Below are 57,301 nucleotides of genomic sequence, written 5' to 3'. Positions count from 1 at the left end.
GATAACGGTCGCGCCAAGCGCCAGCAGATGCTGATCGACCAGATCCAGCTCTTCAGCAGTCAGCCTCTGCGCTCTGGGATATCGCGGGGCACTGCGGTCGTTCAGGATCGGCGCGTCCCAGCCATCGGTTGTGCGCACGAAGGCGGCGACACCATCGGCGCCGAAGACGTCCAGATAGCCCTGAATGACCACGTCGAGATAGCTGAGCAGGATCGGATGGCGCAGGCTGGCCGCGCGCTGGCTGTGGCCGGGCACCGCATAGACCGCGATATCCGTCTCCGGGTTCAGATCATGCTGGACCGCGCCGCTGGCAGGCAGCCGTTCATAGGCAAATTCGCGGTCATCAAGCGCCGCCCAGTCGGCCCCCGGCACCTCGGCGATCAGCCCGTCGATGGTGGTTCTGTCACAGGGCACGGCGCTGAGAAAGGCAACCGGGCGCAGATCGGTATGCACCCAGGCCCGGCGCCAGCCGCTGAGTCGCGCGGGGCGGGCCTGACCGTAGCCATGGGTGCGCGTGTTCACCAGGCTGCCGTAGCCAAAGAAATAGGGGGCTGGGGAAACGGGGGCGGGCATTCAGATCTCCTGACTGGCGATGTCTGTCTCAGCGGCGCTGACCGCCACAGGCAGGCGGGGTCTGTCGCCCACCGTTTGCCCTGCGTCGGCGCTGCCTGCGGGCGGCGCAGCGGGACCCGGCAGGGGCAGGGTCAGGGGCAGGGGCAGGCGAAAGCGCGTGCGGCTTTGATACATGTCAAAGTGGCCTTTGTGCGGCCATGTCATGATCTTGCGACAAGGCACCTCGGAGGGGCGATCATGCGGATCACGAAACGGACAAATATTGCAGTGCGGCTGTTGATGTATTGTGCAGCCCATGCGGACCGCCTGGTTACCAAATCCGAAATTGCCGCGCGCTGCAATATCTCGGAGAACCATTTGGCGCAGGTGATCAACCAGTTGGCGCAGCTGGGCTATCTGCATACGCAGCGCGGGCGCAACGGGGGCATGTCGCTGGGCAGGCCCGCGGCGGAAATCGGCATTGGCGATGTCTTTCGCGCGGTCGAGGGCACGGTGCCGATGGTCGAGTGTTTTGCCGATGCCGACAATACCTGCCCGCTGGTTTCGGCCTGTCGGCTGCGGATTGCCCTCACCGATGCGGCGCAGGCCTTCTACCGATCGCTGGACGGGATCACCCTGGAGGCGCTGGTCTGCGACAATGATGCGCTGTTTGCCCTGTTCCAATCGCCGGTTTCGACCGGCTGCGCGCGCTACGCCAGCTGAGATGCTCTGGCGCCCGCCCGCCGTGGCTGACGTCGTGGCTGGTGTTGTGGCGGGCGGCCCCGCAAGCGCGGCCCCAGAGGCCGCGGTGTGGCCTAGTCGCGGGCCCGCAGGATCCGGGCCGGGCGCACCTGAAGGGGCCGCCAGGCAAAGGCCAGCCCGGCCAGCAGCGTGGTCAGGATGCCGCCGCTGATGATCGCCAGCGCATTGCTCCAGATCACCTGATAATCGCTTTCGAACACATAGGTGTTGATGGCCCAGGCCCCGGTCATTCCGGCCGTCAGCGCGACCAGGCCGGCCCCGGCGCCCAGAAACACTGATCTGAGCGCAAAGCTGATCAGGATCTGCCGTCGCGGCGCGCCCAGCGTCTTGAGGACAGCCGCCTCGTAGCGGCGGGCAGGTTCGCCGGCGGCGGCGGTGCCAATCAGCACCATGAAACCGGTCAGCAGCGTTGCCGCGGCACCATAGGCGGTGGCAGATGCGAGCTGCCGCAACAGGTCCGACACCCGGTCCAGCGCATCGCGGACCCGGATCGCGGTGATGTTCGGCATCGCCTTGGCGAGATCGCGCAGGATCTGGGCTTCGGCCTCCTGTTCGGCATAGACCGTGGCGATATAGCTGTGCGGGGCCCCTGCAAGCGCGCTTTCGTTCAGCACCATGACAAAGCCCATGCCCGCCGTGGAAAAATCGACCTCGCGCAGGCTGGTGATGGTGGCGGTAATGTCGCGGCCCAGCAGGTTGAGCGTCAGCGTGTCGCCAAGGTTGAGACCCAGCTCCTCGGCCTCTTCGCGGGCAAAGCTGACCTGCGGCGCGCCGGTGTACTCTTCGGGCCACCACGCGCCCGCGACGATCTGGGTGGTGTCTGGCTGTTTGGCGGCATAGGTGATGCCGCGATCGCCCCGGACGACCCAGTGATCGCCTGCCACCTCGGTTGCGGGCTGGCCGTTGATGGTGGTGAGGATGCCGCGCAGCATCGGTGCGCTCTGCACGCGATCAACCGCCGGGTCCTGCTCCACGCGGGCGAGGAAATCCGGCATCTGATCGCGCTGGATATCAACGAAGAAATAGGAGGGCGCCACATCGGGCAGGTTGCCTTCGATGGCGCGGCGCATATTGCCGTCGACCTGACCAATCGCGGCCAGAACGGTCAGCCCCAGCCCCAGGGCCAGCACGGTCGGCACGGCGCCATCGCGAGAGGTGCCAATCGCCGAAAGCGCCCATCGAAGCGCCGGATATCCACGGGTCAGCGGCGCGGCGCGGCGGGCGATCCAGCCCAGCACCAGTGCGGCCAGCAACAGCACCGCCAGCGCGCCGATCAGCCCCGCAGCGGTCCAGAGCGTCAGCTCAATCGCGCCGCTGAACAGCGCGGCAGAACCAATCAGCGCCGCCACCGAGACAGCCGTGGCGACGATATAGCGGGGGGCAGGCCAGCGGCTGCGGCTGTCCAGCGCGTCACGAAACAGCGCCGCAGCGCGGATCCGCTCGGCGCGGGCCAGCGGCCAGAGCGCAAAGACAAAAGCCGTCAGCAGCCCGTAAAGCGCCGCTTCGCTCAACGCCGGGACCGAGATGCCAAAGACCGCAGGAAACGGCAGCTGCGCCGCAATCAGCGGCCCCAGCAGCACCGGGGCCAGCCCGCCGATCACGAGGCCAATCGCAACACCAAGCAGCGCCAGCGCCCCGATTTGCAGAAAATAGGTCAGAAAGATCGTCCGGCGGTCGGCGCCCAGCGTGCGCAGGGTGGCAATGGTCGCGGTCTTGCCCGCCAGATAGGCGCGCACGGCGGCTGAGACGCCGATGCCGCCCACAGCCAGCCCGGAGAGGCCAACCAGCACCAGAAACCCGGCCAGCCGCTCGACAAAGGTGGCGATGCCCGGTGCGCCGTTACGGGCGTCGGTCCAGCGCATACCGCTGTTGTCCAGCTCGGCTTCGGCGCGGGATTTCAGCTGCTCCAGATCGGTGCCTTCGGGCAGGGTCAGCCGGTATTTGCTGGAAAACAGCGTGCCGGGCTGCAACAGGCCGGATCGGGCCAGGTCAGCGCTGCGAACGATGGTGCGTGGCCCCAGCGTGAAGCCCGCGCTGGCGGCATCCGGTTCATTCTCCAGCAGTGCGGTCAGAACAAAGCTTTGGGTGCCAAGGGCAAAGCGGTCACCAACAGAGAGGCCCAGCCGATCCGCAAGCACCCGCTGCATCACGCCGCCGGGCAGGTCCCCGGCGCCCTCCAGCGCCTGTGGCAGCGGCAGATCCGGCGAGAGCCGCACCGTGCCAACCAGTGGATAGGCGCTGTCTACCGCCTTCACCTGCGTCAGGGCGCGTTCCTCACCGACAGCTGCCATCGACCGGAAGTCGATCACCTCGGAGCGGCGCAGGGCATTGGCCTCCATCCAGGCCTGTTCCTCTGGGCTGGCGCGCCGATAGGTAAAGCCCAGTTCGGCATCCCCGCCCAGCAAGACCGCGCCTTCCTCGCTCAGCCCGGTTTCAATCGCCGAGCGCAGCGAGCCGATCCCGGCAATCACCGCCACCCCCAGCGCCAGACAGATCAGGAAAACGCGAAACCCATGCAGCCCGCCGCGCAGCTCCCGCATGGCAAAGCGTGTCGCCAGCGACAAGGTGTTCATTCAGCGGCCTCGCGCGCGGCGGCAAGGTCGAGACGGCCATCGCGCAGCCGGATCACCCGGTCACAGCGCGCCGCCAGTTCCGGCGCATGGGTGACCATGATCAGCGTCGCGCCATAGCGGTCGCGCAGGTCAAACAGCAGGTCCATGATCGCATCGCCGTTGGTGGCGTCCAGATTGCCCGTCGGCTCATCCGCCAGCAGGATCCGCGGGCGGGTCACCAGGGCGCGTGCCAGTGCCACACGCTGTTGTTCACCACCTGACATCTGCGCCGGGAAGTGACCGGCACGATGGCCGAGCCCCACGGCCTCCAGTTCGGCCTGCGCGCGGTCAAAGGCATCCCTGTGCCCGGCCAGCTCCAGCGGGGTGGCGACATTTTCGAGCGCCGTCATGGTGGGGATCAGGTGAAAGCTCTGGAACACGACACCCATATTGTCGCGGCGAAACCGGGCCAGCGCATCCTCATCCATCGCGGTCAGGTCCTGCCCCAGCGCCGAGACGGTGCCGCCGGTTGCCTGTTCCAGACCGCCCATCACCATCAGCAGCGAGGATTTGCCCGACCCGGAGGGACCAATCAGGCCCAGCGTCTCGCCGCTTTCGACCGCAAGCGAGATGTCATGCAGGATTTCGACAGGTCCGGTATTGCCAACCAGCGACAAAGACGCATGCTGGAGGTTCAGGATAGGGTCGGACTGGGGGATCGTGCTGGACTGCATGTGACGTCGCGCCTGTTTTGGGATCACTCTCGATATGGAGCCTTTCTACCAATGCGCAAGATAATGGCCGGATTGATTTTTATATTAACTGCCGCAGTTGCGCAGGCCGATCCGGTTCGGGTGGCGGCTTTGGGGGACAGTCTGGTGCAGGGCTACGGGCTGCCGCAGGGGCAGGGCTGGGTGCCGCAGCTACAGCGCTGGCTGGGGGAACAGGGGGCTGAGGTGCGCCTGATCAATGCCGGTGTCTCCGGCGATACCACGGCGGGTGGCGCGGCGCGGATCGACTGGACGCTGGCCGACGGGCCGGATGCGCTGATCGTCGCATTGGGCGGCAATGACCTGCTGCGCGGGATCGCCCCGGCTGAGAGCCGCGCCAATCTCGTCCGTATTCTGGAGGTCGCCAAGGCCAATGCGGTGCCGGTGCTGTTGGTTGGTATCGCGGCGCCAGGTAACTATGGCGCCGACTTCAAAGCAGAATTCGACGCAATCTTCCCCGAGCTGGCGCGCGACTATGGCGCGCTGCTGCATGACGACAGCCTTGCCGGGATCCGCGCGGCAACCGGCAATGATCCGCAGGCGGCGGGGCCGTATCTACAGGAGGACGGCATTCACCCCAACGCAAAAGGCGTGGCGCTGAATGTGGCGGCCATCGGCCCGAAGGTGCTGGATCTGGTGGCCAGGGTGGACCGCTGACGCGGGGCCGCCACGGGATGACCGCAGAGGTGCTGCGGCAGATGACTGGGCGCCACAACAAAAGACGGCCCCGAAAGGGGGCCGACAGCTGATCTTCTTCGGGTAGGCGGGTTAGGCCAGCTCGATATTCACCGCAGACTCGCGGCCGTCACGACCCGGTTGCAGCTCATAGGTCACTTTCTGGTTGTCCGCGAGGCCGGTCAGCCCCGACCGCTCAACGGCGGAAATATGTACGAACACATCGCTGCCACCCGCATCGGGTGCAATGAAACCGTAACCTTTGGTGGTGTTGAACCATTTGACGGTGCCTGTGGCCATCGTCTTCTTCTCCCAGTCTTACTCTAAATCCCTGTCCGCGACATGCGACAGCCCGGCAATGTCATTGCGTATTCATGACCGAGCCTCCTAGGACAGCGATGAGTTCTGCGTAACCTTGCGGGAACGATCTTGTCGCCAATGTCCTCTCGGTGCAAGTGTTATAGCGGGGGGTGCCTGTCAGTTTGGCGCTGCCAGAGGCGCTGTGGATGGCCATCGGCGGGGCTTGGCACCCGGACAGGCAAGCTGGCGCCGATGCGCCAACAAATCACGCGCTGCCACCTTGGTCTGGTCCTGATCAGAGCACCGTCACCACGGTTCCCAAGGGCACCCGTTCGTAGAGGTCGACGATATGCTCGTTCGTCATGCGGATGCAGCCGTTGGAGACGGAATGGCCAATCGTTTGCGGTTGATTGGTGCCGTGAATGCGGAAATAGGTGTCGATGCCGTTCTGAAACAGGTAGAGCGCGCGCGCGCCCAGCGGGTTATCAGTGCCACCGGGCTGGATGTATTTATTATCGACAAAGCGGGCATAGCTGCGCGGATCGCGTTCGATCATCTCGTCCGTCGGGCGCCAGGTTGGCCATTCTTTCTTGGCCTGGATGACGGCGGTGCCGGTGAATTCAAGACCGGCCCGCCCGACGCCAACGCCATAGCGGCGCGCCCGGCGCGGCTCTGTCACATAATAAAGGTAATAGGATCGCGGCAGCACCAGAATTTGCCCGGGGGCGAATTGCTTCTTGATGCGGACCTCCTGCGGAGTGGGGTCAAAGGCCGTTTCGGCTGACCCGATCTGAGGCCAGAGAGAGGCGGCGGCGGAGCTGGCCAGAAAGGCGCGGCGTGACAACATGCGTGGCTCTTTCGGTTTTGGAACAGATGCCATCAGTCTGCGGTGCGCGAACAATCCGGTCAATAGCGGCGCCCACACGGCCACAGTTGCGGGCAGACGGCGCGACGTTGGTGCAACAGCGCGATGCCCTGATGGGCCATAGGACATTGGCAAATCAGGCTTCGTGATATCACGAAGCTGTGATATCCTGTGATCGGATCGCGTTTCTGATCCACCGTCATTTCCGGCGGGTTTCTCGTTTGAGGGCGTCATGTCGGCACGGCTGCGGGGGCAGCTCTGCCGGAGGTCTCAGGCCCGGACAGGGGCTATTTCTCGGCTTCTGCGTTGCAGGTCTGCGATCCCGTCCGAAACCGGCCGGTGGCTGTTTACAGCCCGTCTGGCGGTTTGTCGGGGGTATACTGGAGTAACCATTGTGACTGTTTCATTTGGGGGGCGCGCGGCAGTGGCCGCGCTGATTATGGCTGTCGGCCTCGCGGCTGCGGACCGGGTTGAGGCTCAGGAAGATGCGGGGTTTCTCGCCACCTCACTGCGTTATTCAGAACGGATGCTGGACCGTCAGGAAGATGTGACCAACAAGGTCGCCATTGCCCTGCGCGCGCGGCAATCGGGGCAGCTCGGGGTCAATCGGATCACCTTTGGCGGGCGCTTCTTGGGCACGGTGATCTATGAGAACACCAATACGCCCGGCAAATTTCCGATCCTGTCGCGGCTGCCGCCGACCCACACCAGCGGCACCACCGATACCTATGGTGTGATCAATGATATCTCGCTGATCGCGACCGCCACCACCCCGCTGCTGACAGCGGTTGTGCAGGGCGAATATACCGAGGTCGAATATCCCGGCCAGAACGACATCCAGCTGCGCAAGGCCTGGCTGGCGGTTGGTGATCTGGACCGCTCGCCCTTTTATTTGGCGGTTGGGCGCAAGACGGTGAATTTTGGCAATTTTGCCAGCTATGCGCCCTTCACCCATACCCATAACAGCCATTACTTCTGGGCCCAGACCAAGGATCCGCTGATCGAGATCGGTTATATCACCGAGCGTACCGAACTGGCGCTGTCGATCATTCGCAACCACCGGGGCAACCGGGTGATCAGCAGCCCGAAGAACGATGATCACTACACCAATTACGCGCTGAACGCCTCCCATCGCATTCCGCTGGCCAATGGTATGGGGCTGAAACTGGGGGCCGGTTTTCTGCGCGGCACGATCTACGACAGCACCATTGCCCATCATCCCCCCGGAAGCGGCATCGACCGGGGCTGGAACGGCGCCTGGGATATTCACGCCACCCTCAGCGCAGAGCGCTTCGACGTCATGGCCGAGTTCACTCAGACCACCGACCGCTGGCCTGCCACCGATCACAAGGTCAGCGCGCTGACGCTGCAGGGGCGCTACCGGGGGGAGGTGCTGGGACGTCCGGCGGTCTATTCACTCTCCGCCAGCCACGGGCGGCAAGGCGCCTCCGGCACCGAATGGGAGTCGATGTCGCAGATCATCCTCGGGATGGAGGTTGCGCTGGCCCCGAATGTCACGCTGGGGGCGGAATATCTGTTCAACGATGGCTTTGTGCCGCTGATCCTGCCCCGGCGCACAGGCGATGCCAGCGTGCGCTCGCATAGCGTCATTCTGGGCGCCAAGCTCACCTTCTAGCGGGTGGGCACCAGCGCGGGCAGGGCTTGTCCTGCCGCCTCTGGCCAGTATATCTGGCCTGAATACAGGCGCCACGCCGCCTCGGCGGTCAGTGATGCGAAGGAGAGATTGCCCCATGGGTGCCAAGACCCTGACCTGCCTCAGCTGTGCCCAGCTGAACCGCGTGCCCGAGGACCGTCTGGCCGCCGGCCCCAAATGCGGCACCTGCGGGGCTGCGCTGATCCCCTCGACGCCGGTCGATGTCGACCCGGCGACCCTGCAAAAGGCCGCAGCGCAGGATGACCTGCCGCTGGTGGTGGATTTCTGGGCGCCCTGGTGTGGTCCTTGCAAGATGATGGCCCCGGATTATGCCAAGGCGGCAAAAACGCTGCAGGGACAGGTGCGGCTGGTCAAGCTGAACACCCAGACCCATCAGTCCACCGGCGCACGCTATCGGATCAAAGGGATCCCGACACTTGTCCGCTTTGTGCGCGGCAAGGAACAGAAACGGCAGGCAGGCGCCCTGCGCGCAGGCCAGATCGTGAGCTGGGCGAAGGGATGAGCCGGAGGCTCGGCTGATATCGAAACGCGGATAAGGGGGCTTTGGCCCTGCGGTCGGCTCAGGTCCTGCGGTCGGCTCAGGCCATGCGGTGGGTTTCATCCCCGTCCGGCGGCATCATCGGGCGCAGACCCGGCGGCAGATGCAGCATTGCAAGCATGGTCACAATGGCGGCGGTTGTGCCAACGGTGGGGTAGAGCAGCAAACTATACCAAAGTGGCAGCGCATAGAGGGTATAGGCGGCGACCGCAGAGAAAATCCCTGCAAAAGTACCGACAATGATCCCGATCCATGCCATGTTTATACCTCTTAGGTTGAGTCGCATTTAATCTACAATTTTTCAGGCAGAGTGCAACTCTCTGTGTTCGAGCAAGATAGCTCAAATTGTCTTTAAATTTGGTTAACATCGGGGGTGGCGCAGGTGATGGGATCTGCTGAATTATGTGTAATACTATGATTTCAATTGAAAATATCAGTTGGATGCGCGATCTTCGCTGCGCGTGTGGAGGGTGTCAAATTGATGTATCCTGCGAATTTTGCTCTGGGCGTCTGCGCGGGAAGCCGCCGCTTTTCAGGACCAGCGCCACGGTGAGGCCGACGCCAAGCAGGCTGCTGATGCCACTATAGAGCAGAAGAAGCCCCCAGATGGGCAGGTTGTACGCCACATAGTATATCACCGTGACCATCATCGTCACACCGGTACTCGTCAACATCGCCAACCAAGCCATATCACCCTCACTCAACTGAGGGGAAATTGCCCTGAAACAGGCGATGCAATCAATATGTCTTACGGTCAGATGGCGAGTATATTGGTATGTGTTGCAGCTTATTCTGGAATTGTGACCGCGACGGGCTGTTTTGGTGCGCATATCGCACGTATTTGACCCGTGGAGTGGTCAGCTGCGGCGGAAATCAGGCCCGCGCGGGTTTCGCCGACAGCCCCTGATGTGCTCCGTGCGCCCGCTTGTCCCCGGCCTTGTCCGCCAGCGCATCGCGGGCGGCCTTTTGCGTCCACAGCAGCAGGATGGCCAGCATCGCCGAGGGCACTCCGAACAGCGGATAGAGCAGCAGGCTCATGCCGAAGGACAGGCCGATCAGCGTATAGCCCAATACGGCCGCATTCAGCCCGCCAATGACGCCTACCAAGATCCCGATTCCTGCCATGCTCTCACCCTTCTGTGGTTCGCCGACGGGCACAGGCCCCGGCAAATCTCAGAATAGGGTTAATTTTGTTCAAATTATGCCGGGGTCATGGCGGCTGTGGGAACGGGTTGGTTCCGACAAAGGGAACACGACGACCTGGGAAGCCGGATAAGAGGCGACGCCCGCCTCTATTAAGAGGACGACGCCGAATAAGCCTTTTTGGGAAGGAGTGATTTGAAGACTTCAGGGGGTGAGCTGGTATCGCATCACCCCCTGAAGCTCACTTATCGCACGAACTTCTTGTGCTTCAGACGCTTGGGCTCCAGCGCGTCGGGGCCCAGGCGGCGTTTCTTGTCTTCTTCGTAGTCCTCGAAGTTGCCCTCGAACCACTCCACATGGGCGTCGCCCTCAAAGGCCAGAATATGCGTACAGATCCGGTCGAGGAAGAAACGGTCGTGCGAGATGACCACGGCGCAGCCGGCGAAATCGACCAGTGCGTCTTCCAGCGCGCGCAGGGTTTCGACGTCCAGATCGTTGGTCGGTTCGTCAAGCAGCAGCACGTTGCCGCCCTCTTTCAGCAGCCGCGCCATATGGACCCGGTTGCGCTCACCGCCCGACAGCAGCGACAGTTTCTTCTGCTGGTCGCCGCCCTTGAAGTTGAACGACGAGCAATAGGCGCGGGAGTTGACCTGCGCGTCGCCCAGCTCGATGATCTCGGCGCCGCCGGAGATGGCTTCCCAGACGGTGTCATTGTCGTTCAGATCGTCGCGTGACTGGTCGACATAGGACAGTTTCACGGTATCGCCATAGCTGACGCTGCCCTCATCGGGCTGTTCCTGGCCGGTCAGCATCCGGAACAGGGTCGATTTACCCGCACCGTTGGGACCGATCACGCCGACGATGCCGCCGGGGGGCAGGTCAAAGGACAGGTTCTCCACCAGCTGCTTGTCGCCGTAATGTTTGGAGATGCCCGAGACCTCGATCACCTTGGACCCCAGACGCGGGCCGTTGGGGATGACGATCTGGGCGCGGGTCAGTTTCTCGCGCTCGGACTGGCTGGCCAGATCGTTATAGGCGTTGATCCGGGCCTTGGATTTGGCCTGACGCGCCTTGGCGCCCTGACGCATCCATTCCAGTTCGCGCTCCAGCGTCTTCTGCTTGGATTTGTCTTCGCGCGCTTCCTGCTCCAGACGTTTGGCCTTCTGTTCCAGCCAGCTGGAATAATTGCCCTCGTAGGGGATGCCGCGGCCCCGGTCCAGCTCGAGGATCCAGCCGGTGATGTCATCCAGGAAATAACGGTCGTGGGTGACGCAGAGGATGGTGCCCTTGTAGTCGATGAGATGCTGTTGCAGCCAGGCGATGGTTTCCGCATCAAGGTGGTTGGTCGGTTCGTCGAGGAGCAGCATGTCGGGTGCTTCAAGCAGCAGCTTGCAGAGCGCCACGCGACGGCGCTCACCACCAGACAGGTTGGCGATTTCGGCATCATCCGGCGGGCAGCGCAGCGCCTCCATCGAGACGTCGATCTGGCTGTCCAGATCCCAGAGGTTCTCGGCGTCGATCTTGTCCTGCAGCTCGGCCATTTCCTCGGCGGTCTCGTCCGAGTAGTTCATCGCCAGCTCATTGTAGCGATCAAGAATGGCCTTTTTCCCGGCGACGCCCAGCATGACGTTTTCACGCACGGTCAGGCTTTCGTCCAGCTTCGGCTCCTGCGGCAGATAGCCAACCTTGGCGCCCTCGGCGGCCCAGGCCTCACCGGTGAAATCGGTATCGAGACCCGCCATGATCTTCATCAGCGTCGATTTACCGGCGCCGTTGACGCCGACAACACCGATTTTCACACCGGGGAGAAAGGACAGGTGGATGTTTTCAAAGCATTTCTTGCCACCGGGGTAGGTCTTGGAGACCCCCTGCATGTGGTAGACGTATTGATAGGCAGCCATGAGACAGCTCCGTGTAAGGGGGGAATTTGCTGGCTGGTGTGATAGCGGATGGGAAAGGCGGGGGCAATGCGGGATGCAGGGGCGGGGGCGCCGGGCGTGCACGCCTGCCGCCATGATCGCAAAGACTGGCGGGGCGGCTTTCACAGTTTCGCAACCAGAGCCTGCAACAGCTGATTGATCTCTCTTTCAACTATGTGCATCAAGGCAGGCATGATGCACCGCTTGCCCCATATTCCGCCCGGTACCACTGTTGGCCTTCTGGGCGGGTCCTTTGATCCGCCGCATCAGGGGCATCGTGCCATCTCGCTGGCAGCGCTCAAACGCTTTGGGCTGGATCAGCTGGTCTGGCTGGTGTCGCCCGGCAATCCGCTTAAGGCGCACCCGCCAGCGCCGCTTGACCGCCGGATTGCCGCCGCGCGGGCGCTGATGGACCATCCGCGTGTGCAGATCAGCGGGATCGAGGCCGATGTCGGCACCTGCTACACGGCCGAGACGCTGCGCCTGCTGCGGCAGCGCCATCCCGGCGTGCGCTTTGTCTGGTTGATGGGGGCGGATAATCTGGCCGATTTCCACCGCTGGAAAGACTGGCGGCAGATTCTGGACACCGTACCCGTTGGGGTGCTGGCGCGACCGGGTGAGCGGATCTCGGCGCGGCTGTCGCCTGCCGCGCGGCTTTATGCACCGTATCGGCTGAAAGGTGGGCAGAGCCGTCTGCTGGCTCATGCCGAGGCCCCGGCCTGGTGTTTTGTGAACGTGCCGATGGTCAATATCAGCTCAAGCGCGATCCGGGCGCGTGGCGATTGGTCAGCGACGCAGCCGCGCTGAGACCAGACCGGCGCTGATGACCACACACAGACCGGCCCAGGTCAGCAAATCAGGCCATTGATCAAAGACCAGCCAGCCGAGCGAGACGGCGGCGATCAGCTGGAAATAGACCAGCGGCGCCAGCCGTGACGCGGGTGCCTGCGCATAGGCAAAGAGCAGCAGCAGATTGCCCAGCATCGAAAACCCCGCACTGCCAAAGGTCAGCGCCGCAGTCGCCAGTCCAGGCGCGGGCAGGGCGGTCAGCCCCAGCGGCAGCGTCAGCAGCGCGCTGATCGACAGCTGGGTCAGGCTCAGCTGCAGCGGCGTGCCAAGATGCGACAGCCAGCGCGAGGTGGTGAGAAATCCGCCGTAGAACACCCCCGCCAGAACCGCCCAGATCAGATTGACCGAGCCTCCCAGCCCGGGCCGCACCACCAGCAGCACGCCGCAGAATCCCAGCGCCATCAGCAGGCTGCGCGCCAGCGTCGCAGGTTCGCGCAGCAGCAGGACGGAGAGCACATAGCTGACCATCGGCCCGACAAAAAAGGCGGCAAACACATTTGCCAGCGGTTCGGTCTTCAATGCGATCTGGATCGACAGGATACCGCCGCTCAGCAGCGCCGCGCGCAGCCACAGCCGCCAGTCGGCCAGCAGCGGATAGGCACTGCGCAAGGCAAACGGCGCCACCATCGCTGTGCCGATTGCAAATCGAGACCAGGCCACGAATCCCGGTGTCGCCAGACCGCCCGATGTGAGCAGTTTCCCGCAAAGGTCCCCGGCAGGGATCATTGACATGGCGACAAACATGATCATCACTGCCCGTACCATCGCGTCAGCGGTAGCAGGCGGCTCGGTCAAAGAAAAGCCGCCAGTTTGCGGTCGGGGGGCTGTCGGGCTGCGGCATAATAACCTGCCGCATGTTTGCAGAATTGTAGGGGTTTTGAGTAGACTATTGCTGATATGATTTCGCGACGATTTTTTCTGACCTCCGGCCTTGCCTCCGTGGCGGCGCAGACAGCCCTGGCCAATGCGCCGGCTGTTTCTCTGCGCCCGGTGGCACGGGATCCTGCCAGCCTGATCAGCGCCGGCGGCGGGCTGAAGGGGCTCCTGGCGCGCGCGGGCCTCTCTGGGCAGATTGCCTGCGCCGTGGCGGACGTCAAAAGCGGACTGCGGCTTGAAGCCGAGGGCGCTGCGTCAGCCCTGCCGCCGGCCAGCGTCGCCAAGGCGCTGACCGCTCTTTATGCGCTCGATGCGCTGGGGCCGGACCATCGCTTTACCACGCAGATTGTGGCCACCGGCGGGATCAGCGGCGGCGTGGTCGGCGGCGATCTGGTGCTGGTGGGCGGCGGCGATCCGATGCTCAACACCGACAATCTCGCGCGGCTCGCGCAGGCGCTGAAGGCGGCCGGCGTCCGCGAGGTGCGCGGTGCCTTCCGGATCTGGGAGGGGGCGCTGCCGCAGATCGCCTCGATCGACCCGGGTCAGCCCGATCACGTCGGCTACAGCCCGGCCATTTCTGGCCTCGCGCTCAATTACAACCGGGTGCATTTCGAATGGAAACGCGCAGGGCAGGGCTGGGCGGTGACCATGGATGCGCGCACCGAGAAATATCGCCCAGAAGTCTCCGTTGCCACGATGAAGATCGCGCAGCGCAGCCTGCCGGTCTACAGCTATTCCGAACGCAACGACACCGATCACTGGACCGTCGCCAGCCAGGCTCTGGGCAAAGGCGGCGCGCGCTGGCTGCCGGTGCGCCATCCGGGCGCCTATGCCGCCGATGTGTTCCGCACCATGGCGCGCGCGAACGGGATCAAGCTGGGCGCGCCGAAACCGGCCAACGCGCCGCCCTCGGGGCAGGTGGTGGCCCATCACAACAGCCCGCCGCTTGATCTGATGCTGAAGGCGACGCTGAAATATTCCAACAATCTGATGGCCGAGATGATTGGCCTTGCGGCAACGCAGGCGCGTGGTGGCCGGCCGCGCACGCTGAAGGATTCGGCGGCGGCGATGAACAGCTGGGCTGCGGCAACCTATGGCATGACCAATACCCGGCTGGTGGATCATTCCGGTCTGGGCGAGGCGTCGCGGATCACACCGGATGACATGGTCAGCGCGCTGGTGGCCTCCTATCGGGACGGGCGGCTGAAACCGCTGCTCAAATCCTTCCCGATGCGCGACAGTAAGGGGCGCGTGCTGAAAGCGCATCCGATCAAGGTCACCGCCAAGACCGGCACGCTCAATTTCGTATCGGGTCTGGGCGGCTTCATGACCGCGACCGACGGCACCGTGCTGGCCTTTGCCATATTCAGCGCCGACCAGCAGGCCCGCGCACGCATACCCCGCGCCGAACGCGAGCGCCCCAAAGGCGCGCAAAGCTGGAACCGCCGCGCCAAAAAGCTGCAACAGAGCCTGATCGAACGCTGGGGCCGCGTCTACGGCAGCTGAGCCGTGGAGATGCGAATGGCGCGCGGGCGTATCAGGCGTGGCCCGTTACCTGGTTTGCGGCTCTGCCACGGCTCCGGCCGATCAGCTTTAACCGCCGGTCAAATCCTGTGCGAGCATCAGCGCGTTGCCGTCGGGGTCGTAGAAGGTCGCGGTTTTGACCATGCCTTCGACCACATCCGTTTCGCCATCAAATTTGACGTTGGCCTGTTCCAGTTTCTGCCGGGCCGACTCCAGATCAGCGCAGCCAAAGACAGGGACGCAGTTTCCCGGCGCGGGCTTGGTGTGCTCGCCAAGGCCGATTGCGACTCCGGGCGTGTTGGTTTGAACCTCGGACCAGCCTGCCTCGTCAGCATGATAGAGCAGCTCAAAGCCCAACATGGTTTCGTACCATTTGGCGCTGGCGTGGCGATCCTTGACCGACATTGCGATGGTGATGGTTTGATCTACTGAAACGAGTGACATGGGCTTTCCTTATGATCTAAAATATACTAACTATACTTTATGGACATAACGACGCTTGTCAACATCACATCCAGGGCCTGGGCAATGCCCATTCTGTCGAGCCTCAGTTCCGGTATCGCCGGGCGGCAGGCGCCGTTGCTGGCTGCGACCGGTGCCAGCCGGACCGCCTTTGCGCAAAGTATGGATCACTTGATTGACCTTGGCCTGATTGAGCGCAACCCGGGCTACGGTCATCCGCTACGCCCCGAATTTCGGCTCACTCAATCAGGCGCGGCAGCCGCAGCCATCGCCTGCAAGATCCACGATGTCGCGTGCGAGGACGACCGGCCCCTGCTGCGCCGGTCATGGACATTGCCGGTTCTGACAACGCTTCACAGACCAAGTCATTTCAGCGACATCAAGCGAAACCTGCCGACAATAACGGATCGGGCCCTGTCGCAGTCATTGAAATCAATGGAAGCAAAAAGCTGGGTGTGCCGCAGCGTGGATGGTGCGGCCCGCCCGCCCCGGTCTATCTATCACGCGGTGAACACCGGTGGTCTGATAAGCCAGGTCATGGCCCCAGAATTCACCGGCATCTAGACAACAGGCGATTTAGTCACAGATGGCTGAGGTCGGGGAAGCCCCCCGCCTCGCGGCCCCTTGAGCGCGTGAGTGTTCGCGGCCCTTCTCTGGCCCCGGCAGCGGATCTTCTGTGGCGTTCGCGCCCGGTGCAGCCGTGGTGCCTGCCTCAGACCATATGGCGGGCGCGGGCGCCGCGCTCGATGGCGGCGGCGTGCAGCCGGTCGATATTCAGCTCATAGCGGATTTCTTCCAGCAGCCGCAGCTCCGACTCGGCAAGGCTGCCATCGGCCGCGGCCACATCGCAGGCCAGTGCATAGGCGGTCTCAAACAGCCGCTCGGGCAGATCCTCGCGGATCAGGCCGAACAGCGCATCCAGCCCGTCCTCCTGCTCAAAAAGGTCAAACACCGTCTGCGAGGTGCGGTTCATCCGGTCGATGTCGTAATCGGCAAAGACCGGCAGCATGTTGACGGCGGATTGGATTTTCACCAGCTCGGCGGTGCGGATATTCTCATCCGAGGCCGAGACCGCCACCATCAGCGCAACGAGGCAATCCTGCGGGGTAAAGGGGTGGGCGGTCTGGGTGTTCATTGTGGGATTCCAGTAAATTGGCACGGGTTCGTGAACAAGAATAGGCATCCCCCCCGGCCCAATCAACGGGTCAATGCGTCACCGGGTGAAATCCGCTGCCGCCTCCCGCTCTTCACCGGTGCGGCGAGGGGCGCGCAGCAGGCGGGGGCGGGTCGAGGGGCCAGCAGAATGCAGGCCGCTGCGGGATCGCCGCCGGGACCGCGCAAATCGCGCGACATTGGGGCCGTTTGGGCGCTGTTGGGGCGCTATTCTGGTGCTGAAACACTGCGGTTTCTTGACACGTATCGCCGCTCACCATAGGTGAGGCCGACCGGGTGCATGGGGCGCCCGGCAGTGGTGAGCCGCCCGCAGTCACCGGCGCCCGAGACAGCGCCGCAGACGGGGGGCTAGCAGTCCGACCGGAGCCACCTCCGGTTGCCGATGGAGAACATGATGTCTGATCTGCGCGAAGAAGCTCTGAAGAGCAAAGCCTGGCCGTTTGAAGAAGCCCGCCGGGTTCTCAAACGTTATGCCAAGGGCGCGCCGGAAAAGGGCTATGTCCTGTTCGAAACCGGCTATGGCCCCTCTGGCCTGCCGCATATCGGCACCTTTGGCGAGGTGGCCCGCACCACGATGATCAAGAAAGCCTTCGAGGTGATCTCGGATATTCCGACGAAGCTGATCTGCTTTTCGGATGATCTCGACGGGATGCGCAAGATCCCCGGCAACGTGCCAAATGCCGACAGCCTGCAGGACCACCTGCAAAAGCCGCTGACCTCGGTGCCGGATCCCTTTGGCGAATACGAGAGCTTTGGCCATCATAACAACGCCATGCTGCGCCGGTTCCTTGATACCTTCGGCTTTGAGTATGAGTTCTATTCGGCCACCGAATTCTACGGCTCCGGTCAGTTCGACGAGATCCTGAAGCGCGCCGTCGACAAATACGACGACATCATGGCGATCATGCTGAAGTCCCTGCGCGAAGAGCGCCGTCAGACCTATTCGATCTTCCTGCCGATCCACCCGGACACCGGCCGCGTGCTCTATGTGCCGATGAAGAAGGTCTGCGCCGAGACCTATACCATCACCTTCGACGACGAGGACGGCAAGGAATGGACCCTGCCGGTGACCGGCGGCAACGTGAAACTTCAGTGGAAGCCCGACTTCGGCGCCCGCTGGGCGGCACTTGGCGTTGATTTCGAGATGTACGGCAAGGATCACTCCACCAATACGCCGATCTATGATGGCATCTGCCGGGTGCTGGGCGTCCCGGCGCCGGAGCATTTCACCTATGAGCTGTTCCTCGATGCCAACGGTCAGAAGATCTCCAAGACCTCGGGCAACGGGATTTCCATTGATGAATGGCTGACCTATGCCTCGACCGAGAGCCTGGCCTATTTCATGTATCTGAAGCCCAAGACGGCGAAGCGGATGCACTTCGATGTGATCCCCAAGGCGGTGGACGAATACCACCAGCAGCTGCGCGCCTATCACACCCAGGATCTGAAGGGACAGCTGAACAACCCGGTCTGGCACATCCACGCAGGCGATGTGCCGCAGTCGGATATGGTGGTGCCATTCTCGATGCTGTTGAACCTTGCTTCGGCCTCCAGCGCCGAGGACAAGGCAACCATGTGGGGCTTCATCAACAAATACGCCCCCGACGCGACGCCAGAGAGCAATCCGACCATGGATCAGGCGGCGGGCTTTGCGGTGGCCTATTTCAACGATTTCGTGAAACCGGCAAAGACCTATCGCCTGCCCACCGATCAGGAGCGTGCGGCGCTTCAGGATCTGGCGGATGCGCTGAAATCGCCCGAAGCCGCGCTGGCCGCGATTGCCAAGAAGAACGAAATCGCAGGCAGCACCGACCCGCTGCCCGAGGCCGATTTCGCGGATGAGGAATTCCTGCAATCCGTTGTCTTTGCCATCGGCAAGATCCACGGGTTCGAGCCGCTGCGCGCTTGGTTCTCGGCCATCTACGAGGTGCTGCTGGGCGCCACGCAGGGGCCTCGTTTCGGCGGGTTCATCGCCCTTTACGGGGTCGAGGACACCATCACGCTGATTGATCAGGCGCTGGCAGGTGAGCTGGTCTGACTCCGCAGCCATATGTCAACGGAAGGGCGCCTGTAACGGGCGCCTTTTTTTGTTTCGCGCAGGGCGCAGCGGCGCGGCAAAACAGGCAGCGGTGATTGACCGCGCCCGCGCCGGGGCTAGCTGACAGGGGCATCAGAGGAGATCTGCCATGCGCAAGTTTTTGTTGATGAGTGTTTCTGTCGCCCTGTTGTCGCTGCCGGTTCCGGGCGCCGCCGAGGGGCGCGATAGCGCGATAACCGGGGTGATCGCAGATCAGATCGCCGCCTTTCTCAGGCGTGATTCCGAGGCCGCCTTTGCCCATGCGTCGCCGATGATTCAGGGGCTGTTCGGCAATTCCGAGCGATTTGCACAGATGGTGCAGTCGGGCTACCCGATGGTCTGGCAACCGGATGAGGTGCGCTATCTGGGGCTGCGCACCGTGGCCGGTGGCCTGTGGCAGCGGGTGATGATCACCGATCCCGAGGGGCGGGTACATCTTCTGGATTATCAGATGGTTGAGACCCCGGCCGGCTGGAAGATCAACGCCGTTCAGCTGCTGACGGAGGATGCGCCCGCGACCTGATCCATCGCCTGATTCTCCCCCCCCGGTGCATACCCTGCGAACGCCCCTCTGAGGGCGCGTTAAACCCCGTCCTTTACAACCCTTTCCCTGAGTGAACCGGGCTGCGGCCTGATCAGCCGGAAACGGCGGTATTAGAAAGGGTGACTGATGAACATAGCGATCACTGACGGCGTAGAGCTGATGCCCCCGGCCTTTGCCGAGGGGCTCAACAACTGGTCCAGCGGCAATGGCACACCGGGATCGGACACCTATCAGGGCGCAGCCAATGCGGCCTTTGTCGCGGCGGACGCCGATTTTGGCGGCTGTCTGGAACTGCAAAAGACCGCTTCGGTGCAGAAACTGCGCAATATGACCCGCACCATGCTGACGCCGGGCTGCTATTTGCAGGTCACCGCGCGGGTAAAGGCGGTCAGCGGTGCCCTGCCAACCGTTCGCATCGCGGCCTGGGCCGGGCAGTCGGGCGGCGGTCATCTGGGCGGCGTGGTCGAGACCGGGGCGGGCACCAGCCTGTCGACCTACGGAAAAGTGGTTGAGATATCGGCCATTATCGGCACCGGCAGCCGCAATGGCGTCGATATGGCCTGGGGGCTTGAGGGGCGCTTTGCCCATGTGGGGCTGGATCTGATCGGGCCAAATGGCGGCGTGGTGCGGGTCGATGATATCGAGGTACGCGATGTCACCGGAGTCTTCCTGCGCAATATGATCAGCCTGGTGGATGTGACCGACTATGGCGCAATCGGTGATGGCAGCACCGACAATACCGCCGCCTTTGAGGCGGCTGATGCCGCGGGCGCCGGCCGTCGTGTGCTGGTCCCTGCGGGGGAATTCTACCTTGGCAGCACCGTGTCGATGAACCATGAGGTCCAGTTTGAAGGCACCGTCCGCATGCCCACCAGCCGGATGCTGCTGCTGACCCGCAATTTCGATTTCCCCAGCTATGCCGCGGCTTTCGGGGATGAGGAACTGGGCTTCAAGAAGGCGTTTCAGGCGCTGTTGAACAATGCCGATCATGAATCGCTGGATCTGTGCGGGCGCAAGGTCACCCTGCGCGGACCCGTCGATATGCAGGCGGCGGTCCCCAACAAGACCAGCTACGCGACCCGCCGGGTGATCCGCAACGGCCAGCTGGAGGCTGCCGCCAATGCCGCCTGGGACACCGATACCATCACCGCTCAGGCAACCTATAGCACCAGCGCATCCCGTAAGCTGACAAATGTCGCCAATATCGCCAATATTCCCGTTGGCGCGCTTGTCGAAGGCAGCGGCGTCGGGCGCGAAATCTACGTCCGGGACAAGAACGTGGGCGCGGGCGAACTGACCCTGACCGCGCCGCTTTATGATGCGGTGGGCACCCAGCAATACACCTTTCGCGACTTCAAATACATGTTGGATTTCAGCGGCTTCAGCGCGCTCAGTAAATTCGGCATGACCGAGGTCGAGATTCAGTGCGACGGGCGCTGTAGCGGCATTCGTCTGGCCCCGGCCGGCACCGTGTTCAGCCTGGACCACTGCTTTATCTCGCGGCCACGAAACCGCGGCATCACCTCCATCGGATCCGGCTGTCAGGGTATCCTGATCGACAATTGCCAGTTCCTGTCCGATGAAGAGCCGCTGAATGTCGGCGCCCGGCAATCCATCGCGCTGAACGTTAACGCCAATGATGCCAAGCTGCGCAACAATCGCGCCACCAAGTTCCGCCATTTCGCATTGCTGGGTGGCCAGAACCAGACGGTGACCGGCAATCACTTCTTTCAGGGCGATACCGTTGCCGATGGCAGCCGCACCGCCGGTCTGATCCTGACCAGCACCAATTGCGCCTCGACCGTGTCGGACAATTACATCGACAATTGTTTTGTCGAATGGACCAATGAACGCGATGCCCGCCCCGATTTCACCAGCGGCTTCTCCTTCAGCGCCCTGTCGATCACCGACAATGTGTTCCTGTCCGGCGATGTCGCCCCCTGGTTCAGCTACATCGTGGTAAAGCCTTATGGCAGCGGCCATTTTCTGAACGGGATGACCGTGTCGGGGAATAAATTCCGCTCCATCAACGGCACCATCGACCGGGCAGAGCGGGTCGATACCAGCTTCTCCGACCTCGATTTCAGCCGCACCAGGGATATCTTCTACGAGGGCAACACCTATCACAACGTCTCAACCGCGGTGGCCAACCCGCTCAGGATTGAACATGTGCAGGGCAGCGCGGCCACGACCTGGACCGTCGACACTCAGGATGCGCTGCCATTTCGCGGTCAGGCACGGGGCATCGACAGCGTCGTCGCCATTGGCCCGGTAGAGCTCGGCGGCGGCGCCGATCGCCATGCCATGCCCTATGCCAAGCTGCGCGTCGGCAGCCGTCGCGATCAGGTCCAGCTGGTCTGGCCGGAGGCGGTGCGCGGCACGGTGCAGGTAACGGTGCGTGTGGACAGGTGATCCGCAGCGCTGGGGGTCAGAACCGGTGCCAGATCGCCAGTTTGATCCCCAGCGCGCGTGTTTCGGCGCGCTTGTGCTGGAGACCGATCACCAGCTCCGGCGCGCTCTTTCCGAACCGCTTTGCCAGTGGCAGCCGCAGGCTGGAGGTGATGGAAAAGGACAGCGGCGCGCCCGCTGTCCTGCTGGTTTCCACCTGCAGCAGCGGCGCCAGCTTGCCGGGGCGGTTCAGCCCCAGCGTGGCATCCAGTTTCCAGGTCTGCTGCCGCCCCTTGCTGCGCCATTCATGACCCAGATCCAGAGCGATCCAACCCGACAGCGGCCTGCCTTTCAGCGCGATGTCGAACCCGCGCCCATAGGACAGGGTGATCCGCTGCATCGGCGCCCAGACCCCGCTGCTCTGATTGGCCCCCAGCGCCAGCTCCACCGCGGTATTTGCCTGTCCCAAACGGGGTAGGGGGTGGCGCAGAAACAGCAGCGCATGGGCGGAGCTGCCGCGGCTGACATTCAGATCGGCGCCGAGCGTCCAGCGCGGATGCAGGCCAAATTCCCCGTAAAATCCGATCTCTGCCGGCAGGCGCTGCCCCTCGCTCAGCCCTTTCAGCGCGGCAAGGTCGCGGCGCAGCGTCAGGCTGGTCGCGCTGAACCCCTGACCCTCCTGCTGCAACCACGCCCCGGCGGAAACCGAGGCCAGCGGCATCAGGCAGAGGGCAAGGACAGCCAGTAAGCGTAGGAACCCGTGCAGCATAAAAACACTTTAAAGTTGATTTTATTTTTGACCACTCTTTTTCTGCGTCTGTTGGACAAGGATCGGCGATCCTGCCGGGGCGGGCAAAAACCTCTGCCGGATTTCCTCAAACCGGCGTAGGCTGGAGATGGACAACGGAGGAAGCCATGCCGACGATAGCGACCAATACCGAAACCCAAACCGTGATCACCACCTTTGAGATGACGCCGGGCACCTGTCAGGATCTGCTGGATGCTCTGACCGAAGCCTATGCGGAGTTCATTTCGCATCAGCCGGGCTTTATCTCTGCCGGGCTGCATGTGAATGACGCCCAGACGCGGATCGCCAATTATTCGCAGTGGCGGCGGCGGGAGGATTTTATGGCCATGCTGCGCAGCACCGAGATGCGCAACCGCAATCGCAAGATCAACGAGCTTTGTCGCAGTTTTGAACCGGTGATGTATGAGGTTGCCGCAACCTTTTGATCTCTGGTGCGTTTCCCTGTTGTACGCGGCTGATCTCGATCAAGGCAGGCCGGTGGGCGCGGCCTCATGATGGGGGTGCCGCAGACAGAGGAGACCGCAAATGTATCATAATATTCTTGTCCCGATTTCGTTTGATCCCGACCGCGATGTGAGCGCCCCGCTAAAGCTGGCGGGGCTGCTGGCCACGCCAGAGGCCCGGATCACCCTTCTGCATGTGGTCGAACAGGTGCCGGCTTATGCGATTTCCTATATGCCGGTCGATTATCTGGAGGGCACCCGCAAGGCGCTTCAGGCTGAGCTGGACGGTCTGGCCCAGACATTGCCCAACGCGACCGGGCTGCTGATTGATGGCCATTCCGGTCGTTCGATTCTGGACTGGGCCGAACAGAACGCACCCGACCTGATCATCATCGCCTCGCACCGGCCGGGGATGCAGGACCTGCTGCTGGGATCGACCGCCACGCAGGTGGTGCGCCACGCGGCCTGTGCGGTGCATGTCGTGCGCTGAGACTTGCGGTTTTTTGACGCGAGGCCAGCAATTCGTCGCCGACAGGCTTGTCCCGCGCGGCAGCCGACCCCACTTGGATTGCAATCAGGTTTAGCGAGGAGAAAACGATGCAATGTCCAATTGATGGCGCCCAGCTGGTAATGACCGACCGGGCCGGTGTGGAAATCGACTATTGTCCGCAATGCCGGGGTGTTTGGCTTGATCGCGGTGAATTGGATAAAATCATCGAACGGTCCAGCCAGCCAGCGCCGCAGCCGCAGCCCCGGCAGCAGGACAGTTATCGCCCTGAAAAACGCGATTCAGACCGGCATTATTCGGAAAAGCGCTACAAGAAAAAACGGGGTGGCTTTCTTGAGGACCTGTTTGATTTCTGATCTAAAAAATGCAGAAAACCGCCTTTTGTAAATAAGGGCGGTTTGTTCATAGCTGTCTGGTGAGATGCGCGGGCAGCCTGCCGCACCACTTAGTGCAGATAAAAATATGCCCCGGCGCCATGATCTGGCTGCCGGGGCATTATCTAACGCCCTGTTAGATATGAGCTTTGCTGCCGCGTGGGCCTGCGATCAGCCATGCGATCAGGCCGATCACCGGCAGGACCAGGATAACAAGGGTCCAGATCACCTTGGCTGCGGTCGATGCGCCGGATGTCAGGACCTGATAGATCGCGTAGAGGTCAGCGATAAGAATAAGCAGACCAAGAAGACTGTAACCCATTTTCTCTCTCCATCAATTTTGTTCTGTCTGCTCAACCTTTCAGACGCCAAAAAGGTTCCGCTAAAATTTTTGGGAACCTTTTTGTGAGGTGGATTGTTTGCTTCTCGAACCATCACTGAGATGTATCGCAATCTGAAAGGAACCACGCTATGAAAACCGCTACCGGAATTATTATGGGTATTGTTGCTGTAATCGCCATTGCGGTCGGCATCTACATGGTCGACGTCGACCAGACCGAAGAGGCAAGCCTGCCTGACGTGGATGTCAGCGTCGAAGGTGGCAACCTGCCGAAATTTGACGCCGAAGTCGGTTCCGTCTCCATCACCGAGGAAACCGCCACCGTAAAGGTTCCCGACGTTGATGTGACCATGGAAGAAGCCGAAATCTCGGTGCCCGGTCTGAAAGTGACCCCGCCGGAAGACGCTGCTGACGAAGTTGCCGCCGAATCCAACTAATGCCAGTCCGCCTGTGACCCGGCATTCACTGCCCCCCGCATTTGCGGGGGGTATTTTCGTTTTGGACCCCTATCCGGTCCCCGGTGCTGCGGACCGGGCCGAGGCCGCGCCGCAACGGTGGGCACCTATGAAAATTTCTTCTGCGATTTGCCGCGATAGGCCCGTGTCCCGGCCTTGCCCGCAGTGGACCGGCCCCGTGATTTGACCGCCGCCTCCGATGCGGCTTCGACGGCGGACTGCCGCGCCAGCGGATCGTCGGAAATCGCCAGATCCACCGCTTCCAGCCGTTTGACCTCGTCGCGCAGCCGGGCTGCCTCCTCGAACTCCAGGTTCTCCGCCGCCTTGTGCATCTGTTCGCGCAGCCCGGCCAGATGGGCCTCCAGATTGGCGCCGTGCATCGGTTTGTCGAGGGTTGCGGTCACGCGGTTCATATCCACATCGCCCGCATAAAGACCGGCCAGCACATCCTCGACGTTCTTTTTCACCGTCGCAGGCGTGATGCCATGTTCAAGGTTATAGGCGATCTGCTTGTCACGGCGGCGGTTGGTCTCACCAAGCGCGCGCTCCATCGAGCCGGTGATCCGATCGGCATACATGATGACGCGGCCCTCGGCGTTCCGCGCGGCGCGGCCAATGGTCTGGATCAGCGAGGTCTCCGAGCGCAGGAAACCCTCCTTGTCGGCATCGAGAATCGCGACCAATCCGCATTCGGGGATATCCAGACCTTCGCGCAACAGGTTGATGCCAATGAGCACGTCAAAAGCGCCAAGCCGCAGATCGCGCAGGATCTCGATCCGCTCCAGCGTGTCGATGTCGGAGTGCATGTAGCGCACCTTGATGCCCTGTTCGTGCAGGTATTCGGTCAGGTCCTCGGCCATGCGTTTGGTCAGCGTGGTCACAAGGGTGCGGAACCCATCGGCGGTGACACGGCGCACCTCGTCCAGCAGATCATCCACCTGCATCGAGACCGGTCGGATCTCCACCTGCGGATCCAGAAGGCCGGTGGGGCGGATCACCTGCTCGGCAAAGACGCCGCCGGACTGTTCGATTTCCCAGGCCGAGGGCGTGGCGGAAACAAACACCGACTGCGGGCGCATCGCGTCCCATTCCTCGAATTTGAGGGGACGGTTGTCCATGCACGATGGCAGGCGGAAACCATGTTCCGCGAGGGTGAATTTGCGCCTATGGTCGCCTTTGTACATGCCGCCGATCTGCGGCACGGAGACATGGGATTCATCCGCAAAAACAATGGCATTGTCGGGGATGAATTCAAACAGGGTCGGCGGCGGCTCGCCCGGCGCGCGGCCCGTCAGATAGCGCGAATAATTCTCGATCCCGTTGCAATGGCCGGTGGCCTCCAGCATTTCAATGTCAAAATTGGTGCGCTGTTCCAGCCGCTGCGCCTCCAGCAGCTTGCCCTCACCAACCAGCTGGTCGAGCCGCATTTTCAGCTCTTCCTTGATCGAGATCACCGCCTGTTTCAGCGTTGGCTTCGGCGTCACGTAATGCGAATTCGCATAGACCCGGATCTGGTCGAAGCTGCCGGTCTTTTCCCCGGTGAGCGGGTCGAATTCGGTGATGCCTTCCAGCTCCTCGCCAAAGAAGGATAGCCGCCAGGCGCGATCCTCAAGGTGGGCCGGGAAAATCTCCAGCGAATCGCCGCGCACCCGGAAGGAGCCGCGCTGAAACGCCTGATCGTTGCGCTTGTACTGCTGGGCAACCAGATCGGCCATCACCTGCCGCTGGTCATATTCGTCGCCGACCTTCAGGTCCTGCGTCATCGCCGAATAGGTCTCGACCGAACCGATGCCGTAGATGCAGGAGACCGACGCGATGATGATCACATCGTCCCGTTCCAGCAGTGCACGGGTCGCTGAGTGGCGCATCCGGTCGATCTGTTCGTTGATCTGGCTTTCCTTCTCGATATAGGTGTCAGAGCGCGCGACATAGGCCTCCGGCTGGTAATAGTCGTAGAAGGAGACGAAGTATTCGACCGAGTTTTCGGGAAAGAAGCCTTTGAATTCGCCGTATAATTGCGCTGCCAGCGTCTTGTTTGGGGCAAGGATAATGGCCGGGCGCTGGGTCTCCTCGATCACCTTCGCCATGGTAAAGGTCTTGCCGGTGCCGGTGGCGCCCAGCAGCACCTGATTGCGCTCGCCCTCCAGCACACCTTCGGAGAGTTCCTTGATGGCGGTGGGCTGGTCGCCCGCGGGATCGAACTCGGTGTGCATGACAAATTTCCGCCCGCCTTCCAGCTTGGGACGCTGCTGCGGCGCGCGGTCGGCCATCATCGGCATGGATTTGTCGGAATGGGCGTATGGCATATGGCTCTCTCCTGCTAGGGGCAGAGATTGGTCTGTTTTTGTTCTTATTCAAGGGGCTTTTTCCACCCCGCGCCCGACGATGGCTTCGCAGCGGCGCAAAATGCCGGTCGCTGAGGGTGGGAATCCCGGTTTTTCCTGCCAAACCCGTGCAATCTGCGGCATTTGCCACCTTGCCCGTGATCAGGGTTCAGCGCATATAGGGGGCAGAGATCTGAGAGGAGATATCCCATGCGAGCGCGGATTTATCGGCCAGCCAAGAATGCCATGACCTCCGGTATGGCCAAGACCCGCAAATGGGTCCTGGATTTCGTGCCCTCCAGCGCGCGGGAAGTGGATCCGCTGATGGGCTGGACCTCCTCACATGACACCCAAAGCCAGGTCCGCCTGCGGTTCGACACCAAGGAAGCGGCGCTGGAATACGCCGAGGCCAATGGCATCGACGCCATCGTGACCGAACCAAAGACCCGCAAGGCCAACATCCGGGCGGGCGGCTACGGCGAAAACTTCGCCACCAACCGTCGCGCCCCCTGGACGCACTAGAGTCAGGATGCATTGATTTCCGCTGCAACGCGTGATTCACGGTTCCGAAAACGGAGCGGTGATATGTCTGATCTTTTCTGGCTGACCGATGCCCAGATGGCGCGTCTTAAACCCTTCTTTCCGAAGTCGCATGGTAAGCCTCGGGTTGATGACAAGCGGGTTTTGAGCGGGATTATCTTCATCAACCGCAATGGGTTAAGGGGGCGCGATGCCCCTGCAGCCTATGGCCCGCATAAGACTCTCTACAGCCGCTGGAAGCGCTGGAGCGAGAAAGGCTCTTCGCGCGGATGATGGCGAGCCAGGCCGCCGGGCACAGCGAAGAACAGACCGTGATGATTGACGCTACCTATCTCAAAGCCCACCGCACAGCGACCAGCATGGCCGCGAATTAAGGAGGGTCAGGAATTGATCCAGTGGATCAATTCCCCGACGAAAGGGGGCGTGGGCGCCTGATCGGTCGCACCAAGGGCGGCATGGATACCAAACTGCATGCCATCTGTGACAGCCACGGGCGACCGCTCAGCCTGTTCGTCACCGCTGGGCAGGTCAGCGACTACATCGGCGCGCGGGCGTTGCTCCGCGCCCTGCCGAACGTCAAATGGCTGCTCGGGGACCGCGGCTATGACGCTGACTGGTTCCGAGAAGCGTTGTAAGACAAAGGGATACGCGCCTGCATCCCTGGCCGGAAGCGGCAGCAGATCCCGGTCAAATACGACAAGCACCGATACAAACGACGCAACCGCATCGAGATCATGTTCGGCAGGCTTAAGGACTGGCAGCGCGTGGCGACACGCTATGATCGCTGTCCCAAGGTCTTCCTCTCAGCCATCGCCTTCGCAGCACTCGTCATTTCTCAGCTATGGGGCGTGAGCCAGTTTTTTATCGCGGTTGGGTGATGGTTACTTGAAAGATGCAATAACGGAAGGTAGCCGTGGCAAAAGCTTATGCATAATGGTTGAGCGGATATGAATAAATTCTCCCGAGAACTTACTTATCGTGTCGTAAGCAGTGATGATGATATCCCCGCGATCGCTAGGATCGCGCAAGAGGCGCATGAAGAGAGCCGCTACCGGGACATTCCTTTCAGCGAGGATAAAGTGCGAAAGCTGGTACAGCGGGCTTTGGTGGATGGGGCGCCGCAGATCGTACTGCTAGCCCTGAAAGGGGAAGTACCTGTCGGGTTGGCGGCTTGCACCGTTGGGGAATTTCATATCGGAACAGATGTCCGAATTGCGTCCATCAACACCATCGCGGTGTCGCGCCGTGTCCGCAGCTCCCTCGGCGGAGGCCGTATCGCACTTGCGCTGATTCAAGGTCTCCATCGCTGGGCCAAAGCCCAGAACGCACGCGAAGTATCGCTGCATATAACGTCCGGTGTTGATCTGCCACGGGCGCATAAGCTGGCGGTAAGATTGGGGTATGAATTGACCGGGGGGAGTTATGCGCGTTTTGTTTGAATTTTCTTTGGCGCTGAGGGTTTGTTACTACTCATTTTTAGGAGATCTCGGGTGAAAAAGCTGTATAGTTTTTGCATCTCAAAAATTGATGACGGAAACGTTATAGTCGGCGCCGGCCTTATACACTTAATATCATCTCTGGTAATCTTAATGTTGATGGTGGTGGAGTCAATTATTGCGGGGTATGTTTCGGTAAATAATGATGTGGCGAGGATTGTAATTGCGATATGTGTCATACCTATATCTCCGTATTTACTAGGTTCCACTTTTATAATAGCTGAACAAATGTGGGTGTTTTTTGGAGTATATCAAATTTTTGGCGTCGAGGGTCGGCCTGTTAGGCGGTTAGTTAGGGGAAAATTCCTCAGGTGAAGTTGAGGTCGTTTTTCTAATATAATTAGTTCTTGAGGAAATTCTGAATATTGGCATGCAGAAATTGATGTATTTGAAATTTAGATTGGCGAGAGATGCCCTGTGAAAAGTGAAAAATTCAAACCTTTTCTGAGTCTTTATTTGATTTGTGTTGTTTTGAAATTTTGGTTACCGGATAGGGACATGCTTGTTGGATTGAGGTTGGGTGTGAATAGCATGCTTCTGGGTGGTCCAGTGTATTTACTTTATCTCATTCTGCACGAGGGTGAAAAGTAGAAAAAACAGGGTCACTTTGCCTTCATTTAATAGGCATTGATTTGAGGTTGTCACGGCTTTGTTGCACAAATCATCTGAGGGATTCACTGTTTGAATCCAGAGTGGTAGCTGACGGGCATGAGCAGTTGGTCCCTCAGATGATTTGTGCAACAAAACCCTTCCAGCGACAAAGGCGACAGTTCGGCCCTGCCCGAACTTCTGAGCCAGTGCCGCCAGAGGAACAGATCTGCACCGTGACCGCCTTCTCGTGCATGTAGACATGCACTGCCGGGCAAGGGATGGCGCCTACGACACGCGCCGCTGCCATACGGCCATCCTGGATCGAGGCGCCGCCGCCGTCATCCCTATCCGCAAGAACGAGCGCCTTTGGAAGGAAGACTGTCCGGCCGCAACGGCCCGCAACGGGATCCTGCGCGCCACCCGGCACCTCGGGCGGGCCATCTGGAAGCGATGGACCGGCTATCATGCCCGAAGTCGGATCGAGGCAAAGATGCGATGTCTGAAATCCTTCGGCGTACGCATCGCCTCACGAGACTTCGACCGACAGGTCGCTGGACACCAAATCCGGATCGCGGTTCTAAACCGCTACACCGCCCTTGGCATACCCGTCACAGTGCCCGTAGGGTAAGTCCGTCCGGGGAAAGGGGAAGCGCCCCCTTCACACGATTTGTGCAACAGAGCTTATCCGGCGGCCCAAATCAGCCCCCTCCCAATGGCAGCGGAGGCCTGCGGCCCGGTTACCGGCGTTCTGGCCCGGTTGTGGCCCGGTCGTGGCGCGGCAGGGCTGGGGGCGGGGCCATGCTGCGGGCGTCAGGTGTGCTACCTATGATTGATTCGATCAGCGGAACGGCGGTCACCTGTCAATTCGCCGTTCTGCGCGGTTCTGCGGCCCTTGCAACTGTCCGCACAACTTCGCTCATGTCCCGACGTCAATGGGCCAGCTTTTGCCGAAACCAAGGAGTGTCGAAAAACTCACCAGAAATAGTGAGTTGAACGATCATTCAATTCGGAAACGATCAGGGCACGAAACCAATATATCTATAATCTCCGAGGTCAGCCGATGGCGGCCCGGGCGCTCCGACATGCCTGCGGAGGGCTACGGGTGAATTTTGCCCATCAGATCTGACTACTCGGGGTTGAACGATTGGGTTGAATGACAGGGAGGCCAACATGCCAACATCAACCGAGACCAGCACAGACTGGTGGACCAATGATCAAACGCCGGAGAACCCCTTTGGCAAAAGCGAGGATTACGAGGGGTTTCTCGATTATCTGGGCGCGCTTGGCCGCAGTCTGACCCCGGAAATCGCCGCCGATCCCTTGGTGATCAACCTGACCGGGCTGAATGATCACCCCGCCTATAAGGATGCCGCCATCGGTGCGCTGGAGATGTGGTCTTCGGTCACGCCTTTGCAGTTCGAGATCGTCGATGATGCGCCTTATGACGCGGATCTGCACTGGATGGAGGTTGTCAGCCCCGAAATCGGCGAACAAAGTGACGGCAGCGCCTTCTCCAGCGACCGCTATGTCAGCGTCGGCCAGCGCTTCCACGACACCGAACCGAATATCACGGATCTGGGCGGCTATGTCTTTGACACCTTTGTGCATGAGTTTGGCCATGAATTCGGCCTCAACCACCCCGGCCTTTATAATTACAGCGGCCCCGGTGGTGTGCAGATCAACTATCTGAACAATGCAACCTGGACCTATGACCGCCAGCAATACAGCGTCATGTCCTATTTCGATGGTATCGACGTGGGCGAGGACACGCGCTGGTCGGCGGTCACACCGCTTATGGGCGATATCGAGGCGATCATTCGCCGCTATTTCTCTACCGTCGATGATGAGGGCGTGCGGACCTATCAGACCATCAACCTCAATACCGATGACAATACCTATGGCTTCAACAGCACCGAATATGGCTACCTGCTGACCGAGGACGGGCCGCAGCACGATATCGGTTTTGTGATCCATGACACCGGCGGCGATGACACCATCGACTTCTCCGGCTCCACCGCCAGCACCATTCTGGACCTGCGTGCCGGTGAGTTCTCCAGCGTCAACGGGCACAACAACAATGTGTCGATCTTTGCCGGGCACAACGCGGATCAGACTGAATACTACATCGAGACAGGGATCGGCAGCAGCTACGACGATATCCTGATCGGCAATGACGGCGACAATGTTCTGGACGGGCGCGCGGGCAATGACCGCATGGCCGGCAATGGCGGAGATGACGTCTATTTCGTTGATTCCATTGATGATATCGTTCGCGAGGAAGAAAACGGCGGCAATGACACCGTGATCGTGGTGGCTGATGGGCTGGATCTGGGCGACATCGCCAATGTGGAGACAATCATCTACGCGGGCGGCACGCCGGGAACACCGGGCAGCGACGCGCCGGATGCGCCGAACGAGGGGCCAACCGACGCGCTGGACAGTCTGATCATCGGTGATGACAGCAATGAGACGCTGGATGGCGGTGCCGGTGGCAATACCATCTTTGGCCTTGGTGGCGATGATCTGATCATTGGCGGGCGCGATACGCTGGCCAGCCGCGACATCAACAACACCATTGATATTGCTGACCTTGAGGATCAGACCGAAACCGACGATGGCAATGACGCGCTTTATGGCGGCGATGGCAATGATACTATCAACGGCGGAGCGGGCGACGACCTGCTGGACGGCGGCGATGGCAACGACCTGTTGCGCGGTCAGGCGGGGGCCGATGTGTTCCGCGGCGGGGCAGGGATCGACACCGTTGATTTCAGCCAGGAAAGCCCGTTCCAGCTGCTGGTCAACCTGGAAACCAATGTGGCCAGCGGGGGCACCGCTTCGGGCGATACCTTCTACAGCATTGAAAACCTGATCGGCTCGGATGACCGGATCGACCGGTTTATCGGCACCTCCGACAACAACCATTTCTGGGGTCAGGGCGGCGGCGACGTCTTCAATGGCGGCGGCGGTGACGACACGCTGGATGGCGGCAACGACGGTGACATGCTCTATGGTGAGGACGGCGACGACGTTCTGATCGGCGGCAGCGGTCAGGATTATCTCGACGGCGGCGCGGGCGTGGATACCGTGGTCTATACCACCAGCTCGGTCGGGGTGACTGTCGATCTGGAAAACGGCACAGCCCGTGGCGGCGACGCTGACGGACCGGTGCAGATCGTCGGACGCGGCACCACGATCCGTCATGACATCATCGTGGATGTGGAAAACGCGGTTGGCTCGCTCCATGACGATCACCTGATCGGCTCGGATGGCGAAAACACCCTGAGCGGCGGTGCCGGCGACGATGTTCTGACCGGCGGTGGCGGGGCGGACCTGCTTGATGGCGGCGCGGGCAGCGATACGGCGGACTACGCCAATGCGACCCGTGGCGTGAAGCTGAACATGGCCAATGGCAAGACCGCGGGCGACACCTATGTTTCCATCGAGAATATCTCCGGCTCCGGTTTCAATGACCGGATCAAGGGCGACGGCTCCGACAATGTGCTGACCGGGCAGGGGGGCAATGACACCCTGAAAGGCGGCAACGGGGATGACACCCTGCTGGGGGATTTTGCCGATGCCGCGGATGCGATACCGCAGCCCGGTCTTGGCACGGGCTACGCCACGCTGGGTCCGGATGCGACCAATAACTCGATCGAAACCGCCTTTGATATCTCGGATAACTTCTCGCTGACCGAGGACCCGGATATCTTTGACTCGACCAGCGTGCTGCACACCACAGTGAATGCCACCGGCAACGGGGCGGGTGGTTACTACCGCATTGATCTGGCGGCGGGCACCGTGCTGACCATCGACATCGACGGGATTGCCGATCCCAATGTTCACGACAGCTGGGTTCGGCTGCTGGACAGCGAGGGCAATATCGTCACCCAGAACGATGATGGCGGCGGCGATCCCGGCTCCACCAGCAACCGCGACTCCAGCACTGTCTTTGTGGTCGAGGAAACCGGCACCTACTACATCCTTGAGGGCAGCTGGTCGCCGGATACCGCCGATGGCTGGTCCGAGAGCGTGCCTGAAGGCTCCACCTATGAGCTGAATGTCTCGGTCGAATTCCCACCGGCACCGGCGCAGCCGGGCGAGGCGGGCGAGGATGTGCTCAGGGGCGGACGTGGCAACGACATGCTGGATGGCGGTCTGATGGCGGATACGCTCTTTGGTGGTCAGGGAGACGATTACTTCCGCTTCTCGACCGAGCTGGGTGCGGACAATATCGACGAGATCCGCGACTTCGATGTGGCCAGTGACACCATCCTGCTGGACAGCGCGATCTTCACCGAAGTGGGCGCAGTGGGTGTGCTGGACTTTGGCGCCTTCCACAGCAGCGCTTCGGGTACCGCGCTCGATGCGGCGGACCGGATTGTCTACAACACCTCCAGCGGTGCGCTGACCTATGATGCGGACGGTCGGGGCGGTGACGATGCGATCCAGTTCGCCCAGTTGCAGTCCGGGCTACAGCTGACAGCAGATGATTTTGTGATCATCTGATCTGATACGAACAGGCACAGGGGGCCGATTGCGCCCCCTGTGCTGGCTATGTTTCGGGAGAGGAAACACCATGCCCCGCTATCTTGCCCCGCAGTCTATCAGACAGTCCCAACCTCGGTCCCATATCCAGCCGCTGCACCGGCGTCAGCTGATCCTCGGGCTGGCTGCAACCGCGCTGGGGGTCACCGCTGATCGCGGCCGGGCACAGCCGGGAGCAGTGCAGGGGATTGTCACCTTTGCCGGCGAGGGCAAGATCCCGAAGGGGCGGATCACCGTCTTCCTGTCGGATCCGTCGCAGGCAGATGCGCCCGATGACACTGCGGCGCGGGTCGATCTCATCAGCGATGGCGCCAGCCGGCAGATCGCATTCAGCCTGCCGCAGACAGAGCTGCCGCAGAACCATACCGCCCGGCGGCTTGTCGCGCGGCTGGAACGGGAAGATGGCTGGCTGATCGCCCGTGGCAGCGCCAAGCTCGCCGCAGGCCAGCGGCCCGAGGTCACGCTCAACACGGTGATGTACTGACCGCATGCCGAACCTGCGATAAGTCCAAGCCTGCGAAGGATGTTTTCCTACCGCTATCTGCGGTCTCATGGTATCAGACCGATGTGCTGCCCGGCAGCAGCGCAGAGCCACAGAAGACGCAAGGAGCGCGAGGATGTTCAACGCAGATCGTGTCACAGAGGTTGCCCAGTCCAGCGTGGTCGAAACGCTGGATCTGTCCATGTTCAGCGAGGCCGATATTCTGAACACCGTGCTTCAGCGGTCCGAGGTGCTCTTTGATCTGGACCGTCCCGGCCGACCGATCCGCCGCTGGTCCAAGGGCAAGCCGGAGGAGTTACAGGACGAAGTGGCGCGCCGCGGCGATCTGCTGCTGAAACGCGCGATTTCCGTGCTCTATCTTGAGTATCTGGCGCTGAAGCCCACGCTGGAGACACTTGCGCCGAAACATGTCGCGGATATCGGATGTGGCTATGGCTTCATTGATCTGTTTCTGGCGCGGGAGTTTGCCTGCGCGATCACCCTGATCGACCTGGAAGACAATGAGGCGACCCATTTCGGCTTCGACGCCGAAGGGGCCGCCTATAGCAGTCTCAGCACCGCGCGGGCGTTTCTGACCGCCAATGGCGTGGCGGATGTGACGACGGTGAATCCGGGCCGCGAGGATCCGAACCGGATCGGAGATGTCGATCTGGCGCTGTCGCTGCTCAGCTGCGGTTTTCACTATCCGGTCAGCACCTATGAGACCTTCTGGAAGAACAGCGTCAAACCCGATGGGGCGATCATCCTCGACCTGCGCGATGCCGAGGCCGCCCCCCAGCGCGCGCTGCTGGGCCAGATCGGCGCGTTGCATGATCTGTGGAGCGGCGAGAAATGGACCCGTATTCAGGTCCGCAAACCCGCCGCCTAGCCGACCTGCCACTGGGTGTATCAAGCCAATGATCTGCGGGCGTTTTTCGCCCCTGTAATTTGCCAGCACGATGCGCTATCCGGGGGGAGAGCCTGGCGCGGCGCCGGGGGCGTGATGATGCGCGCATGGCGACGCCGCCTTTGATACCGATGGGTGGCCTTGCGGGTGCCCGACGCCTGTTAGCCCTTGCGGAGCGCCTTTGATGACCATCACCCATCTTGTGACCCATTCCGGCGGGTTTCATGCCGATGAACTGCTGTCCTCGGTCATTCTGACGCGGCTGTTTCCCGATGCCACGCTGCTGCGCTCGCGGGAGGAGGCCTGGATCACGCCACAGGCGGGGCGGATCATCTATGACGTGGGCCGGGCCTATGATGCCGAGGCGCAGGTTTTCGATCATCACCAGCGCCCCAATCCGCTGCGCGACGATGGCCAGCCCTATAGCTCCTTTGGGCTGATCTGGCGGCATTATGGCCGCGATTACCTGCGCAGTCTGGCGGTGCCGGAGGCGGATATCGAGGCGATCCACCACAGTTTTGACCAGGGGTTCGTGCTGCCGGTGGATCTGCTGGACAATGGCGCGATTGAACCTTCGGTTGCGGGGCCGCTGGCGGGAATGACGCTGCCGGTGCTGCTGGAGACGCTGAAGCCGGCGTTTGACGACAGCCGCGAGGGCGCGGATGATCAGGCGTTTCTGGCAGCACTGCCGGTTGCGCGCGCCTTTGTCGAGGCGGCGGTCCGGGGGAGGGCGGCGAAACGGCGCGCCGAGGTTATGGTGCTGAGCGCGATCGAGGCCGCAGGTGCGGCGCGGGTGCTGGAGCTGCCGATGGGAATGCCCTTTCGCGCGGCGGTCGAGGCGGCCGGGGCTGACCATCTCTTGTTCGTGGTCCATCCGCGCAGCAGCGACTGGACGCTGACCACCATCCGCAAGAGCGGCGACAGCTTTGAAAGCCGCGCCGATCTGCCTGCGGCCTGGGCCGGGCTGACCGATGCCGCGCTTGAGGCGGCCTGCGGGGTCAAGGGGGCCAAATTCTGCCACAACGCCCGGTTCATCGCGGTGGCCGACACCCGCGCGGCGATCCTTGAGATGGCGGAGCTTGCGGTGGCTGAGGCACAGCGGCCTGCGGCGTAAACCTTGGGTGCGAGGTGGCGCGGCATGGTCCGTGTCTGGGGCAGCCCGGTTGTCAGCTCGCGCTGTTGAAAAGGTCAGCGTCCCTGTCTAATTGTTTCGCGCGCGAAACATTCGGACAGGCAGGCTGATACTTTTTCTGGGCGTTGCTGAGCGTGCGGGCGCGGATATCTGGTAAGACCGCAACGGATATTTCTGTGAGGTTAACAGACTGGGCAACCAGACTGAGCAACCAGATTAGGCGAACAGGCGCGGGCACCGACACTGACACCGACACTGGCGCCGGCCTGCGGGCGCATCGGTGGCGCGGTGATCCTGCGACGGGGCGCGGACAGGGTTTCACACCTGCACAAGGGCGCGCTTGGCCGGTCGCGCCGTTACTTCGAAAAATCCATCGGCAGGCTGAATGTCATCTGGCTAAGCGTCAGCTGCCGGGGGGCGGCGGGGAAATTTGCGGCGCGGGCGACGGCCTGAAGCGCGGCCTGATCCAGCGCGGCATTGCCGGAGGATCTGGCGATCCGGTGGCTGATCAGCTGACCGCTGCGGGCAACGGTGAGACGCACCACCACCCGCCCGTTGCCGCGCGCGCCTGACGGGTAGCGTTTGCGCCGTTCGATACGGGCGCGGATCTTGGCCCCCCAGATCGCCTGAAGCTTGGCCTGTCGACCGGCCTCTGCGGTGGCGGCTGCGGAGCTGCCCGCCTGACCCGCCTCGGCGCCGCCGCCCGATCCGGCAGCGCGCTGGGCATCGCGCCCCGATGATCTCTGCTCGGCTTTGCGGGCGTTTTGCGGTTGCGGCTCCGGCTTGGCGCGTGGTTTTGCGCGGGGGCGCAGATCGGGATCGGGCTGTGGTCGCGGCACGGTCTGCGGTGGCGCTGGCGGCGGCGGTGGTGCGCTGTCGACGTCGAGCCTGTCAGCGGGGGGCGGAGGGCTGATCGCGAGCTGGCGTGCGGCGCTGGGCGCCTGCGCCAGGTCGAACTGCGGTATCACGGGGGCCGAAGGGGCGGTCTGTGGCGGGGTCAGATCGGTGTCGATCCGGGGCTGGGTCTGCGGCGGGCGCTCCCAGGTTTCGACCATCTCGACCACGGTGGCGCTGGCGGCCTGAACCGAGACGAGAGCATCGCCGCCGGCGCCGCTGGACTGGGCGCCGGATCTGGGGGCGCTGGCAAACAGGGCAACGTGAATCACCGTGGCGATCCCGGCAAAGACAGTGAGTTCGGCGGCGCGTTTCATTGCGGGCGCACCACCAGTTCGGCGCGGCTAAGCCCGGCGGCGGCCAGCTGACGCAGGATCCGCGCCAGATCGGTTGCGGGCAACCGGGCATCGGCGCGCAGCTGAATGGTTTTGCCACTGGCGTCGGCAAGTCGGCTGAGCGCGGCGGTGCCTTCGTGGCCGTCGAAGTTCAGCCGCCCGGTAGCGTCGATAAAGAGCACGGCATCGGATGTTGGCTCACCCTCCAGCGCGGCGGCGGGCGGGGTCACCTCGAACGGGTCAGGCTGGGCGAGCCGCGAGGTCATGAGGAAGAAGATCAGCAGCAGAAATACGACGTTGATCATCGGCACGATGGATTCCGTGCGCATCCGGCGGGGGGGATCGGTCAGGTCCACGGGGTCTCCTCAGTCCACCAGCACAAAATTGCTGAACCCGGCCTGCCGCAGCAGGGTGGTCACATCGGTGATCCGCTGCACATCGGCCTGATCGCGCCCGCGCAGCACCAGCATGTCACCGGGGCTGTCCATCAGCAGGGCGAGCGCCGCTGGCAGGTTGCTCTCGGCCACCGGCTGGCCGTTGAGATCGAGATTGCCGGCACCGATGCCGATCAGCCGGGGCGGGCCGTTGTAGCTGCCGCCCTGACCCGCAAGCGGCAGGTCGAGCACCGCATCGGTGCCAAAGCGGGAGGCCAGCATGAAAAACACCAAGAGCAGGAACACCACGTCGATCATCGGCGTCAGGCTGGGTTTGCGTCGGGTGCGCTGAGCTTGGGTGAGGTGCATCGGCTTACTCGGCGGCCAGTTTCAGCGATGACGGCTGGTGGGCGACAAAGATGCGGGTGGCGCTGTCCTCAAGGTCGCGGCGAATGCGGCTGATCACGGATTCGAACCAGGTGAGGGCGGCGGAGGCGGGAATGGCCACACCCATGCCGGCCGCAGTGGTCAGGAGCGCCTCCCAGATGCCGCCGGCCAGCAAGGCGGGATCGGCCTTGGACCCGGCGGCCTGCAAGGCCTGAAAGGCCGCGATCATGCCGAGAACCGTACCCAGAAGGCCCAGCAGCGGGGCGATGGTGGCGATCAGCTCCAGCGCGCCAAGGCCAGAGCCGGCGGAGGCCAGATGCAGCTTGGCGACGCGGGCGGTTTCTTCGCGGGCGCGGTCTTCAGGCAGGGTGTGGACGGAGGCCAGCGCGGTTGCGACCACTTTGGAGCGGATGCCGCGACGGCCCCGGACGATATCGCGGGCGATGTCCGGTTCGCCGCGTTCAAAGGCGGCGACAGCGCGGCCGGCCTTGCCCCGGGACCAGGCGCCGATCAGCGCGAGCCGCCAGATCTTCCACAGGATCAGCGTCAGCGTGATCACCGAAAGAGCGGCAATCACCCAGATCGAGGGGCCGCCATCACGCAGGAGCGCCATGGCCTGCGCGGTGGCATCGCTGGCGGTCTGCGCAAGGCGCTGCTGTTGCGCCGGGGCGGCGGCATCCGCGGTCTGCGGCGCATCCGGTTGCGGTGCCGGTGCTGCTGCTGGGGCTTGCGCGGCGGAGCCTGTGGTCGCGGGGATCTGCGGCATCACCGATGCCGGGGCATCGGCTGCGACCTGCGGCACCGGCGGGGCGGGAGGGGTTGGCGACACCGGCGCCTCCTGCGCGGCGACGAAGGCGGGGATCAGCAACAGCGCGGCAAGGGCCGCTGATCTGAGGATGGTCATGATGGGCTCCAATTGGCGGCGATATAGCTTTGTCCGGGGGCGGCGCGCACCGTGGCAAGGAACGATGCCGGGGGGCTGGCCATGGTTTGCAGGGGGAACAACGGGTTAGCGGTCATGATTGGCCTCTCCCATTCAGGGATCACATGTCGGCTGGGCGGCAATCCGGTCAGGCTCCAGCGCGCTATGCCGCTATGACCGGACGGCGGAGAGATCGCTGCCATATCCTTTGCGCAGCGCATAAGGGCGGCGACCCGGCGCAAGGCTCGCCGGTTCAGCATCCGCTGCGGGCGGCGGCGGGCGCTGTCATTTGAGGGTGGGGGATTGCCCTGTGTCACATGTCTCTCCAGCCATCGGCACAGGGTGCCGCCGTTTTGATCGGTGTCGTGATCGAGAATGGCTGGAGCCCTGCACCGCTGAGGTGCAGAGTCTTGCTGGATGGCGCATCATCCGCTGCGCCCGGGGTCAGTTATTTAACCCTAGTTCTTTTGTCAAGTTAAGCGCAAAGGCTGCCGCAACGGCGTCTGTCGCCAGAGCGCCCCGGCAACCTTCTGGCAAACTCCCGGTCTGCGCGCCGGAAACGCCGCCGCTATCGGGCAGATCCTGATGGATGGAATGCTGGCGATCCCTGAAGGACTCGAACCCTCAACCTGCTGATTAGAAGTCAGCTGCTCTATCCAGTTGAGCTAAGGGACCGCTGGCGCCAGTTATGACAGGACGCGGGGAAGGGTCAAGCCGCGGCGCGCAGGTCAAGGCGCATAAACAGCGACCAGGGGTCCTTGCTGTAGTCGCCAAAGGGTGGGCATTCGACAAAGCCGTAGCTTTCATAGAGCCGTTTGGCTGGGGTGAAATCCTCGGTCGAGCCGGTTTCGAGATAGACCGCAGGGGCGCCGTCGGATCGGGCGCGGTCCAGCAGAAACTCCAGCATCTGGCGTCCGGCGCCGCTGCCGCGGGCCTCGGCGAGGGTGTGCATGGATTTCAGTTCGCAGCCGCCATCGGGCAGCGACTTCAGGGCGCCCATGGCGATGGCCCGCCCGTCGCGGCGGAGCAGGAAGAAGGCGACATCGGCGGCATCAAGGCCGCTGCCATCCAGTGCGTGGCAGCTTTCTGCGGGGGATTGCGCGGCCATCTGTGCCAGATGGCGTTTGATCAGCGCCTGAGCCTCGGGCTCGGAGGCGCTGGCGCGGGTGATGGCAATATCGGTCGTCATCGGCTGGATCCTTGGGTCGCATATCCCCGGTCGCTGGGCAGGGCGGGGTCTGTTCCGGGGGTTGTGTCTGTATCCGTTTCTGTGTCGCAGAGTTGCGAAAACCACGTGGCGGCGCAAGCGGTTCTGCCGCAGCCACCGGCGCAGCCAGACGCCCGGATGATGTGTTGCCCAATATTTCGGCAACTGGCGGGTCTGGCGGGGCGGCGGTCACAGGTGGCCGCCGCCATAGCCCTCAGCCCGCGCCCATTTCAGAGCTGAGGAAGGCATCGGCGCTGGCGACCTCTTCCAGGCGACGGCCACGGATCCACCAGAAGCGATTGCCGACGGCCCTGAGAAAGCTGCGGTCATGGCTCACAAGCAGACAGGCGGCATCCTGGCCGATCAGCTCTGCTTCGAGGGCTTCCTGACCTTCGATGTCGAGATGATTGGTGGGTTCGTCCAGCAGATAGAAATTGGGGTTGCGAAGCCGCAGGAGCAGCATTGCCAGCCGTGCCTTCTGCCCGCCTGACAGGGCTTTCACCGCCGTGTCCTGCAAGGCGAATTTGATGCCTGCCCCCGCCAGAAGGTTGCGCGCGGGCTGATCGCCGATGTCGGAGGCCGCCGTCACCAGCGCCAGCGGCGTGTCATTATCGGCCAGCTGGCTGAGGTGCTGGTCCGAATAGGCCGGAACGACAGAGGACGCACATCTGATCTGCTCCGCCCCGCCGGTCAGTGCCTGCTGGATCATCCTGACCAGCTGCGTCTTGCCGGTGCCATTTGCGCCCAGCAGGACAATGCGGTCCCCGGGGGTGATCCATTTCTGGCCGGTACTGTATAGCCGCTGCCCGTCCGGCGTCTGAACGGTCAGATCATCCAATGTAATCAGGGCTTTGGCATGGGTGCCGCTGTTGGTCAGCCTGATGTCGCCGGCCGAATGCTCGCGGTGGGCCGGTTTGGCGGCGGCCTCCAGCCGGTCGGCGCGTTCGGCCAGCTGCTTGGTCTTGGTCAGCAAGAGATCGGAGCCGGAGTTGATCCCGACATTCTTCAGCTTTGCGGCCTGCTGGCGCAGCTGCTGGGCTTTTTTCAGATCATTGGCATGGCGTCGCGCATCGGCGGCGTCGACCTCATCCAATGCGGCGCGGGCGGCGGAGAATGGCAGCTGGAACACCCGCGAGCCTTCGGCGCGCAGGAACAGCGTGCGGTTGGTCGTGGCATCCAGAAAGGCACGGTCGTGGGAGGTGATCACCATCGGCAGATCGCGCGGCCGCTCTGACAGCCAGTTTTCGAGAAAGGCTATTCGGTTGAGATCCAAGTGGTTGGTCGGCTCATCCAGTAGCAGCAGGTCCGGCGTGGTGATCCAGGCGGCCGCCAGCATCGCGGCGCGCTGCCAGCCCCCGCTGAGCGCGCCAAGCGGCTGGTGCTGAAACTCATAAGGCACCTGAAGGTCATCCAGAACCACATCGACGCGCCAGCTTTCATAATCGGCCTGCTCGCCCGGCAGGGCGGCAAGCACCCAGTCATAGAGCGTGACGGCAAGCGCCTCGGCGGGCAGGCTCTGTTTCACGTGGCCAATCCGCAGGCCACGGGCGCGGGTGATCTCGCCGGTTGTCGGCGTCAGCTCATCGGCGAGACAGGCAAGCAGGGTCGATTTGCCCCGCCCGTTGGCGGCGATGAGACCGAGCCGGTCGGATTTCGAAAGGGTCAGGGAGAGGTCGCGGAACAGCGGGTCGCCAAGGGTGACGCCCAACGCATTGAGATTGATGACAGACATGGAAAACTCGGGTCAAAGAGATTTGGCCGCAAAAGCGGCAATCGGCGGACCAGTGACGAGATTTTCCTCTGGCCAGCCCTGCAAACGGATTTACAGGGCCAGACGGGGACCGTGCTGAAGTCGGCGGATGATACGCATGTTCAGCTGCTGTCCTCCCGTTGTGCGATGTGAGTTTCAAATCAGGCTAAGAAACTTTCGCACCCTTGGCAAGGGGGGCGGGGCATGGCCTGCCGACATTCGGTGCGCGATAGGCTGTGAGCTTTACCAATTCTTAGATCCGGGTGGTGAATAGTCGCAATCAGTTGCATTTGCCTCAAATAGGGAAAACTAAAAATTGCTTAAAACACAAACGTCTAGACCCGCCTCCATGCCCTTTCTTGCGGGGCGCGCGGAGGCCGGGCATCTGGTGGAGCTTGCCAAATCCACCCCCCTTGGTGATGGCGGTATGCGCAGCGCGCAGCTGTTGTCGGAAGCGCTGCGGTTGGATCCTCATCACCATGAGGCGCAGGTGTTGCAGGAGCGGCTGCACCAGACGTTTGTGCCGCGCTGGCATTTTCCGATGCTGGCGGATCGGGCGCGCAACCGTGCCTATGCCGAGGCCATCGCGATGAAGGTCAGACCGGGGGATATCGTGCTGGATATCGGCTGCGGTGCCGGTCTGACGGCGATGCTGGCGGCGCGGGCCGGGGCGAAACATGTCTATACCTGTGAGCAGCAGCCGCTGATCGCGGAGGCGGCGACGCGGGTGATTGCCGACAATGGTCTGAGCGACCGCATCACCGTCATTTCCAAGTGGTCGCATGAGATTATCCTTGGTGTCGACATGCCGGAGCAGGCCGATGTGGTGATTTCGGAGATTGTCGATACCGTTCTATTGGGGGAGGGCGCGCTGGATACGCTGTCACATGCGATGTCGGCGCTGGCCAAGCCGGGCGCCCGCGCGGTTCCCGAAACCGGCAGGCTGGTCGCGCAACCTGTCGAAAGTGCGCCGCTTCTGGAGCAGTGGCGGCCGCAGATGGCAGAGGGGTTCGATCTGGGCGCCTTTCACCATCTGGCGCGGGTTGCGCAGATCACGCCGAGTGATTTCAGATCCTGTGGGCTGCGACCGCTGGGCGCCGGTACAGAGCTGTTTGCGTTCGATTTTACGCGCCCGGATGTCAGGCCGGGGCGGACCACCGAGACGCTGTTCTGTAGCCATCCGGGTATCGTCCATGCGGTATTTGTCAGCTTTGAGATGGAGTTGGCGCCGGGGATTCAGCTGACCAATGATCTTGCTTCCGAGGGGCATTGGGGGCGGACGGCCTTTTTGCTGGATCGGCCACGGTCGGTCTCTCCGGGCGATCATCTGCAGCTGACGGCGCAGCATGATGCGGCGGCGCTGAGCCTCGCGGTTCACGACATGGAGGCGAGCGCGGATCACGCGCGGGTCTGGCTACAGCCGGGCTGGCGCGCGGGTTATGAACACGGGGCGGATGAGGCGGCCGCGCTGCCGCAGGGCTACCCGGTCTGGGCGCCGGTGCAGACCGCCGCCCCTGCGGCACCAGCCCCTGCACTTGGCTAGCAGGCAGCGCCTGCCGGGGCCGCATCCATCCTGTGCGGTCGCCAGCCACCAAGGCTGGCGACCGCACAGGATCTGCTGCGGCGGTATGGCCCTTTGCGGCAGTATCAGCGCGGTGGCCTCGCTGTTTCGCGGCCGATTTGAGATTCCCTGTATTGTCGTCGATTTCGCGCCCTCTCGGCTCCGGTCTGGCTGCGGTGATATTAGCTGCCAGAGCCTCAGGTCTGCCAGAGCCTTGGCCCCCCAGATCCTTGGACCTGACAGAGAACTGAGCGGCGATGGTGCTGCCCGGATACTCGCGACAGGGTTCTGTCATCCGGGGGCGGGGACGCGCAGGGAAGGGGCTGGGCCAAGTAACAGGGGGGCCAAGCAGATATGAAAAAGGCGCGCCGGATCTGGCGCGCCTTTTCGCTATTGGGTCTGGCCGGGGGAGATCAGAAATCTTCCCAGCCGACGGCGGCCTTTGTCGGGCTGGCATCGAAGAAGTCATCATCGCCGTGCGCCGATGGGGCCGGGTTGTGCTCAGCCGCGGGTTTCGGCGCGGCGGCTGGCCTGGCCGGGGCCGGGGCTGGTGCGCTGGGCGCCACGGAGACAACGTTATTGTCCGTTTTGCGGGTCTTGAACACCGAGACCTGGCGGGCCAGCTCATTGGCATCATTGCGCAGGATCTGGCTAGCGGCGGTTGATTCCTCAACCATGGCGGCATTGTGCTGGGTCACCTGATCGAGCTGTGTCACGCCGGTGTTGATTTCGCCCAGCGTGGTCGATTGCTCCTGCGCGCCGGTTGCAATGCCGCTGACATGGCCCGAGATGGTGGCGACGCGTTCGATGATCTGTTTCAGCTCCTCGCCCGCGCGGCCGACCAGATCGACACCTTCGCCGACGTGGCCGGTGCTTTCGCTGATCAGCGCCTTGATCTCCTGCGCGGCATCGGAGGAGCGCTGGGCCAGGGCGCGCACTTCGGAGGCGACAACCGCAAAACCACGGCCGGCTTCGCCTGCACGGGCGGCCTCGACCCCTGCGTTCAGCGCCAGCAGATTGGTCTGGAAGGAGATATCGTCGATGACCGAGATGATCTGGGAGATCTTCTCCGATGATTGCTCGATCTTGGACATGGCGTCGACGGCGCGGGTGACGACCTGGCCGCTGTTGACGGCGGTCTCCTTGGCCTCCGATACGATGCCCTCCACCTCGCGGGCGCCATCGGCTGCGGATTTCACGCTGACGGTGAGCTGCTCCATGGCGGCGGCGGTCTCCTCAAGCGTGGCCGCCTGGCTCTCGGTGCGCTGGGAGAGATCGCTGGAGGATTGGCTGATCTCTTCGGCGCTGGCACGGATGCGCGATGAGTTGTCGATCACCGCGTCGATAATGCCGACCATCTTGTCGACGGTCTTGTTGAAGTTCTGGCGCAGGCTTTCGTAATCGGCGGAGAATTCATCGTCGATGGTCTGCGACAGATCCCCCTCCGAGAGCGCGTGCAGCCCGTCATTCAGACGATCCACCACAACCCGTTGCGCCGCCTGGTCGGCACGGCGCTGATCTTCCACGGTTCTGGCGGCGGACAGCTGCGATTTCAGCGCCTCGATATGGCGGGCGATCAGGCCGATTTCGTCGCCCCGTGCCTGATGTTCGGTGTCGTGATCATAATCGCCCTCGGCCAGGCGGTTGATTGCGGTGGCAACATCGCCCAGCGGGCGCGACATCATGGAGCGCAGGGCAAACATCGACAGGCCCAGCATCACCACAAAGGCGCCACCGGCGAGAATGAAGGACAGCAGCTGGTTCGGCGCCACCTCGGCAAAGGCGACATCCGGGCTCCAGACCATCCCGACCGCGCCGACGACCACCGTCCCCTCGGCACCGGCGGTGGCGGGTGCGGCGACGAGATAGCCGTTTTCGCTATACTCCATCTGATTGTTTTCCATCGCTTTTTGGGCGACGAGGGTCAGTTCGGCAATTTCAGCCTCGGTTGCGGTGCCGGTGGAGGCAACCGTCTTGCCCTTGCCATTGATGGCGATCCCGTGGCTGGACCGGCCGTTCGACAGCTCGATCAGGGATTGCAGGTCGCTTTCAAGACGTTCGGTATCACCAAAGCGGATTGCACCGCCGCTGCGCGCGGCCACGGTTACGGTCACGCCTTCGGCCAGTGTCTGTACGCCACTATCCACAGCTTCACCGAGGATTTTCTGGTTTTCCCAAGTCAGAAACAGGGTCACCACGAGGGTGGACGCCGCGATGAGAAGGCTGCATTTGGCAAAGACAGACAGCCTGTTCATGACGGAACGCGCAGGATTTCGGAATTTCATTTCAGCACCTTTCAATTGCCATTGCGTGGAACGAACGCGCTGGCGGAATTTGTGTCGGATTCAGTACCGACAGCCCCCTGGAGACAGCCGCTAGCTTCGGCTGCGTCGTTTCGCGAATTGGTTGACCGGAACGGGCAAACCGAGAGAACCATGCCCGATTGGGGGCGGTGACATGGTGAACATACTGTGGCGTCGGACCAAAGATTGGCGGACGCCGGTCATCAGCAGGCGCGCGATTGCGCTACCCCAATCTTGATACCGAGCTGAAAGAGCAGGTCTGGTTGCCTGCGGGTGCCGCAACAGCGGTCGTGCCGCGACATGAGTCTTCGGCCGATATGGGCGTCGGCAGTTGGCCCCTGTCGAAATCTCCGGTCGCCACGCAACGATCAGGCGTGCGGCAGCGCAACCGGTGATGGTCACCATCACGGCCAATGCCTGCGCGACAACCAACATGAGGTCCGCCCGTCGTTCCAAGCTCTGCTCCTTCTCGCAACATGTGCCTGTGCACATCGTCGGCGGGTAGCATAGCCCTGAGGACTTACCGGTGAATTAATAGGCACATCCGCAATGAGCGCAGGCTGAGGCGGGCGAATTTCAGGCGCGATCGGTGGGCAGGCGGGCCCGCGCCCGCTGCGCAAAGTGATGATTAAGCTGCCATTTTATTGCGAACAGGCAGGTGGCCTGCCGGGCGGGCTGCGCCCCCGCATGAGTCTGGCCTGTGGGCGCGTTTTCACGGAAATAATATGATTCAGGGCGCCTTTGGCGTGAAATTTTATCTATATTCTTAAAAATAATGCGTAACTAAAGTTTATCCTGCTTTTTAAATTCCGCTGATTCTCCAACCCCTTGGATAAATTCGCCGAGTTTGGCCCCATTTTCTGCTGCACGGACGGGTTGAAACCTAACGCCAGATACTTACTAAGGAGCGTGGTGACGGGTTTAGGGAACGAATGCGCGTGAAACACCTTGACAGCAGGTTTCGCCGCCACCGGAGGCTTATTTATGCCGCTGAACCAAGGAGACTATTTGTTGGATATCTATTCCGGATCACCCAAGACTGAGACCGCGAATGCGGTGGATCAGACTTTTGATAATGGTGCCGAAGATGATCTGAGCGATTTCGAGTTTGCACTGATGAGAACATTCGAGGGGTTTGCGCGTTGGCAATCCGAATGTCTTGGGCTTGTGTCGGATCTGTCCGCCTCGGGTCCCGAAATCACTCTGATGAACGTTATCCGCATGAACGACAGGCCCAAGACGATCAAGGAGCTTGCGCGGGTCACCAATCGGGATGACATTCCGAATATCCAGTATTCACTGCGCAAGCTGGCTTCGGCCGGGTTGATCCGCAAGACCGGATCGGGGCGTGGCGGGGTGACCTATTCCGCAACGGAGGAGGGGCTGGGGATCACCGCAGCCTATGATGTGCAGCGTCGCAACCTGTTGCTGCAGGCGCTGTCGCAGGTGCCGGGCGTGGAAAACCGTATCGGTGAGGCAACGCGGGTGCTGAATATTCTGACCGGGATCTATGATGGCATCGCCCGGTCGGCGACGGCACAGCGGCAGGCCTGAGGCCTGCTCTGATCGGGGGCGGTAGCGGGGCGCATGAGTGCGGCCTCCATCGCCCCCTATATATATGGTGCAGGCTGCCCAGCCTGCTGGCCTGCGCCAAAACTGCCGCTCTCGTGCTGGCAACCGATGGCGCGACCCGCTGTGAATGGTGTATGACCGACAGCGGCGCCCCGGCAGTAGCAAGGAAAACGAGCGGTGATCGAACTCAAGGATCTCAGGTTGCTGAGCGCTTTGGCGCGTCACCGCCATTTTGCCAAGGCCGCGCAGGACTGCGGCATGTCGCAGCCGGCGTTTTCAATGCGGATCCGCAATCTGGAAGAGCGCCTGGGCGTGTCCATCGTGCGCCGGGGCAATCGGTTTCAGGGGCTGACCGAAGAGGGTCTGATGATCGTGCGCCGGGCCCGCTCGATCCTGGATGAGGCCAAGGCGCTGGAGCAGGAGGTGGCCGCCGCACGTGGCGAGGTCACCGGCACGCTGGTGCTGGGGGTGGTGCCCACCGCAACAGCCTATGCCGCGCAGATGGTGGACCGGCTGCACCTCACCCACCCACGGGTTCTGGCCCGGATCGAGGTGCTGAGCTCGCTGGTGATCCAGCAGCGCCTGTTTGACGGTACAATTGATGCAGGCGTCACCTATCACGACAGCCTGGGTCCCGATCAGGTCACCATCCAGCCGCTATATGAGGAGACTTATGTGCTGGTCGCCCCCGAGGCGATGGTGGTGGATCGCGGACATGGCGCGGACAGTATTTCCTGGGCCGAGGCAGCAGAGCTGCCGCTCAGCCTGCTGGAGCCGCAGATGCAGAATCGCCGGATTCTGGACCGGATCTTCGCCGATCAGGGGCTGCGGCCGCAGGTGCGTTCGGATTCCAGCGGGTTCATGTCGGCGATTGTGATGGCGCGGGCGGGCTCGGTTGCCACGATCCTACCGGAAGCCCTGATGGATGCGCTGGGGCCGCTGTCCGGCGCCAGGGTGCTGCGGCTGGTCGATCCGACGCCGAGCAGACCTATTTGTATGGTCACATTGGACCGCCAGCCCGAACTGACGACGGTGAAGGCGATGAAGGGCGTGGTTGACGATTTCAAGCAATAAGCGTTCGTTATCGTACCTTTGAATTTTCCGATTTGACGATAGGCTTCTTCAATGGAATGCCGCCTTATCTGGCATCGCGAAGTGGAGGTCATCGTGGCACCTTTGGACAATAGCAAGGGCGTTTGGAAATCTGGCAAAGGCAAGGGGCGCAAAACGCCCAAGGGCCGGCAGCTGGATGATCAGGCGCATAGCGAGGTTCTGGACCTGCTTGGCGATCGGCCCCGCAACCGGGATCTCCTGATCGAGTTCCTGCATCTCATTCAGGACAAATACGGCTGCCTCAGCGCGGCGCATATCCGGGCGCTGGCCGAGGAGATGCGCACCGGTCAGGCGGAGATCTATGAGGTCGCCACTTTCTACGCCCATTTCGATGTGGTGAAGGAAGGCGAGACCCCGCCGCCGGCGCTGACCATCCGGGTCTGTGACTCGCTCTCCTGCGAGCTGGCCGGGGCCGAAGCGCTGAAGAAGGCGCTGGAAGATGGGCTGGATGCCTCTCAGGTCCGTGTGCTGCGCGCACCCTGCATGGGCCGCTGCGACACGGCGCCGGTGCTGGAAATCGGCCACAACCACATCGACCACGCTACGGTTGAGAAGGTGGAAGCGGCGATTGCGGCAGATGATACCCATGCACACGTGCCCGAGTATGAAACCTTTGCGGCCTATGAGGCGGATGGCGGCTATGCCACGCTGAAAGACCTGCGCGCAAATGGCGACTGGGAAGCGGTTCAGGCCAAGGTCAAAGAAGCCGGTCTGCGCGGTCTGGGCGGCGCTGGTTTCCCGTCCGGCACCAAATGGGGTTTCGTGCGCGCCAACGAAGGTCCGCGTTATCTGGCCGTGAACGGCGATGAGGGCGAGCCGGGCACCTTCAAGGATCGCTACTACCTTGAGCGCACGCCGCATGTCTTCCTCGAGGGGATGCTGATTGCCGCCTGGGCGGTCGAGGCCGAGAAAGCCTTTATCTACATGCGCGACGAATACCCGGCGGTGCTGGAAATTCTGCGCCGTGAGATCACCGCGCTGGAAGAGGCCGGTATCGTCGAGGCAGGTTACATCGACCTGCGCCGCGGGGCAGGGGCCTATATCTGCGGCGAAGAAAGCGCGATGATTGAATCGATCGAAGGCAAGCGCGGCGAGCCGCGCCACCGTCCGCCGTTTGTGGCGCAGGTGGGTGTCTTTGGTCGTCCGACGTTGGTTCACAACGTCGAGACCCTGTATTGGGTCTGTAAGATCAACCGTGAAGGCCCGGAATGCCTGAACTCAATTGAGAAGAATGGCCGCAAGGGGCTGCGCAGCTATTCGGTCTCGGGCCGGGTGAAGAATCCGGGCGTGCATCTGCTGCCTGCCGGTTCCACCATCACCGACATCATCGAGGCCTGCGGCGGTATGCTGGATGGCCACGTCTTCAAGGCGTATCAGCCGGGCGGCCCCTCCTCGGGCCTGCTGCCTGCGTCGATGAATGATATCCCGCTCGATTTCGACACGTTGCAGCCGCATGGCACCTTCATCGGGTCCGCCGCCGTGGTGGTGCTGTCCGATCAGGACTCGGCCCGTGACGCGGCGCTGAACATGCTGCGCTTTTTCGAGGATGAAAGCTGCGGCCAGTGCACCCCCTGCCGGGTGGGCTGCGAAAAAGCCGTCAAGCTGATGGGCGAAAAGAAGTGGGATCAGGGGCTGTTGGAAGAGCTGAGCGCCGCGATGGTTGATACGTCGATCTGCGGTCTTGGCCAGGCCGCACCCAACCCGATCCGCCTGACCATCAAACACTTCCCCGAGGAGGTATAAGCCATGAGCGATAAAATCACTTTCACACTCGATGGCGAACAGGTCACAGCAGACGCAGGTTTGACCATCTGGGAAGTCGCCAACGGTCGTGGGCTGAAAATCCCGCATCTGTGCCACAAGCCGCAGCCGGGCTACCGCCCGGATGGCAATTGCCGGGCTTGTATGGTCGAGATCGAAGGCGAGCGCACGCTGGCAGCCTCCTGTATCCGGGAACCCGCTGAAGGCATGGTTGTCACCACCAACAACGCGCGGGCTGAGAATGCCCGCAAGATGGTGATGGAACTCTTGGTGGCTGATCAGCCGAAGAAGGAAGAGGCGCGCGATAAGTCCTCGCATCTGTGGGATATGGCAGAGCTGAACGGGGTTTCAGAGTCGCGTTTCCCCAAGCTGGAAAAGGACCGCATCCCGCTGCTGGATGACAGCCATGTGGCGATGAAGGTCAATCTGGACGCCTGTATTTCCTGTAATCTCTGTGTGCGGGCCTGCCGCGAGGTGCAGGTCAATGACGTGATCGGTATGGCCGGCCGCGGTCATGACGCCTACCCGGTGTTCGATCTGGCGGATCCGATGGGGCAGTCCTCCTGCGTGGCCTGCGGCGAATGTGTGCAGGCCTGCCCGACCGGCGCGCTGATGCCCGCGACCGTGATGGATGACCAGCAGGTCGGCGACAGCAAGGATTATGATTCCGAGACCGAAAGCGTCTGCCCGTTCTGCGGTGTCGGCTGCAAGGTCTCGCTCAAGGTCAAGGACGGCAAGGTCAAATATGTCGATGGCATCAATGGCCCCGCAAACGAAGGCCGCCTCTGCGTCAAGGGCCGCTTTGGTTTTGACTACATCCACCACCCGCACCGCCTGACCAAGCCGCTGATCCGCCGTGACGACGCGCCGGCCAAGGGCCTGAACGTCGATCCCGGTAATCTCTCGACCCATTTCCGCGAAGCCTCCTGGGAAGAGGCGATGGATCTGGCCGCCAAGGGCCTGATGCGCCTGCGCGATGAGAACCCGAAATCGGTTGCGGGCTTCGGCTCGGCGAAATGCACCAATGAAGAGGCGTACCTCTTCCAGAAGTTCATCCGTCAGGGCTTCAAGCACAACAACGTCGACCACTGCACCCGCCTGTGCCACGCGTCCTCCGTTGCGGCGCTGATCGAAAACGTGGGCTCCGGTGCTGTGACCGCGACCTTCAACGAGATTGAGAACGCCGACGTGGCCATTGTGATCGGCTCCAACCCGATCGAGAACCACCCGGTGGCGGCGACCTACTTCAAGCAGTTCACCAAGCGCGGCGGCAAGCTGATCGTGATGGATCCGCGCGGCGTTGGCCTGCGCCGGTTCGCGACCGAAATGGTGCAGTTCCGCCCCGGCGCGGATGTGTCGATGCTGAACGCGATCATGAACGTGATCGTCGAGGAAGAGCTCTACGACAGTCAGTACATCCACCGCTGGACCGAGAACTGGGAGGCCGAGAAAGAGCATCTGAAGCAGTTCACGCCCGAGAAAATGTCGGAGATCTGCGGCATCAGCCCCGATCAGCTGCGCCGTGTTGCCCGGATCTTTGCCGGTGGGAATGCGGGTCTGATTTTCTGGGGTATGGGGATTTCCCAGCACATCCACGGGACAGATAACTCGCGCTGCCTGATCTCATTGGCGCTGATGACTGGCAACGTGGGCAAACCGGGCGCAGGTCTGCACCCGCTGCGCGGCCAGAACAACGTGCAGGGGGCGTCGGACGCAGGCCTCATCCCGATGTTCCTGCCGGACTATCAGACCGTGACGTCGGATGATGTGCGCAAGAGCTTCACCGATGTCTGGGGCGGCGGCGACTTCTCGAACGAGAAGGGCCTGACCGTGACCGAGATCGTGGACGAGGCCTATGCCGGCAATATCAAGGGCATGTATATCCAGGGTGAAAACCCGGCGATGTCCGACCCGGATGCCGATCATGCGCGCGACGCCTTTGCCAAGCTGGAGCTGATGATCGTTCAGGACATCTTCCTGACCGAGACGGCAAACTATGCCGACATCATCCTGCCGGCCTCGGCGCTTTATGAGAAGAACGGCACCGTGTCGAACACCAACCGCCAGGTTCAGCGTGTGCGGCCTGCGGTGCCGCCTCCGGGTGAGGCACGTGAGGACTGGCAGGTCACTGTTGAGCTGGCGCAGCGGATCGGGCTGCCGTGGGACTACAAGGATGTCAGCGAAGTCTTTGCCGAGATGAAGCTGAACATGAAGTCGCTGGACAACATCACCTGGGAGCGTCTGGAGACCGAGACCATCACCTATCCGTCGCTGCATGAGACCGACCCCGGTCAGGCGATTGTGTTCGGCGATGGCTTCCCGCGCCCCGAGGGCCGCGCCCGCTTTACCCCGGCATCGGTGATCCCGCCGGATGAGGCGCCGGATGCGGAGTACCCGATGATCATGACCACCGGCCGCCAGCTGGAGCATTGGCATACCGGGTCGATGACCCGTCGTTCCAAGGTGCTGGATGCGGTGGAGCCGGAGGCGAACTGCTCGCTCAACCCGCGCACGCTGAAGCTGATGGGCGTCGAGCCGGGCGAGATGGTCCGCCTCACGACCCGCCGCGGTTCGATCGAGATCATGGCGCGCGCCGACCGGGCGATTGCCGAGGATATGGTGTTTGTGCCGTTCGCCTATGTGGAGGCCGCCGCCAATATCCTGACCAACCCGGCGCTGGACCCCTATGGCAAAATCCCCGAGTTCAAGTTCTCGGCGGTGAAGGTCGAAAAGATCGAAGGACAGATCGCAGCCGAGTGATCCGGCAGGTCGTCTGGCGAAGATCAAAGCGGGCGCGGAACCTAAGGGTTCCGCGCCCGTTGTCTTCGGTGGCGCCGCGCTGGCGCCCGGCGCGGGCGTGGCCCGTTGCAGCGTTGGAAACAAAGACGAACCGTGTCGGGCGCATGAGATGCGGCCGGGTGCGACCTGCGCCGGGCCCAATGGGCGCGGCGCCTGACCCAACGGGCGGTGGGGGCTCCGCCGCCAGCCGACGGGCGGGAGTGGCGCGGCCTCTGAAGGGTCAGGCCAAAAGCGTGATCGCGCTCTTGCCGGCGGCTTGTCGCAGCGCGTGGACGTCCTGCAGCTCGGGGTCGTTGATCCAGCCCTTGGCGGCCTCTGGACTGGCAAACTGGAGGATCACCCCGATGCCGGTGGCATCGCGCGTGCCTTCGATCACGGTCTGCTGCGGGGTTGAGACCAGCACTCTGGCGCCGTGTTTCTGCAAGGCGGCGCCTGCTTTTTCACGATATGCCGCCATAGTCTCGGGGTCTTGCAGGAGGAGGTTTACGTAGACATAGGCCATCTGTTGTCCTTTCACTGTTGATGGCGTCTTGATGCCGGGAAGCGTGCCGCGAGAAAACACATGCAATCGTGTGCTGCCCATGCGAAAACGCATGTATGCAGATCAACTGGGATGACATGCGGACCATTCTGGCGCTGGTGCGGGCCGGATCCTTGGCCGGGGCCGCGCAGGCGCTGTCCGTCAGCTACACCACCGTGGCGCGCCGTGTGCAGCGGGCCGAGGACATGCTGGGGCGGCCGCTGTTCGAGCGTCGGCCCGAAGGCTATCTGGCCACCGCCGAGGCGGAAGAGCTGGCCGCGGCAGCGCGGCGGATGGAGCAGGCCGAGCAATCGGCCCTGCGCAACCTGTCGGGCCGCGATCAGAGCCTTTCGGGTGAGCTGGTGCTGACGGCGCCACAGCTGCTGATCCAGAGCCATCTCGCGCCATTTCTGGCGCAGTTCTGCGCGGACCACCCGGAGGTCGAGCTGACGGTTCGCGCGACCAATGATGTGCTGGACCTGACCCGGCGCGAGGCGGATCTGGCGATCCGGATCAGCCGGGCGCCGGGCGACAGCCTGGTGGGGCTGCATCTGGCCGATCAGAAAACCGCCTGCGTCGCGCGGCGGGATCTGGTGGCGCGGGCTTTGGCGGATCCCGCTGCGCCCTTGGACTGGGTGATCTACAGCGGCTATGACGCGCCGCCAAAGGCCGCGCTGCAACATTATCCGAACCATCGGATCCGGGCGCGGTTTGACGATATGACTGCGCTGATCGCGGCGGCAAAGGCGGGGCTGGGCGCGGTCAGGATGCCGATCTATCTGGCGCGCAGTGATCCGGATCTGGAGCCGCTGCCGGGGGTTGCGCCGCAGGATTACGCGCCGATCTGGGTGCTGAGCCATCCGGACCTGCTGACCTCTGCCAAGGTGCGCGCGTTCAAGACCGCGCTAAAAGGCTTCTTCCGCAGCCGTGCCGGGGAGTTCACCGCCTTTTAGAGCAGGCGCCGGGTGGCGGCTCTCTCTCTCGGTCACGAGACCCGCCTGTCACCCCTGACCGGTCACCATCGGCGCTACCGTGTCGTGCGGGGCTCTTGACAGGGTCGGAAATTGACCTGACACATATGTCCAGAGCTGTGATCTTGTCGGCGGATCCCGCGCGCCCTCGCTTTGGTGGTCCGCGCCATTTGCAGGAGCCTGTCATGTCCAACGATCCCTTGTTGCAGCCCTATCAGCTGAAACATCTGACACTGCGCAATCGGATCATGACCACAAGTCATGAACCGGCCTATCCCGAGGACGGCATGCCAAAGGAGCGCTATGCGGCCTATCACGCCGAACGGGCCAAGGCGGGCGTGGCATTGGCGATGACGGCAGGCTCCGCGGCGGTTTCCCGTGACAGCCCGCCGGTGTTCAACAATATCCTCGCCTATAAGGATGAGGTGGTGCCCTGGATCCGCAATCTGACCGACCAGCTGCATGAGCATGGTTGCGCGGCGATGATCCAGCTGACCCATCTGGGACGCCGCACCGGTTGGGACAAAGGCGACTGGCTGCCCTCGATCAGCTCGTCGCGCCACCGCGAACCTGCACACCGCGCCTTTCCGAAGCTGGCGGAGGATTGGGACATCACCCGCGTCATCGCCGATTTCGCCGATGCTGCGGAGCGGATGCAGGCCGGGGGCATGGATGGGATCGAGCTACAGGTCTATGGCCATCTTCTGGATCAGTTCTGGTCGCCGCTGACCAATGATCTGGACGGGCCATATGGCGGCCAGACGCTCGACAGCCGGATGGCGCTGCCGATGGCGGTGCTGGGGGCGGTCCGCGAGCGGGTGGGGGATGAGTTCATCGTTGGCCTGCGGTATACGGCGGATGAGGCGGCGGCGGGCGGCATCTCGCCCGACGAGGGGCTGGAGATGTCCAGACGCTTGGCCGCCAGCGGCATGGTGGATTTCCTGAATGTGATCCGGGGCCGCATCCATACGGATCCGGCAATGACCGATGTGATCCCGGTGCAGGGGATGCCGTCTGCGCCGCATCTGGATTTTGCCGGTGCGGTCCGGCAGGCGACGGGCCTGCCCACCTTTCATGCCGCCCGCATCCCCGATGTGGCCACCGCCCGCCATGCGATTGCCGGGGGGCTTCTTGATATGGTGGGGATGACCCGCGCCCATATGGCCGATCCCCATATCGTGCAGAAGATCAGGGAGGGGCGCGAGGAGGACATCCGCCCCTGTGTAGGCGCGACCTATTGTCTGGACAGGATCTATCAGGCGGGAGAGGCGCTGTGCATTCACAACGCCGCAACCGGGCGTGAGCTGACGATGCCACATGTGATCACCCGCGCCGCAGAGCCCAAACAGGTGGTGATTGTCGGCGCTGGCCCCGGCGGGCTGGAGGCCGCGCGCGTTGCGGCGGAGCGCGGCCATGCGGTCACCGTATTTGAGGCAGCCTCCGATCCCGGCGGTCAAATTCGCCTGACCGCACAGAACCTGCGCCGCCGCGAGATGATGGGCATCATCGACTGGCGCATGGCGCAATGTGCCGCACGGGATGTGCAGTTTCGATTCAACACCTGGGCCGAGGCGCAGGATGTGATCGGGCTTGCGCCGGATGTGGTGATCGTGGCCACCGGTGGACTGCCGAATATGCAGCTGTTCGAGGCGGGCGAGGAGGCGGCGCATGTTGTCTCGGCCTGGGATATCATTTCGGGGGATGTTAAGCCGGGCGGCTCGGTGCTGATATATGACGAAAGCGGCGATCACCCCGCGCTTCAGGCGGCCGAGGTTGCGGCCCAGGCGGGCGCGACGGTTGAGGTGATGACCCCGGACCGGGTCTTTGCCCCCAATGTGATGGCGATGAACCTTGTCCCTTATATGCGCAGCCTGCAGGACCGGGATGTGACCTTCACCGTGGCGCGGCGCCTGCTGGAGGTCCGCAAGGAAGGCAACCGGCTTCTGGCGGTGCTGGGGACGGATTACAGCGGCCATCGCTCCAGCAAGCTCTATGATCAGGTTGTGCTCAACTACGGCACGCTGCCGCTGGACGATCTCTATTTCGACCTGAAGCCGCATAGTCTGAATGGCGGGCAGGTCGATTACGACGCCCTGATCGCCGGGAGGCCGCAGCCGCACGGGCGCCCGGCCAAAGCAGCGGGGCAGGGGGGCTTTCAGCTGTTTCGGATCGGCGATGCGGTTTCGGCCCGCAACACCCACGCGGCGATCTATGACGCCCTGCGCCTGATGAAGGATATCT

At 62.5% G+C, this 57,301-nt stretch carries 50 protein-coding genes, 1 tRNA gene and 2 pseudogenes (1 of these 53 cut by a window edge); 29 read left to right on the top strand and 24 right to left on the bottom strand.

Annotation, left to right across the window (positions count from 1 at the left end; translation table 11 throughout):
• A protein-coding gene (locus VWZ81_RS08030; protein ID WP_416542914.1) for a gamma-glutamylcyclotransferase family protein crosses the window boundary here: on the bottom strand, positions 1-573 show its 5' portion. Its footprint begins 15 nt before the window's first position; the window shows 573 of its 588 coding nt (coding positions 1-573); its start codon is at positions 571-573; the stop codon falls past the left edge of the window.
• A 237-nt stretch (positions 574-810) separates the two neighbouring features.
• On the opposite strand from VWZ81_RS08030, the gene VWZ81_RS08025 reads away from it, so the two are divergent.
• Positions 811-1,275 carry an RrF2 family transcriptional regulator gene (locus tag VWZ81_RS08025; protein ID WP_416536697.1) on the top strand — a complete coding sequence of 155 codons (465 nt, stop codon included), beginning with the start codon at positions 811-813 and terminating at the stop codon, positions 1,273-1,275.
• 92 nt (positions 1,276-1,367) lie between these two features.
• On the opposite strand, the gene VWZ81_RS08020 is transcribed toward VWZ81_RS08025, so the two are convergent.
• Both VWZ81_RS08020 and VWZ81_RS08015 read right to left on the bottom strand, forming a co-directional pair.
• Complete coding sequence (locus VWZ81_RS08020) at positions 1,368-3,887, bottom strand: ABC transporter permease (protein ID WP_416542913.1); 2,520 nt, start codon at positions 3,885-3,887, stop codon at positions 1,368-1,370.
• The gene (locus VWZ81_RS08015; protein WP_340547300.1) at positions 3,884-4,600 is read right to left on the bottom strand and encodes an ABC transporter ATP-binding protein; all 717 of its coding nucleotides are present in this window, start codon (positions 4,598-4,600) and stop codon (positions 3,884-3,886) included. Before VWZ81_RS08015 ends, VWZ81_RS08020 begins: the two co-directional genes overlap by 4 nt.
• A gap of 51 nt (positions 4,601-4,651) precedes the next feature.
• On the opposite strand from VWZ81_RS08015, the gene VWZ81_RS08010 reads away from it, so the two are divergent.
• Complete coding sequence (locus VWZ81_RS08010) at positions 4,652-5,293, top strand: arylesterase (protein ID WP_416536700.1); 642 nt, start codon at positions 4,652-4,654, stop codon at positions 5,291-5,293.
• 111 nt (positions 5,294-5,404) lie between these two features.
• On the opposite strand, the gene VWZ81_RS08005 is transcribed toward VWZ81_RS08010, so the two are convergent.
• Together VWZ81_RS08005 and VWZ81_RS08000 are read right to left on the bottom strand one after the other, a co-directional pair.
• Positions 5,405-5,611: a cold-shock protein gene (locus tag VWZ81_RS08005; RefSeq protein ID WP_014875536.1), complete on the bottom strand. Its 207-nt coding sequence runs from the start codon at positions 5,609-5,611 to the stop codon at positions 5,405-5,407.
• Between the two features lie 295 nt (positions 5,612-5,906).
• Entirely contained in the window at positions 5,907-6,458 is a 552-nt protein-coding gene (locus VWZ81_RS08000) for a L,D-transpeptidase (RefSeq protein WP_340547298.1), read from the bottom strand.
• Between the two features lie 412 nt (positions 6,459-6,870).
• On the opposite strand from VWZ81_RS08000, the gene VWZ81_RS07995 reads away from it, so the two are divergent.
• Both VWZ81_RS07995 and trxC read left to right on the top strand, forming a co-directional pair.
• Positions 6,871-8,112 (top strand): hypothetical protein, encoded by a 1,242-nt coding sequence (locus VWZ81_RS07995; protein ID WP_416542912.1) that lies wholly within the window; start codon positions 6,871-6,873, stop codon positions 8,110-8,112.
• Between the two features lie 115 nt (positions 8,113-8,227).
• On the top strand, positions 8,228-8,653 hold the full coding sequence (gene trxC, locus VWZ81_RS07990; protein WP_340547296.1) for a thioredoxin TrxC: 426 nt from the start codon (positions 8,228-8,230) through the stop codon (positions 8,651-8,653).
• A 76-nt stretch (positions 8,654-8,729) separates the two neighbouring features.
• Here the strand turns inward: trxC and VWZ81_RS07985 are convergent, their stop codons facing one another.
• From VWZ81_RS07985 to ettA, 4 genes are all read right to left on the bottom strand, one after another.
• Complete coding sequence (locus VWZ81_RS07985; protein WP_340547295.1) at positions 8,730-8,948, bottom strand: hypothetical protein; 219 nt, start codon at positions 8,946-8,948, stop codon at positions 8,730-8,732.
• A gap of 214 nt (positions 8,949-9,162) precedes the next feature.
• Complete coding sequence (locus VWZ81_RS07980) at positions 9,163-9,363, bottom strand: hypothetical protein (protein WP_416537445.1); 201 nt, start codon at positions 9,361-9,363, stop codon at positions 9,163-9,165.
• Between the two features lie 199 nt (positions 9,364-9,562).
• Complete coding sequence (locus VWZ81_RS07975) at positions 9,563-9,814, bottom strand: hypothetical protein (protein WP_416536704.1); 252 nt, start codon at positions 9,812-9,814, stop codon at positions 9,563-9,565.
• A gap of 263 nt (positions 9,815-10,077) precedes the next feature.
• Positions 10,078-11,733, bottom strand: coding sequence for an energy-dependent translational throttle protein EttA (ettA, locus tag VWZ81_RS07970; protein WP_340547292.1), 1,656 nt, complete (start codon positions 11,731-11,733; stop codon positions 10,078-10,080).
• A gap of 210 nt (positions 11,734-11,943) precedes the next feature.
• On the opposite strand from ettA, the gene VWZ81_RS07965 reads away from it, so the two are divergent.
• Entirely contained in the window at positions 11,944-12,558 is a 615-nt protein-coding gene (locus VWZ81_RS07965) for a nicotinate-nucleotide adenylyltransferase (protein ID WP_416536705.1), read from the top strand.
• Here the strand turns inward: VWZ81_RS07965 and VWZ81_RS07960 are convergent.
• Positions 12,538-13,344, bottom strand: a complete 807-nt coding sequence (locus tag VWZ81_RS07960; RefSeq protein ID WP_416543031.1) for a DMT family transporter — start codon at positions 13,342-13,344, stop codon at positions 12,538-12,540. The two genes, VWZ81_RS07965 and VWZ81_RS07960, sit on opposite strands and share 21 nt — an antisense overlap.
• 153 nt (positions 13,345-13,497) lie before the next feature.
• Here VWZ81_RS07960 and dacB point away from each other — a divergent pair, with 153 nt between their 5' ends.
• Entirely contained in the window at positions 13,498-14,982 is a 1,485-nt protein-coding gene (gene dacB, locus VWZ81_RS07955; protein WP_416536706.1) for a D-alanyl-D-alanine carboxypeptidase/D-alanyl-D-alanine-endopeptidase, read from the top strand.
• Between the two features lie 87 nt (positions 14,983-15,069).
• Here dacB and VWZ81_RS07950 read toward each other — a convergent pair whose 3' ends face one another.
• Positions 15,070-15,444, bottom strand: a complete 375-nt coding sequence (locus tag VWZ81_RS07950) for a VOC family protein (RefSeq protein WP_416536707.1) — start codon at positions 15,442-15,444, stop codon at positions 15,070-15,072.
• A 39-nt stretch (positions 15,445-15,483) separates the two neighbouring features.
• On the opposite strand from VWZ81_RS07950, the gene VWZ81_RS07945 reads away from it, so the two are divergent.
• Positions 15,484-16,026, top strand: coding sequence for a winged helix-turn-helix transcriptional regulator (locus VWZ81_RS07945; protein ID WP_416542911.1), 543 nt, complete (start codon positions 15,484-15,486; stop codon positions 16,024-16,026).
• Between the two features lie 148 nt (positions 16,027-16,174).
• On the opposite strand, the gene VWZ81_RS07940 is transcribed toward VWZ81_RS07945, so the two are convergent.
• A complete protein-coding gene (locus tag VWZ81_RS07940; protein WP_416536709.1) occupies positions 16,175-16,597 on the bottom strand; it encodes a tellurite resistance TerB family protein in 423 nt (140 codons plus the stop codon).
• 432 nt (positions 16,598-17,029) lie between these two features.
• Here VWZ81_RS07940 and VWZ81_RS07935 point away from each other — a divergent pair, with 432 nt between their 5' ends.
• The 3 genes from VWZ81_RS07935 to VWZ81_RS07925 all read left to right on the top strand — a co-directional run bounded on the left by VWZ81_RS07935 (position 17,030) and on the right by VWZ81_RS07925 (position 21,668).
• A complete protein-coding gene (locus tag VWZ81_RS07935) occupies positions 17,030-18,673 on the top strand; it encodes a lysine--tRNA ligase (protein ID WP_416536710.1) in 1,644 nt (547 codons plus the stop codon).
• A 148-nt stretch (positions 18,674-18,821) separates the two neighbouring features.
• Positions 18,822-19,235 (top strand): DUF4864 domain-containing protein, encoded by a 414-nt coding sequence (locus VWZ81_RS07930; RefSeq protein WP_416536711.1) that lies wholly within the window; start codon positions 18,822-18,824, stop codon positions 19,233-19,235.
• Positions 19,236-19,382: 147 nt separating this feature from the next.
• Entirely contained in the window at positions 19,383-21,668 is a 2,286-nt protein-coding gene (locus VWZ81_RS07925) for a glycosyl hydrolase family 28-related protein (protein WP_416542910.1), read from the top strand.
• A gap of 16 nt (positions 21,669-21,684) precedes the next feature.
• On the opposite strand, the gene VWZ81_RS07920 is transcribed toward VWZ81_RS07925, so the two are convergent.
• Positions 21,685-22,413, bottom strand: coding sequence for a hypothetical protein (locus tag VWZ81_RS07920; protein WP_416542909.1), 729 nt, complete (start codon positions 22,411-22,413; stop codon positions 21,685-21,687).
• Between the two features lie 146 nt (positions 22,414-22,559).
• Here VWZ81_RS07920 and VWZ81_RS07915 point away from each other — a divergent pair, with 146 nt between their 5' ends.
• The 3 genes from VWZ81_RS07915 to VWZ81_RS07905 all read left to right on the top strand — a co-directional run bounded on the left by VWZ81_RS07915 (position 22,560) and on the right by VWZ81_RS07905 (position 23,759).
• Positions 22,560-22,877: an antibiotic biosynthesis monooxygenase family protein gene (locus VWZ81_RS07915; protein ID WP_061049879.1), complete on the top strand. Its 318-nt coding sequence runs from the start codon at positions 22,560-22,562 to the stop codon at positions 22,875-22,877.
• A 100-nt stretch (positions 22,878-22,977) separates the two neighbouring features.
• A complete protein-coding gene (locus VWZ81_RS07910; protein WP_260098957.1) occupies positions 22,978-23,385 on the top strand; it encodes a universal stress protein in 408 nt (135 codons plus the stop codon).
• A 107-nt stretch (positions 23,386-23,492) separates the two neighbouring features.
• Positions 23,493-23,759 (top strand): zf-TFIIB domain-containing protein, encoded by a 267-nt coding sequence (locus VWZ81_RS07905; RefSeq protein ID WP_340547283.1) that lies wholly within the window; start codon positions 23,493-23,495, stop codon positions 23,757-23,759.
• A 154-nt stretch (positions 23,760-23,913) separates the two neighbouring features.
• On the opposite strand, the gene VWZ81_RS07900 is transcribed toward VWZ81_RS07905, so the two are convergent.
• Entirely contained in the window at positions 23,914-24,099 is a 186-nt protein-coding gene (locus tag VWZ81_RS07900) for a PLD nuclease N-terminal domain-containing protein (protein ID WP_340547282.1), read from the bottom strand.
• A 149-nt stretch (positions 24,100-24,248) separates the two neighbouring features.
• Here VWZ81_RS07900 and VWZ81_RS07895 point away from each other — a divergent pair, with 149 nt between their 5' ends.
• Positions 24,249-24,554: a hypothetical protein gene (locus VWZ81_RS07895; protein WP_340547281.1), complete on the top strand. Its 306-nt coding sequence runs from the start codon at positions 24,249-24,251 to the stop codon at positions 24,552-24,554.
• 125 nt (positions 24,555-24,679) lie between these two features.
• Here the strand turns inward: VWZ81_RS07895 and uvrB are convergent, their stop codons facing one another.
• Positions 24,680-26,878 carry an excinuclease ABC subunit UvrB gene (uvrB, locus tag VWZ81_RS07890; protein WP_416542908.1) on the bottom strand — a complete coding sequence of 733 codons (2,199 nt, stop codon included), beginning with the start codon at positions 26,876-26,878 and terminating at the stop codon, positions 24,680-24,682.
• 228 nt (positions 26,879-27,106) lie between these two features.
• On the opposite strand from uvrB, the gene VWZ81_RS07885 reads away from it, so the two are divergent.
• The 8 genes and pseudogenes from VWZ81_RS07885 to VWZ81_RS07850 all read left to right on the top strand — a co-directional run bounded on the left by VWZ81_RS07885 (position 27,107) and on the right by VWZ81_RS07850 (position 36,573).
• Complete coding sequence (locus VWZ81_RS07885) at positions 27,107-27,418, top strand: ETC complex I subunit (RefSeq protein WP_416536713.1); 312 nt, start codon at positions 27,107-27,109, stop codon at positions 27,416-27,418.
• A 63-nt stretch (positions 27,419-27,481) separates the two neighbouring features.
• Positions 27,482-28,314: pseudogene (locus VWZ81_RS07880) on the top strand (IS5 family transposase).
• 69 nt (positions 28,315-28,383) lie between these two features.
• The gene (locus VWZ81_RS07875) at positions 28,384-28,875 is read left to right on the top strand and encodes a GNAT family N-acetyltransferase (protein WP_416539937.1); all 492 of its coding nucleotides are present in this window, start codon (positions 28,384-28,386) and stop codon (positions 28,873-28,875) included.
• A gap of 807 nt (positions 28,876-29,682) precedes the next feature.
• Positions 29,683-30,151, top strand: a pseudogene (locus VWZ81_RS07870) (transposase); the annotation flags it as partial.
• A 542-nt stretch (positions 30,152-30,693) separates the two neighbouring features.
• Positions 30,694-34,032 carry a M10 family metallopeptidase C-terminal domain-containing protein gene (locus VWZ81_RS07865; RefSeq protein WP_416542907.1) on the top strand — a complete coding sequence of 1,113 codons (3,339 nt, stop codon included), beginning with the start codon at positions 30,694-30,696 and terminating at the stop codon, positions 34,030-34,032.
• Between the two features lie 70 nt (positions 34,033-34,102).
• Positions 34,103-34,555, top strand: coding sequence for a hypothetical protein (locus VWZ81_RS07860; protein WP_416542906.1), 453 nt, complete (start codon positions 34,103-34,105; stop codon positions 34,553-34,555).
• Positions 34,556-34,688: 133 nt separating this feature from the next.
• Complete coding sequence (locus VWZ81_RS07855) at positions 34,689-35,441, top strand: hypothetical protein (RefSeq protein WP_416535151.1); 753 nt, start codon at positions 34,689-34,691, stop codon at positions 35,439-35,441.
• Between the two features lie 202 nt (positions 35,442-35,643).
• Positions 35,644-36,573, top strand: a complete 930-nt coding sequence (locus VWZ81_RS07850; protein ID WP_416539934.1) for an MYG1 family protein — start codon at positions 35,644-35,646, stop codon at positions 36,571-36,573.
• Between the two features lie 374 nt (positions 36,574-36,947).
• Here VWZ81_RS07850 and VWZ81_RS07845 read toward each other — a convergent pair whose 3' ends face one another.
• From VWZ81_RS07845 to VWZ81_RS07815, 7 genes are all read right to left on the bottom strand, one after another.
• Entirely contained in the window at positions 36,948-37,802 is an 855-nt protein-coding gene (locus VWZ81_RS07845) for a TonB family protein (protein ID WP_416542905.1), read from the bottom strand.
• A complete protein-coding gene (locus VWZ81_RS07840) occupies positions 37,799-38,176 on the bottom strand; it encodes a biopolymer transporter ExbD (RefSeq protein ID WP_340547271.1) in 378 nt (125 codons plus the stop codon). The genes VWZ81_RS07845 and VWZ81_RS07840 overlap by 4 nt, the downstream gene beginning before the upstream one ends.
• Positions 38,177-38,185: 9 nt before the next feature.
• Positions 38,186-38,563 (bottom strand): ExbD/TolR family protein, encoded by a 378-nt coding sequence (locus VWZ81_RS07835; RefSeq protein ID WP_416542904.1) that lies wholly within the window; start codon positions 38,561-38,563, stop codon positions 38,186-38,188.
• A gap of 4 nt (positions 38,564-38,567) precedes the next feature.
• Positions 38,568-39,485: a MotA/TolQ/ExbB proton channel family protein gene (locus tag VWZ81_RS07830; RefSeq protein WP_416542903.1), complete on the bottom strand. Its 918-nt coding sequence runs from the start codon at positions 39,483-39,485 to the stop codon at positions 38,568-38,570.
• Between the two features lie 616 nt (positions 39,486-40,101).
• Positions 40,102-40,178, bottom strand: a tRNA-Arg gene (locus VWZ81_RS07825).
• Between the two features lie 34 nt (positions 40,179-40,212).
• Positions 40,213-40,692, bottom strand: coding sequence for a GNAT family N-acetyltransferase (locus tag VWZ81_RS07820; protein WP_416542902.1), 480 nt, complete (start codon positions 40,690-40,692; stop codon positions 40,213-40,215).
• 232 nt (positions 40,693-40,924) lie between these two features.
• The gene (locus tag VWZ81_RS07815; RefSeq protein ID WP_416535145.1) at positions 40,925-42,442 is read right to left on the bottom strand and encodes an ABC-F family ATP-binding cassette domain-containing protein; all 1,518 of its coding nucleotides are present in this window, start codon (positions 42,440-42,442) and stop codon (positions 40,925-40,927) included.
• Positions 42,443-42,809: 367 nt separating this feature from the next.
• On the opposite strand from VWZ81_RS07815, the gene VWZ81_RS07810 reads away from it, so the two are divergent.
• Positions 42,810-44,003 (top strand): 50S ribosomal protein L11 methyltransferase, encoded by a 1,194-nt coding sequence (locus VWZ81_RS07810; protein WP_416542901.1) that lies wholly within the window; start codon positions 42,810-42,812, stop codon positions 44,001-44,003.
• A gap of 431 nt (positions 44,004-44,434) precedes the next feature.
• Here the strand turns inward: VWZ81_RS07810 and VWZ81_RS07805 are convergent, their stop codons facing one another.
• Positions 44,435-46,306 carry a methyl-accepting chemotaxis protein gene (locus VWZ81_RS07805; protein ID WP_416537602.1) on the bottom strand — a complete coding sequence of 624 codons (1,872 nt, stop codon included), beginning with the start codon at positions 46,304-46,306 and terminating at the stop codon, positions 44,435-44,437.
• Positions 46,307-47,335: 1,029 nt separating this feature from the next.
• Between VWZ81_RS07805 and VWZ81_RS07800 the strand changes: the two genes are divergently transcribed.
• The 4 genes from VWZ81_RS07800 (at position 47,336) to fdhF (ending at position 53,530) form a co-directional block, all read left to right on the top strand.
• Positions 47,336-47,878, top strand: a complete 543-nt coding sequence (locus VWZ81_RS07800) for a winged helix DNA-binding protein (protein ID WP_340547264.1) — start codon at positions 47,336-47,338, stop codon at positions 47,876-47,878.
• Between the two features lie 195 nt (positions 47,879-48,073).
• Positions 48,074-48,970 carry a LysR family transcriptional regulator gene (locus tag VWZ81_RS07795; protein WP_340547263.1) on the top strand — a complete coding sequence of 299 codons (897 nt, stop codon included), beginning with the start codon at positions 48,074-48,076 and terminating at the stop codon, positions 48,968-48,970.
• 51 nt (positions 48,971-49,021) lie between these two features.
• A complete protein-coding gene (locus VWZ81_RS07790; protein ID WP_416542776.1) occupies positions 49,022-50,752 on the top strand; it encodes an NAD(P)H-dependent oxidoreductase subunit E in 1,731 nt (576 codons plus the stop codon).
• 3 nt (positions 50,753-50,755) lie between these two features.
• The gene (gene fdhF, locus VWZ81_RS07785; protein WP_416542777.1) at positions 50,756-53,530 is read left to right on the top strand and encodes a formate dehydrogenase subunit alpha; all 2,775 of its coding nucleotides are present in this window, start codon (positions 50,756-50,758) and stop codon (positions 53,528-53,530) included.
• 259 nt (positions 53,531-53,789) lie between these two features.
• Here the strand turns inward: fdhF and VWZ81_RS07780 are convergent, their stop codons facing one another.
• On the bottom strand, positions 53,790-54,071 hold the full coding sequence (locus VWZ81_RS07780; protein ID WP_416542778.1) for a DUF1330 domain-containing protein: 282 nt from the start codon (positions 54,069-54,071) through the stop codon (positions 53,790-53,792).
• Between the two features lie 95 nt (positions 54,072-54,166).
• Between VWZ81_RS07780 and VWZ81_RS07775 the strand changes: the two genes are divergently transcribed.
• On the top strand, positions 54,167-55,042 hold the full coding sequence (locus VWZ81_RS07775; protein ID WP_416542779.1) for a LysR family transcriptional regulator: 876 nt from the start codon (positions 54,167-54,169) through the stop codon (positions 55,040-55,042).
• Positions 55,043-55,245: 203 nt separating this feature from the next.
• A partial coding sequence (locus VWZ81_RS07770) for an FAD-dependent oxidoreductase (protein WP_416542780.1) occupies positions 55,246-57,301 on the top strand: 2,056 nt, incomplete at its 3' end.

Origin of the sequence: Phaeobacter sp. JH20_34 (assembly GCF_048056095.1) — a bacterium.
GTDB classification, from domain to species: Bacteria; Pseudomonadota; Alphaproteobacteria; order Rhodobacterales; family Rhodobacteraceae; genus Phaeobacter; species Phaeobacter bryozoorum.
This window is presented reverse-complemented; position numbering and strand designations above follow the sequence as displayed.

Bases quoted from the DNA above. Each gene is read 5' to 3' on its own strand.
- VWZ81_RS08025 (WP_416536697.1), top strand. From the start codon at position 811: ATGCGGATCACGAAACGGACAAATATTGCAGTGCGGCTGTTGATGTAT.
- VWZ81_RS08020 (WP_416542913.1), bottom strand. From the start codon at position 3,887: ATGAACACCTTGTCGCTGGCGACACGCTTTGCCATGCGGGAGCTGCGC.
- VWZ81_RS08015 (WP_340547300.1), bottom strand. From the start codon at position 4,600: ATGCAGTCCAGCACGATCCCCCAGTCCGACCCTATCCTGAACCTCCAG.
- VWZ81_RS08010 (WP_416536700.1), top strand. From the start codon at position 4,652: ATGCGCAAGATAATGGCCGGATTGATTTTTATATTAACTGCCGCAGTT.
- VWZ81_RS08005 (WP_014875536.1), bottom strand. From the start codon at position 5,611: ATGGCCACAGGCACCGTCAAATGGTTCAACACCACCAAAGGTTACGGT.
- VWZ81_RS08000 (WP_340547298.1), bottom strand. From the start codon at position 6,458: ATGTTGTCACGCCGCGCCTTTCTGGCCAGCTCCGCCGCCGCCTCTCTC.
- trxC (WP_340547296.1), top strand. From the start codon at position 8,228: ATGGGTGCCAAGACCCTGACCTGCCTCAGCTGTGCCCAGCTGAACCGC.
- VWZ81_RS07985 (WP_340547295.1), bottom strand. From the start codon at position 8,948: ATGGCATGGATCGGGATCATTGTCGGTACTTTTGCAGGGATTTTCTCT.
- VWZ81_RS07980 (WP_416537445.1), bottom strand. From the start codon at position 9,363: ATGTTGACGAGTACCGGTGTGACGATGATGGTCACGGTGATATACTAT.
- VWZ81_RS07975 (WP_416536704.1), bottom strand. From the start codon at position 9,814: ATGGCAGGAATCGGGATCTTGGTAGGCGTCATTGGCGGGCTGAATGCG.
- ettA (WP_340547292.1), bottom strand. From the start codon at position 11,733: ATGGCTGCCTATCAATACGTCTACCACATGCAGGGGGTCTCCAAGACC.
- VWZ81_RS07965 (WP_416536705.1), top strand. From the start codon at position 11,944: ATGATGCACCGCTTGCCCCATATTCCGCCCGGTACCACTGTTGGCCTT.
- VWZ81_RS07960 (WP_416543031.1), bottom strand. From the start codon at position 13,344: ATGTTTGTCGCCATGTCAATGATCCCTGCCGGGGACCTTTGCGGGAAA.
- dacB (WP_416536706.1), top strand. From the start codon at position 13,498: ATGATTTCGCGACGATTTTTTCTGACCTCCGGCCTTGCCTCCGTGGCG.
- VWZ81_RS07950 (WP_416536707.1), bottom strand. From the start codon at position 15,444: ATGTCACTCGTTTCAGTAGATCAAACCATCACCATCGCAATGTCGGTC.
- VWZ81_RS07945 (WP_416542911.1), top strand. From the start codon at position 15,484: ATGGACATAACGACGCTTGTCAACATCACATCCAGGGCCTGGGCAATG.
- VWZ81_RS07940 (WP_416536709.1), bottom strand. From the start codon at position 16,597: ATGAACACCCAGACCGCCCACCCCTTTACCCCGCAGGATTGCCTCGTT.
- VWZ81_RS07935 (WP_416536710.1), top strand. From the start codon at position 17,030: ATGTCTGATCTGCGCGAAGAAGCTCTGAAGAGCAAAGCCTGGCCGTTT.
- VWZ81_RS07930 (WP_416536711.1), top strand. From the start codon at position 18,822: ATGCGCAAGTTTTTGTTGATGAGTGTTTCTGTCGCCCTGTTGTCGCTG.
- VWZ81_RS07925 (WP_416542910.1), top strand. From the start codon at position 19,383: ATGAACATAGCGATCACTGACGGCGTAGAGCTGATGCCCCCGGCCTTT.
- VWZ81_RS07920 (WP_416542909.1), bottom strand. From the start codon at position 22,413: ATGCTGCACGGGTTCCTACGCTTACTGGCTGTCCTTGCCCTCTGCCTG.
- VWZ81_RS07915 (WP_061049879.1), top strand. From the start codon at position 22,560: ATGCCGACGATAGCGACCAATACCGAAACCCAAACCGTGATCACCACC.
- VWZ81_RS07910 (WP_260098957.1), top strand. From the start codon at position 22,978: ATGTATCATAATATTCTTGTCCCGATTTCGTTTGATCCCGACCGCGAT.
- VWZ81_RS07905 (WP_340547283.1), top strand. From the start codon at position 23,493: ATGCAATGTCCAATTGATGGCGCCCAGCTGGTAATGACCGACCGGGCC.
- VWZ81_RS07900 (WP_340547282.1), bottom strand. From the start codon at position 24,099: ATGGGTTACAGTCTTCTTGGTCTGCTTATTCTTATCGCTGACCTCTAC.
- VWZ81_RS07895 (WP_340547281.1), top strand. From the start codon at position 24,249: ATGAAAACCGCTACCGGAATTATTATGGGTATTGTTGCTGTAATCGCC.
- uvrB (WP_416542908.1), bottom strand. From the start codon at position 26,878: ATGCCATACGCCCATTCCGACAAATCCATGCCGATGATGGCCGACCGC.
- VWZ81_RS07885 (WP_416536713.1), top strand. From the start codon at position 27,107: ATGCGAGCGCGGATTTATCGGCCAGCCAAGAATGCCATGACCTCCGGT.
- VWZ81_RS07875 (WP_416539937.1), top strand. From the start codon at position 28,384: ATGAATAAATTCTCCCGAGAACTTACTTATCGTGTCGTAAGCAGTGAT.
- VWZ81_RS07865 (WP_416542907.1), top strand. From the start codon at position 30,694: ATGCCAACATCAACCGAGACCAGCACAGACTGGTGGACCAATGATCAA.
- VWZ81_RS07860 (WP_416542906.1), top strand. From the start codon at position 34,103: ATGCCCCGCTATCTTGCCCCGCAGTCTATCAGACAGTCCCAACCTCGG.
- VWZ81_RS07855 (WP_416535151.1), top strand. From the start codon at position 34,689: ATGTTCAACGCAGATCGTGTCACAGAGGTTGCCCAGTCCAGCGTGGTC.
- VWZ81_RS07850 (WP_416539934.1), top strand. From the start codon at position 35,644: ATGACCATCACCCATCTTGTGACCCATTCCGGCGGGTTTCATGCCGAT.
- VWZ81_RS07845 (WP_416542905.1), bottom strand. From the start codon at position 37,802: ATGAAACGCGCCGCCGAACTCACTGTCTTTGCCGGGATCGCCACGGTG.
- VWZ81_RS07835 (WP_416542904.1), bottom strand. From the start codon at position 38,563: ATGCACCTCACCCAAGCTCAGCGCACCCGACGCAAACCCAGCCTGACG.
- VWZ81_RS07830 (WP_416542903.1), bottom strand. From the start codon at position 39,485: ATGACCATCCTCAGATCAGCGGCCCTTGCCGCGCTGTTGCTGATCCCC.
- VWZ81_RS07820 (WP_416542902.1), bottom strand. From the start codon at position 40,692: ATGACGACCGATATTGCCATCACCCGCGCCAGCGCCTCCGAGCCCGAG.
- VWZ81_RS07815 (WP_416535145.1), bottom strand. From the start codon at position 42,442: ATGTCTGTCATCAATCTCAATGCGTTGGGCGTCACCCTTGGCGACCCG.
- VWZ81_RS07810 (WP_416542901.1), top strand. From the start codon at position 42,810: ATGCCCTTTCTTGCGGGGCGCGCGGAGGCCGGGCATCTGGTGGAGCTT.
- VWZ81_RS07805 (WP_416537602.1), bottom strand. From the start codon at position 46,306: ATGAAATTCCGAAATCCTGCGCGTTCCGTCATGAACAGGCTGTCTGTC.
- VWZ81_RS07790 (WP_416542776.1), top strand. From the start codon at position 49,022: ATGGAATGCCGCCTTATCTGGCATCGCGAAGTGGAGGTCATCGTGGCA.
- fdhF (WP_416542777.1), top strand. From the start codon at position 50,756: ATGAGCGATAAAATCACTTTCACACTCGATGGCGAACAGGTCACAGCA.
- VWZ81_RS07780 (WP_416542778.1), bottom strand. From the start codon at position 54,071: ATGGCCTATGTCTACGTAAACCTCCTCCTGCAAGACCCCGAGACTATG.
- VWZ81_RS07775 (WP_416542779.1), top strand. From the start codon at position 54,167: ATGCAGATCAACTGGGATGACATGCGGACCATTCTGGCGCTGGTGCGG.